The 56,310-nt window shown below is 72.6% G+C and carries 51 protein-coding genes; 24 read left to right on the top strand and 27 right to left on the bottom strand.

The annotated features are described in order from the left end of the window. Window positions 1-76: 76 nt before the first annotated feature. Complete coding sequence (rmuC, locus tag AB0302_RS09945) at window positions 77-1,339, top strand: DNA recombination protein RmuC (protein ID WP_319074133.1); 1,263 nt, start codon at window positions 77-79, stop codon at window positions 1,337-1,339. A gap of 64 nt (window positions 1,340-1,403) precedes the next feature. Here rmuC and AB0302_RS09940 read toward each other — a convergent pair whose 3' ends face one another. The 3 genes from AB0302_RS09940 to AB0302_RS09930 form a co-directional block, all read right to left on the bottom strand. Then, window positions 1,404-1,793 carry a hypothetical protein gene (locus AB0302_RS09940; protein WP_366371770.1) on the bottom strand — a complete coding sequence of 130 codons (390 nt, stop codon included), beginning with the start codon at window positions 1,791-1,793 and terminating at the stop codon, window positions 1,404-1,406. Then, on the bottom strand, window positions 1,786-2,889 hold the full coding sequence (locus tag AB0302_RS09935) for a 4-hydroxy-3-methylbut-2-enyl diphosphate reductase (protein WP_319074131.1): 1,104 nt from the start codon (window positions 2,887-2,889) through the stop codon (window positions 1,786-1,788). The genes AB0302_RS09940 and AB0302_RS09935 overlap by 8 nt, the downstream gene beginning before the upstream one ends. A gap of 117 nt (window positions 2,890-3,006) precedes the next feature. Next, on the bottom strand, window positions 3,007-4,029 hold the full coding sequence (locus tag AB0302_RS09930; protein ID WP_366371767.1) for a hypothetical protein: 1,023 nt from the start codon (window positions 4,027-4,029) through the stop codon (window positions 3,007-3,009). Window positions 4,030-4,251: 222 nt separating this feature from the next. Here AB0302_RS09930 and xseA point away from each other — a divergent pair, with 222 nt between their 5' ends. Both xseA and AB0302_RS09920 read left to right on the top strand, forming a co-directional pair. Next, window positions 4,252-5,553 (top strand): exodeoxyribonuclease VII large subunit, encoded by a 1,302-nt coding sequence (gene xseA, locus AB0302_RS09925; RefSeq protein WP_366371788.1) that lies wholly within the window; start codon window positions 4,252-4,254, stop codon window positions 5,551-5,553. Next, complete coding sequence (locus tag AB0302_RS09920) at window positions 5,550-5,822, top strand: exodeoxyribonuclease VII small subunit (RefSeq protein ID WP_366371765.1); 273 nt, start codon at window positions 5,550-5,552, stop codon at window positions 5,820-5,822. The genes xseA and AB0302_RS09920 overlap by 4 nt, the downstream gene beginning before the upstream one ends. A gap of 71 nt (window positions 5,823-5,893) precedes the next feature. Here AB0302_RS09920 and AB0302_RS09915 read toward each other — a convergent pair whose 3' ends face one another. The 5 genes from AB0302_RS09915 to AB0302_RS09895 form a co-directional block, all read right to left on the bottom strand. Further along, window positions 5,894-6,487: a type 1 glutamine amidotransferase domain-containing protein gene (locus tag AB0302_RS09915; protein ID WP_366371763.1), complete on the bottom strand. Its 594-nt coding sequence runs from the start codon at window positions 6,485-6,487 to the stop codon at window positions 5,894-5,896. Window positions 6,488-6,615: 128 nt separating this feature from the next. After that, complete coding sequence (locus AB0302_RS09910) at window positions 6,616-7,503, bottom strand: polyphosphate kinase 2 family protein (RefSeq protein WP_366371761.1); 888 nt, start codon at window positions 7,501-7,503, stop codon at window positions 6,616-6,618. Next, window positions 7,496-8,737: a pyridoxal phosphate-dependent aminotransferase gene (locus tag AB0302_RS09905; protein ID WP_298987937.1), complete on the bottom strand. Its 1,242-nt coding sequence runs from the start codon at window positions 8,735-8,737 to the stop codon at window positions 7,496-7,498. Before AB0302_RS09905 ends, AB0302_RS09910 begins: the two co-directional genes overlap by 8 nt. Before the next feature lie 43 nt (window positions 8,738-8,780). After that, window positions 8,781-9,998, bottom strand: a complete 1,218-nt coding sequence (locus AB0302_RS09900; RefSeq protein ID WP_366371759.1) for a glycine betaine ABC transporter substrate-binding protein — start codon at window positions 9,996-9,998, stop codon at window positions 8,781-8,783. Further along, window positions 9,995-10,480: an NUDIX domain-containing protein gene (locus tag AB0302_RS09895; RefSeq protein WP_298711585.1), complete on the bottom strand. Its 486-nt coding sequence runs from the start codon at window positions 10,478-10,480 to the stop codon at window positions 9,995-9,997. The genes AB0302_RS09900 and AB0302_RS09895 overlap by 4 nt, the downstream gene beginning before the upstream one ends. 147 nt (window positions 10,481-10,627) lie before the next feature. Between AB0302_RS09895 and AB0302_RS09890 the strand changes: the two genes are divergently transcribed. Then, window positions 10,628-12,514, top strand: coding sequence for a hypothetical protein (locus AB0302_RS09890; protein ID WP_366371757.1), 1,887 nt, complete (start codon window positions 10,628-10,630; stop codon window positions 12,512-12,514). Window positions 12,515-12,563: 49 nt separating this feature from the next. Here the strand turns inward: AB0302_RS09890 and AB0302_RS09885 are convergent, their stop codons facing one another. Genes AB0302_RS09885 through AB0302_RS09875 form a run of 3 tightly spaced genes read right to left on the bottom strand, consistent with a single transcriptional unit; the run spans window position 12,564 to window position 15,505 of the window. Continuing rightward, entirely contained in the window at window positions 12,564-13,871 is a 1,308-nt protein-coding gene (locus tag AB0302_RS09885; protein WP_366371755.1) for a hypothetical protein, read from the bottom strand. A 19-nt stretch (window positions 13,872-13,890) separates the two neighbouring features. Beyond that, complete coding sequence (locus AB0302_RS09880) at window positions 13,891-14,865, bottom strand: hypothetical protein (protein ID WP_366371753.1); 975 nt, start codon at window positions 14,863-14,865, stop codon at window positions 13,891-13,893. A gap of 10 nt (window positions 14,866-14,875) precedes the next feature. After that, window positions 14,876-15,505, bottom strand: a complete 630-nt coding sequence (locus AB0302_RS09875) for a GNAT family protein (RefSeq protein ID WP_319074123.1) — start codon at window positions 15,503-15,505, stop codon at window positions 14,876-14,878. A gap of 54 nt (window positions 15,506-15,559) precedes the next feature. Between AB0302_RS09875 and AB0302_RS09870 the strand changes: the two genes are divergently transcribed. Together AB0302_RS09870 and AB0302_RS09865 are read left to right on the top strand one after the other, a co-directional pair. Next, window positions 15,560-16,252: a 5-formyltetrahydrofolate cyclo-ligase gene (locus AB0302_RS09870; protein ID WP_319074121.1), complete on the top strand. Its 693-nt coding sequence runs from the start codon at window positions 15,560-15,562 to the stop codon at window positions 16,250-16,252. A gap of 58 nt (window positions 16,253-16,310) precedes the next feature. Next, on the top strand, window positions 16,311-16,622 hold the full coding sequence (locus tag AB0302_RS09865) for an FmdB family zinc ribbon protein (protein ID WP_319074120.1): 312 nt from the start codon (window positions 16,311-16,313) through the stop codon (window positions 16,620-16,622). Between the two features lie 45 nt (window positions 16,623-16,667). On the opposite strand, the gene AB0302_RS09860 is transcribed toward AB0302_RS09865, so the two are convergent. The 7 genes from AB0302_RS09860 to guaB form a co-directional block, all read right to left on the bottom strand. Then, complete coding sequence (locus AB0302_RS09860) at window positions 16,668-16,946, bottom strand: hypothetical protein (RefSeq protein WP_366371750.1); 279 nt, start codon at window positions 16,944-16,946, stop codon at window positions 16,668-16,670. Next, window positions 16,936-20,694 (bottom strand): DUF4011 domain-containing protein, encoded by a 3,759-nt coding sequence (locus tag AB0302_RS09855; protein WP_366371748.1) that lies wholly within the window; start codon window positions 20,692-20,694, stop codon window positions 16,936-16,938. Before AB0302_RS09855 ends, AB0302_RS09860 begins: the two co-directional genes overlap by 11 nt. 99 nt (window positions 20,695-20,793) lie before the next feature. Continuing rightward, the gene (gene guaA / locus AB0302_RS09850; RefSeq protein ID WP_248118333.1) at window positions 20,794-22,362 is read right to left on the bottom strand and encodes a glutamine-hydrolyzing GMP synthase; all 1,569 of its coding nucleotides are present in this window, start codon (window positions 22,360-22,362) and stop codon (window positions 20,794-20,796) included. A 96-nt stretch (window positions 22,363-22,458) separates the two neighbouring features. Further along, entirely contained in the window at window positions 22,459-23,022 is a 564-nt protein-coding gene (locus AB0302_RS09845) for a DUF3817 domain-containing protein (protein ID WP_366371746.1), read from the bottom strand. Beyond that, window positions 23,019-23,945: an SURF1 family protein gene (locus tag AB0302_RS09840; RefSeq protein WP_343282033.1), complete on the bottom strand. Its 927-nt coding sequence runs from the start codon at window positions 23,943-23,945 to the stop codon at window positions 23,019-23,021. The genes AB0302_RS09845 and AB0302_RS09840 overlap by 4 nt, the downstream gene beginning before the upstream one ends. Window positions 23,946-24,045: 100 nt before the next feature. Beyond that, on the bottom strand, window positions 24,046-25,182 hold the full coding sequence (locus AB0302_RS09835) for a GuaB3 family IMP dehydrogenase-related protein (protein ID WP_366371744.1): 1,137 nt from the start codon (window positions 25,180-25,182) through the stop codon (window positions 24,046-24,048). A gap of 51 nt (window positions 25,183-25,233) precedes the next feature. Then, complete coding sequence (gene guaB / locus AB0302_RS09830; RefSeq protein ID WP_319074112.1) at window positions 25,234-26,778, bottom strand: IMP dehydrogenase; 1,545 nt, start codon at window positions 26,776-26,778, stop codon at window positions 25,234-25,236. Between the two features lie 276 nt (window positions 26,779-27,054). On the opposite strand from guaB, the gene AB0302_RS09825 reads away from it, so the two are divergent. After that, window positions 27,055-28,485 carry a dicarboxylate/amino acid:cation symporter gene (locus AB0302_RS09825; RefSeq protein ID WP_366371742.1) on the top strand — a complete coding sequence of 477 codons (1,431 nt, stop codon included), beginning with the start codon at window positions 27,055-27,057 and terminating at the stop codon, window positions 28,483-28,485. Between the two features lie 350 nt (window positions 28,486-28,835). On the opposite strand, the gene groL is transcribed toward AB0302_RS09825, so the two are convergent. The 3 genes from groL to AB0302_RS09810 all read right to left on the bottom strand — a co-directional run bounded on the left by groL (window position 28,836) and on the right by AB0302_RS09810 (window position 31,829). Next, on the bottom strand, window positions 28,836-30,443 hold the full coding sequence (groL, locus tag AB0302_RS09820) for a chaperonin GroEL (RefSeq protein ID WP_298711606.1): 1,608 nt from the start codon (window positions 30,441-30,443) through the stop codon (window positions 28,836-28,838). A gap of 121 nt (window positions 30,444-30,564) precedes the next feature. Next, the gene (groES, locus tag AB0302_RS09815; protein ID WP_248115875.1) at window positions 30,565-30,861 is read right to left on the bottom strand and encodes a co-chaperone GroES; all 297 of its coding nucleotides are present in this window, start codon (window positions 30,859-30,861) and stop codon (window positions 30,565-30,567) included. A gap of 713 nt (window positions 30,862-31,574) precedes the next feature. Beyond that, a complete protein-coding gene (locus AB0302_RS09810; RefSeq protein WP_298711609.1) occupies window positions 31,575-31,829 on the bottom strand; it encodes a hypothetical protein in 255 nt (84 codons plus the stop codon). Here AB0302_RS09810 and AB0302_RS09805 point away from each other — a divergent pair. Further along, the gene (locus AB0302_RS09805) at window positions 31,815-32,447 is read left to right on the top strand and encodes a hypothetical protein (protein ID WP_366371739.1); all 633 of its coding nucleotides are present in this window, start codon (window positions 31,815-31,817) and stop codon (window positions 32,445-32,447) included. The two genes, AB0302_RS09810 and AB0302_RS09805, sit on opposite strands and share 15 nt — an antisense overlap. Before the next feature lie 141 nt (window positions 32,448-32,588). Here the strand turns inward: AB0302_RS09805 and AB0302_RS09800 are convergent, their stop codons facing one another. The 5 genes from AB0302_RS09800 to AB0302_RS09780 form a co-directional block, all read right to left on the bottom strand. Continuing rightward, the gene (locus AB0302_RS09800; protein ID WP_366371737.1) at window positions 32,589-33,344 is read right to left on the bottom strand and encodes an ATP-binding cassette domain-containing protein; all 756 of its coding nucleotides are present in this window, start codon (window positions 33,342-33,344) and stop codon (window positions 32,589-32,591) included. After that, complete coding sequence (locus tag AB0302_RS09795) at window positions 33,341-34,411, bottom strand: iron chelate uptake ABC transporter family permease subunit (protein WP_298711614.1); 1,071 nt, start codon at window positions 34,409-34,411, stop codon at window positions 33,341-33,343. Before AB0302_RS09795 ends, AB0302_RS09800 begins: the two co-directional genes overlap by 4 nt. Beyond that, window positions 34,404-35,459: an ABC transporter permease gene (locus AB0302_RS09790; protein ID WP_366371734.1), complete on the bottom strand. Its 1,056-nt coding sequence runs from the start codon at window positions 35,457-35,459 to the stop codon at window positions 34,404-34,406. Before AB0302_RS09790 ends, AB0302_RS09795 begins: the two co-directional genes overlap by 8 nt. Beyond that, window positions 35,456-36,505: an ABC transporter substrate-binding protein gene (locus AB0302_RS09785; RefSeq protein ID WP_366371732.1), complete on the bottom strand. Its 1,050-nt coding sequence runs from the start codon at window positions 36,503-36,505 to the stop codon at window positions 35,456-35,458. The genes AB0302_RS09790 and AB0302_RS09785 overlap by 4 nt, the downstream gene beginning before the upstream one ends. Window positions 36,506-36,684: 179 nt before the next feature. Continuing rightward, entirely contained in the window at window positions 36,685-38,043 is a 1,359-nt protein-coding gene (locus AB0302_RS09780) for a class I SAM-dependent methyltransferase (RefSeq protein WP_366371730.1), read from the bottom strand. Window positions 38,044-38,113: 70 nt separating this feature from the next. On the opposite strand from AB0302_RS09780, the gene AB0302_RS09775 reads away from it, so the two are divergent. From AB0302_RS09775 to AB0302_RS09755, 5 genes are all read left to right on the top strand, one after another. Continuing rightward, window positions 38,114-39,313 (top strand): glutamate--cysteine ligase, encoded by a 1,200-nt coding sequence (locus tag AB0302_RS09775; protein WP_366371728.1) that lies wholly within the window; start codon window positions 38,114-38,116, stop codon window positions 39,311-39,313. Between the two features lie 66 nt (window positions 39,314-39,379). After that, window positions 39,380-40,567 (top strand): zinc-dependent alcohol dehydrogenase, encoded by a 1,188-nt coding sequence (locus tag AB0302_RS09770; RefSeq protein WP_366371726.1) that lies wholly within the window; start codon window positions 39,380-39,382, stop codon window positions 40,565-40,567. Beyond that, the gene (locus AB0302_RS09765; protein WP_366371724.1) at window positions 40,564-41,595 is read left to right on the top strand and encodes an NAD-dependent epimerase/dehydratase family protein; all 1,032 of its coding nucleotides are present in this window, start codon (window positions 40,564-40,566) and stop codon (window positions 41,593-41,595) included. Before AB0302_RS09770 ends, AB0302_RS09765 begins: the two co-directional genes overlap by 4 nt. Window positions 41,596-41,600: 5 nt before the next feature. Further along, window positions 41,601-42,095, top strand: coding sequence for a transporter substrate-binding domain-containing protein (locus tag AB0302_RS09760; RefSeq protein ID WP_366371722.1), 495 nt, complete (start codon window positions 41,601-41,603; stop codon window positions 42,093-42,095). After that, window positions 42,092-43,114 carry a cation transporter gene (locus tag AB0302_RS09755; protein WP_366371720.1) on the top strand — a complete coding sequence of 341 codons (1,023 nt, stop codon included), beginning with the start codon at window positions 42,092-42,094 and terminating at the stop codon, window positions 43,112-43,114. The genes AB0302_RS09760 and AB0302_RS09755 overlap by 4 nt, the downstream gene beginning before the upstream one ends. A 9-nt stretch (window positions 43,115-43,123) precedes the next feature. Here the strand turns inward: AB0302_RS09755 and AB0302_RS09750 are convergent, their stop codons facing one another. Then, window positions 43,124-43,651, bottom strand: coding sequence for a hypothetical protein (locus AB0302_RS09750; RefSeq protein ID WP_366371717.1), 528 nt, complete (start codon window positions 43,649-43,651; stop codon window positions 43,124-43,126). 282 nt (window positions 43,652-43,933) lie between these two features. Between AB0302_RS09750 and AB0302_RS09745 the strand changes: the two genes are divergently transcribed. The 11 genes from AB0302_RS09745 to AB0302_RS09695 all read left to right on the top strand — a co-directional run bounded on the left by AB0302_RS09745 (window position 43,934) and on the right by AB0302_RS09695 (window position 56,236). Continuing rightward, entirely contained in the window at window positions 43,934-45,820 is a 1,887-nt protein-coding gene (locus AB0302_RS09745; RefSeq protein WP_366371715.1) for a nucleoside-diphosphate sugar epimerase/dehydratase, read from the top strand. Continuing rightward, complete coding sequence (locus AB0302_RS09740) at window positions 45,817-46,965, top strand: aminotransferase class I/II-fold pyridoxal phosphate-dependent enzyme (protein ID WP_366371713.1); 1,149 nt, start codon at window positions 45,817-45,819, stop codon at window positions 46,963-46,965. The genes AB0302_RS09745 and AB0302_RS09740 overlap by 4 nt, the downstream gene beginning before the upstream one ends. Further along, window positions 46,962-47,996 carry an ATP-grasp domain-containing protein gene (locus AB0302_RS09735; RefSeq protein ID WP_366371711.1) on the top strand — a complete coding sequence of 345 codons (1,035 nt, stop codon included), beginning with the start codon at window positions 46,962-46,964 and terminating at the stop codon, window positions 47,994-47,996. Before AB0302_RS09740 ends, AB0302_RS09735 begins: the two co-directional genes overlap by 4 nt. Further along, a complete protein-coding gene (locus AB0302_RS09730; protein ID WP_366371709.1) occupies window positions 47,983-48,840 on the top strand; it encodes a sugar transferase in 858 nt (285 codons plus the stop codon). The genes AB0302_RS09735 and AB0302_RS09730 overlap by 14 nt, the downstream gene beginning before the upstream one ends. A gap of 2 nt (window positions 48,841-48,842) precedes the next feature. Then, entirely contained in the window at window positions 48,843-50,153 is a 1,311-nt protein-coding gene (locus AB0302_RS09725) for an ATP-grasp domain-containing protein (RefSeq protein WP_366371707.1), read from the top strand. 31 nt (window positions 50,154-50,184) lie between these two features. Then, complete coding sequence (locus AB0302_RS09720; RefSeq protein ID WP_366371705.1) at window positions 50,185-51,150, top strand: NAD(P)-dependent oxidoreductase; 966 nt, start codon at window positions 50,185-50,187, stop codon at window positions 51,148-51,150. Further along, window positions 51,147-52,391, top strand: a complete 1,245-nt coding sequence (locus tag AB0302_RS09715; RefSeq protein WP_366371703.1) for a glycosyltransferase — start codon at window positions 51,147-51,149, stop codon at window positions 52,389-52,391. The genes AB0302_RS09720 and AB0302_RS09715 overlap by 4 nt, the downstream gene beginning before the upstream one ends. A 59-nt stretch (window positions 52,392-52,450) precedes the next feature. After that, window positions 52,451-53,776, top strand: a complete 1,326-nt coding sequence (locus AB0302_RS09710) for an oligosaccharide flippase family protein (RefSeq protein WP_366371701.1) — start codon at window positions 52,451-52,453, stop codon at window positions 53,774-53,776. Continuing rightward, window positions 53,773-55,284, top strand: coding sequence for an O-antigen polysaccharide polymerase Wzy family protein (locus AB0302_RS09705; protein WP_366371699.1), 1,512 nt, complete (start codon window positions 53,773-53,775; stop codon window positions 55,282-55,284). The genes AB0302_RS09710 and AB0302_RS09705 overlap by 4 nt, the downstream gene beginning before the upstream one ends. A 12-nt stretch (window positions 55,285-55,296) precedes the next feature. Then, window positions 55,297-55,863 carry an acyltransferase gene (locus AB0302_RS09700; RefSeq protein ID WP_366371697.1) on the top strand — a complete coding sequence of 189 codons (567 nt, stop codon included), beginning with the start codon at window positions 55,297-55,299 and terminating at the stop codon, window positions 55,861-55,863. Window positions 55,864-55,933: 70 nt separating this feature from the next. Beyond that, complete coding sequence (locus tag AB0302_RS09695; protein WP_366371695.1) at window positions 55,934-56,236, top strand: hypothetical protein; 303 nt, start codon at window positions 55,934-55,936, stop codon at window positions 56,234-56,236. Window positions 56,237-56,310 lie beyond the last annotated feature (74 nt).

Genomic DNA, 56,310 nt, shown 5'->3' with positions numbered 1-56,310 from the left:
CCTGCCGCAGGGATCTGGGGCCGCCGCGCCGCGTGGCGGCCTTACCGTGACCGCTCCAGCTGGGACAGTGGTCCGCATGGAAAACCTGAGTCTCCTGCTGGCCCTGCTGCTCGGCCTCGTCCTGGGCGCCCTGCTGGGCGCATGGCTCGTGTGGCGCCGTCTGAGCGGCGGCACCGGCGAGGCGGCGCACGTGCGGCGAGAGCTGGACGCGCTGCGCACCGAGCACCAGAGCGCACGCGAGGAGCTGGCCGCCGTGCGCGCGGAGAACCGCGCCGTCACCGCCCAGCGCAGTGAGGACGCGGAACGCGCCCAGGCCGAGTCCCGCGTGCTGAGCACCCTCGCCCCGCTCGGCCAGCAGCTGGCCTCCCTGCAGAAGCAGGTGAGCGTGCTCGAGCGGGACCGCGTGGAGCAGTTCGGCCAGCTCGGCGAGCAGCTGCGCGTGGCCGCCGCCACGGACCGGGACCTGCTCAACCAGACCACCTCGCTCATGGCCACGCTGAAGTCCACCTCGGCACGCGGGCACTGGGGAGAGGCGCAGCTGCGCCGCGTGGTGGAGGCGGCGGGCATGCTGCACCACGTGGACTTCTCCGAGCAGACCACCATCGTCGGCACCGAGGGCGAGCGGCTGCGGCCGGACCTCGTGGTGTCCCTGCCCGGAGGCAAGTCCCTGGCCGTGGACGCCAAGGCCCCGCTCGGGGACGCGCTCGCCGCCGAGGCCCTCGCGGACGAGCCGGGAGAGGAGGCCGCCGAGCGTCGCCGGGCACTGGCCGCACAGCACGCCGCCGCCGTGCGCCGGCACGTGGACCAGCTGGCCGCGAAGTCGTACTGGTCCGGTCTCAGCCACTCACCCGAGCTCGTGCTGTGCTTCCTGCCGGCCGAGTCCTTGCTCGCCGCGGCCCTGGACGCGGACGGCGGCCTGCTGGACCACGCCTTCTCCAAGAACGTAGCGCTTGTGGCGCCGGTGTCCCTGCTGACCGCGCTGAAGTCCGTGGCGTACGCGTGGCGGCAGGATCGGCTCGCGGAGAACGCCCAGTTCATCGTCACGAGCGCACGCGAGCTCTACGACCGGCTCGGCACCCTCGGCTCCCACCTGGACCGCATGGGCGGGTCGCTGAAGACCACGGTGGACCGGTACAACCAGCTCGTCGGCACGGTCGAGTCCCGGGTCCTCCCCTCGGCGCGCAAGCTGCGCGAGGCCGACCCGGGGCTGCCACCCACCGCAGGCATCCGCACGCTCGAGTCGGCGCCTCGGGTGCTCTCCGCCCCGGAGCTGGTGGAAGGGCTGGGCATGGAGGGGCTCAGCGAGGACGACGGATTCGGCGGCCGCCGCGCCGGGTGAGGCGTCGGAGCGTGCCGGGCAGACCCCTCGGCCCGTGGGCAATCGGCGCCGCGTCAGTGCCCCGTCAGCGTCCCGTCGCCGGCCCCGCCGCCAGCAGCGCTCGCAGGGCAGTCAGGCCCCGGGCGGTGAGCTGGTCGAGCGTGCCGTCGTTGGCCAGCACCACGCCCTCCTCGTCCGGACAGAGCGGCTCCAGGGTGGCGATCTGCGTGTCCAGCAGGGCGGCCGGCATGAAGTGGCCGCGACGGCCGCGCATCCGCAGCAGCCACGGGTGCCGGTCCGCGTCTTTCAGCGGCGTCCCGGCGGCCATGAGGGCCTTCGCCTCCGGCGCGTGCAGGTCGTCGGCCTCCCCGAACGGGGCTCCCAGGCGCTGCGCGAGCCGCATCGCCAGGGCCGTCTTCCCCGAGCCGGAGACGCCCATGACCACCACGGCCGTCCCGGCGAGCGGTTCAGGCATCCCCACGGCGATGCCCGCCGAGGGAGCGGGACTCGTCCCCGGCCTTCTTCAGCTCGGCACGCAGCTCCTTGGGCAGGGAGAAGATGATGTCCTCCTCGGCCGTGACCACCTCGTCCACCTGCGCGTAGCCGTAGTCCGCGAGGAGCGCGAGCACGTCCTGCACGAGCACCTCGGGCACGGACGCTCCGGAGGACAGCCCCACCGTCGCCACTCCCTCGAACCACGCCTCGTCGATCTGGCTGGCGAAGTCCACGCGCTCGGCGCGCGAAGCGCCGTACTCGAAGGCGACCTCCTTCAGGCGCACCGAGTTCGAGGAGTTGGCCGATCCCACGATGATCACCAGGTCGCACTCCGGGGAGATCAGCTTGATCGCCGCCTGCCGGTTGGACGTGGCGTAGCAGATGTCGTCCGAGGGCGGGTCCTGCAGGTTCGGGAAGCGCTCGCGCAGCACCGCGACGATCTCGAGGGCCTCGTCCACGGAGAGCGTGGTCTGCGAGAGCCAGATGAGGTTGTCCGGGTCGTCCACCTGGACGGTGCGGGCCTCCGCGACGTCGTTGATCACCGTGGTGTGCTCGGGTGCCTCGCCGTACGTGCCCTCGACCTCTTCGTGGCCCTCGTGGCCGATCAGCAGGATGTGCTTGTCCTGACGGGCGAAGCGCACCGCCTCGCGGTGCACCTTCGTGACCAGCGGGCACGTGGCGTCGATGGTCTCCAGGTTGCGCTCGGCGGCCTCGGCCACCACGGCCGGGGAGACGCCGTGCGCGGAGAACACGGTGAGGGCGCCGTCCGGCACCTGGTCCAGCTCGTCCACGAACACCACGCCGCGCTCGGTCAGGGTGTCCACCACGTGGCGGTTGTGCACGATCTCCTTGCGCACGTACACGGGGGCGCCGTGGTGCTCCAGGGCCTTCTCCACGGCGACGACGGCGCGGTCCACGCCGGCGCAGTAGCCGCGCGGGGCGGCGAGCATCACGCGCTTCGGGCCGGTGACGGGCGCGGCAGCCTCCACCTCGGCGCGGGAGCGGCGCGTGCGCGGCACCTGCGGCATGCCGAGGCCGACGGCGGACGGGCGGGTGGCGGCAGCGGTGACGGACATGCCCCCCATGGTATCGGCCCGTGGCCCGGCCCCTCCGGGTGGGCGGGGCGTCCGCTCAGCGCGAAGGCGGCGACGCCGTCCGGACCGCGCCCCGCGGCCGCTCAGGGCCGTCCTGGCTCACCGGCGGGTGCGACCACGCGTGAGGGCCAGCTCGAGGAGGAACACCACCACGCCGACCCCGAGCGTGATCCAGGCCGCCGTCGTGAGGGTCGCCGCGTAGGGGGTCAGGGCCGTGTCGATCGCCGGGCGCAGGGCACGCTGGGCCTCCACCGCGAGGTGGGCGACGCCGTCGGCGACGCCGTCGGGCGCCACCACGGAGAACGCGTCGGAGCGGGTCGCGTTGCCCAGCAGCATCCCGCCGACGAGCATCACGGCGCCCGCGAGCGCGATCGAGGGGCCCCGCCACCGCGGCCGGGCCAGCACGAGGGCCGCGAGGAGGAGGAGCCCGGCCGCCACCGCGGCCCACCTCCAGTGCGCGGAGGCGGCGGCCCACCACGCGACGGTGGAGCGGTCCACGTCCTTCAGGGAGTCCACCGTGACGGTCATGGTGAGGTCCGTGCTGTCCCTCAGCTCGGCGGCGCGGTCGTACATGGGGGCGATCACGGTGTCCGCGGCCCAGTCCCCGAAGTCCGTGCCCGTCACGGCCTCGAGGATCCCCTGGCCGGGCACGTCGAGCTCGTTGCGGCGCAGGCGCGTCTCGATGTCGCCGAGCGCCGCCGCGACGCCGGACTGCGCCACCGGGCCGAAGGGGACGGTGAAGTCCCCTCCGGGCACGAAGCCCTCGGTCCCCCGGGCGTCCTTGAGGTCCAGCAGCCATGCGCGCCGCGCCTCGTCCGCGGTGTCGGACCAGCCCTGCACCACGCTGGGATCCTGCGCCACGTTCTGCGCCACGGGCCGGATCAGGTCCTCCACGGCCTGCGTGAGCGGGTCCGGGACCTCCTCCGGCACCAGGTCCTCCACCGCCCCGGTGACGGCGCCGGGGATCGCGGCGCGCACCTGCTCGTCCGAGGCCACCTGCGCGGCGACGCCCCGGACCAGCTCGGGCCGGTGGGCGGCCTCGTCCACGAGCGCACCGGCGGTGGCGAGCACGGCGGACAGTCCGGCGAGGAGGGCCAGGAGGAGGGCGAGGAGCGAGCGCATGGGCGGGACCTTCCGGTGCGGGCGAGGACGACCGACGGCGGCGTGCGGCGGCACGGACGGGCCGGGCATTACTGTGTCCGAGGGTACTGACACACTCGGGACGTGTCCCCGGCGGGCCCGCCCGCCCGAGGCGTCCGCCGCCGTCGTCCCGCCGCGCCGGCACCCCAGCGGCCCGAGACAGGAGATCCCGTGGAACCCCAGCGCACCGAGACCGACCCCGCCCTGACCGCAGCGTCCGGCGCGCCCGGCCCGGTGGACGTGCCCGCGCTCGCCTCGGAGACCTCCGCCGAGCGGCCCTGGCCGCTGCGCCGTCTCTCGGAGAACCTGAAGATCCACATCGAGCGGGCCCCGGCCACGTGGATCGAGGGCCAGCTGATCGAGTACAAGAACAACCGCGGCAACGTGTACATGACCATGCGGGACCTCGAGGAGGAGTACTCCCTGCCGGTCACCGCGTGGCGCACGGTGGCCATGGGGTTCGAGGGCACGGTGCAGCAGGGCTCGCGCGTCGTCGCCCGGGTGAAGCCGAGCTTCTGGACGAAGGGCGGCCGGCTCTCCATGGTGGTGCAGGAGATGCGCCCGGTCGGCCTGGGAGACCTGCTGGCCCGCGTGGAGCTGCTGCGCCGCCGCCTGGGCGAGGAGGGGCTGCTGGACGCCTCCCGCAAGCGGGCCCTCCCCCTGCTGCCCGGCGTCATCGGGCTCATCACCGGCCGGGACTCGGACGCGAAGAAGGACGTGCTGCGCAACACCCAGCTGCGCTGGCCCGCCGCGCGGTTCGAGGTCCGCGAGGTGGCGGTCCAGGGCCCGGAGGCGCCCCGCCAGGTGGCGGCGGCCCTGGCGGAGCTGGACGCCCGTCCGGACGTGGACGTCATCGTGATCGCCCGCGGCGGCGGCGCCCTCGAGGAGGTCATCCTGCCGTTCTCGGACGAGGCCCTCGTGCGCGCCGTCGCGGCGGCCCGCACCCCGGTGGTCTCCGCGATCGGCCATGAGGCGGACCGCCCGGTGCTGGACGACGTCGCAGACCTGCGCGCCTCCACGCCCACGGACGCCGCGAAGCGGATCGTGCCGGACGCGGCCGTGGAGTCGGCCGGCGTGGCGGACGCACGGCACCGGCTGGCCGCCGCCGTCGAGCGCCGCGTGGTGCGGGAGGGCGAGGGCCTGGCGCAGCTGCGCTCCCGTCCCGTCCTCGCCGATCCCACGGTGATGGTGGACCGGCGCGAGGAGGACCTGCACACGTGGCGGGAGCGCGCCCGGCGCTCCACCGGGCACCGCCTCACGCTGGAGCGGGACGCCGTGGCGCACCTGGTGGCCCGGGTGCGCTCCCTCTCCCCGCAGCAGACCCTGGACCGCGGGTACGCCGTGGTCCAGCACGCCGGCCACCTGGTGCGCGACGCCGCACAGGTGGCCCCCGGAGACACCCTCGACGTCCTCGTGGCCGCCGGCCGCATGGCCGCCGAGGTCACGCACACCACACCGGCGGCGCCTGCCGCAGGCCCCGCCCCCACCCCCCAGGAGCAGTCATGACGAAGCAGAGCAGCACCCCCCACGCCGCCCCGGTGGAGGGCTTCGCCGGAGCGGACACCTCGGACGTGGCCGCCATGAGCTACGAGCGCGCCCGCGCCGAGCTCGTGGAGACCGTGTCCCGGCTCGAGGCCGGCGGCGCCGGGCTCGAGGAGTCCCTCGCCCTCTGGGAGCGCGGCGAGGCCCTGGCCGCGCGCTGCCAGGCCTGGCTCGACGGCGCCCGCGCGCGGCTCGACCAGGTGCGCGGCACCGCGGACGCCGCCCAGGACTGAGCCGGCCACGGACGACGGCGCCCCGCACCGGGAGGGTGCGGGGCGCCGTCGGTGTGCTCAGCGGGGCGGGCTCAGACGGACTGGCCCTCGTGCCTGCCCTCGGCGAGCTCCTCGACGAGCTTGGCGTTGAAGGCGTCCAGGTCGCCCGGGTCGCGGGAGGTGGTCAGGCCGGAGTCGACCACGACCTCCTTGTCCACCCACGTGGCGCCGGCGTTCTTCAGGTCCGTCTTGAGGGAGGCGTAGCTGGTCAGCTCGCGGCCCTCGACGACGCCGGCGTCGATCAGCGTCCAGGGCGCGTGGCAGATGGCGGCCACGGGCTTGTGCTGGGCGAAGAAGTCGCGCACGAACGCCAGCACGTCCTCGTCGCCGCGCAGGGCGTCGGCGTTCAGGGTGCCGCCGGGCATGACGAGACCGGCGAAGTCCTCGGCCTTGGCCTCGGAGACGTGAAGGTCCACGGGGAAGGACTCGCCGTGCTCCCAGTCCTGCTTCATCGCGGTGACCGTCTCCTTCTCGAGCGAGACGAGGCTGGGGGTGCCGCCGGCGGCCAGCACTGCCTCCCACGGGGAGGTGAGCTCGACCTGCTCGACGCCCTTGGTGGCGAGGAAGGCAACCTTCTTGCCGGTGAGCGGCGCCGTGCTCTCGGTCTGCTGGGTGGTGTCCGTCATAGTCTGCGTCCCTTCGTTCTGCGGTGGCGCGCCGTCGCAACGGCGCCTGATCCAGGATAGGCACGCTCCCCGGGGTGGTGGCAAGGGGCGCCGCCCCGCGGGCGGGGATCAGCCGACCGCGGGCGGTGTCAGCCTGCGGCGAGGCGGCGGCGCTGCTCCTCGACGTCGAAGTCAGCCTCGGGCCAGGTCAGCTCGAGGCCCTGGAGCGTCTCGATGAGCAGCTCCTGCACCGCGAGGCGGGCGTACCACTTGCGGTCCGCCGGCACCACGAACCACGGGGCCGCCTCGGTGTCCGTCCGCTCCATCGCGATGCGGTAGGCGTCCATGTAGGCGTCCCAGTGCGCGCGCTCGTCGACGTCCCCGGGGTTGAACTTCCAGTGCTTCTCGGGCTCGTCCAGGCGCGCCTCGAGCCGCTCGCGCTGCTCCTCCTTCGAGATGTGCAGCATCACCTTGACGATCCGCGTGCCGCCGGCCGTGATCTCCTCCTCGAACGCGCGGATGAGCCCGTAGCGCTCCTCCACCGTGGCCAGGGGCGAGAGCCCGCGGACGCGGTGGACCAGCACGTCCTCGTAGTGGGAGCGGTCGAAGACCGCGAGGAAGCCCGGCTCGGGCAGGTGCGGGCGGATGCGCCACAGGAAGTCGTGCGCGCGCTCCTCCTGCGTGGGCGCCTTGAAGGCCGCGACGTCCACGCCCTGCGGGTCCATCGCGCCCACCACGTGCCGCATGATGCCGCCCTTGCCCGCGGTGTCCATGGCCTGCACCACGAGCAGCACGGACGGCGCCGGCCCCGCCTCGTCCGCGCGCGTGGACTGCGCGAAGAGGAGCTCCTGGAGCCGGGTCAGCTCCTCGGAGCGGGTGGCCAGCGCCGCCTTGCCGTCCGCCTTGTCCCCGTCGAATCCGGGCGTGGCGTGGGGGTCGACGTCGGCCAGGGGCGGCACCGCCCCGTCCGCGGCGCGGGCGCGCAGGGCACGCCGCAGCGGCTCGGCGAAGGGGCTCAGGATGGTGTGATCAGGCATGGCTCTCCCTCCACTCCTCGAGGAAGTCCTCCAGGCGGTCCAGGGCCACCTCCAGGTCCTCCACGCTCGGGAGCGTGACGAGCCGGAAGTGGTCGGTGTGCGGGTAGTTGAAGGCGCCGCCGTGGGAGACGAGGATCTTCTTCGCCCGCAGCAGCTCGATGACGAACCTCTCGTCGTCGTCGATCCGGTAGACCTCCGGGTCCAGGCGCGGGAACAGGTAGAGCGCGCCGTGCGCGGGCTGCACCGAGACGCCGGGGATCTCGTTGAGCCGCTTCTGCGCGAGGTTGCGCTGCTCCAGCAGGCGGCCGCCGGGCAGCACGAGGTCGTTGATGGACTGGTAGCCGCCGAGCGCCACCTGGATGGCGTGCTGCGCCGGCACGTTGGCGCACATGCGCATGTTCGCCAGGAGCGTCAGGCCCTCGAGGAAGTCGCGGGCGCGGTGCTTGGGCCCGGAGACGGCCACCCAGCCGGAGCGGAACCCGGCCACGCGGTACGCCTTGGACAGGCCGGAGAAGGTGAGGGTGAGGACGTCGTCGGAGAGGCCGGCCGCGTTGATGTGGCGGGCGCCGTCATAGGTGATCTTCTCGTAGATCTCGTCCGCCATGAGCACGAGGTGGTGGCGGCGGGCCACGTCGATCAGCCCGTTCAGCACGGCGCGGGAGTAGACCGCGCCCGTCGGGTTGTTGGGGTTGATGACCACGATGCCCTTGGTGCGCTCCGTGATGAGCGACTCGATGTGCTCCAGGTCCGGCTCCCAGCCCTGCTCCTCGATGCAGCGGTAGTGCACCGCGCGGCCGCCGGCCAGGGTCGTCGCCCCCGTCCACAGCGGGTAGTCGGGCGAGGGGATGAGGATCTCGTCGCCGTCGTCCACGAGGGCCTGGAGGACCATGGAGATCATCTCGGACACGCCGTTGCCGATGTAGACGTCCTCGACGCCGATGTCCCGGATGCCGCGGGACTCGTAGTACTGGGACACCGCGGTGCGCGCCGAGTAGACGCCCTTGGAGTCGGAGTAGCCCTGCGCGTGCGGCAGGTGCTGGTACATGCCCTGGAGGATCGTGTCCGGGGCCTCGAAGCCGAACGGCGCCGGATTGCCGATGTTCAGCTTCATGATCCGGTGCCCGGCGGCCTCCATGCGCTGTGCCTCCTCCAGGATGGGGCCGCGCACGTCGTAGCGGACGTTGAGCAGCTTGGAGGACTGACGGATCTGTCGCGGGTCGCCGGAGGAAGCCATGCGCTCCATGATGGCACTCGGCCGACCGGGCCGGAACACCGTGTCAGAACCAGGAGCCCCGCGGGACGAACCAGTCCTCGGGCGCCTCCTCGAGCCCTCGTGTCACGAGCCAGTACTGCGCGGCGTCCTCCGGGCTCAGCGCGTCGTCCCCGGTGGTGAGGCGGGCCAGCTGGCGCAGCCCCTCCTCGTCGAGGCCGTCCATGACCTCGCGGATCGCGGCCTCGGCGTCGTCGTCGAGCGCGTCCGGATCTCCCAGCACCGCGATGCTGCCCTCCGGGAGGACCCGTTCCCCGTCCCCCAGGGGCACGAGCGCGCTCGCCTCGATCTCCGGGTCGAAGCGGTAGGCCAGGCCGACCTGGGCCTCGTCCTGCACGACGGCGGGGATCGCCTCCTGCGCGGGCGGCAGCCACTCCCCGATCCGGCAGCCGGCGAGACGGTCGAGCCGCTCGCGCAGCAGGACCGCGGCGACGCCGGGCTCGGCGCCGCCCAGCACCGCAGGGGTGGCGGCGCGCAGCTCTTCGCAGCGGCCGTTGAGGTCGTCCAGGGAGTCGAGCTCGAGCCGCGTCGCGGTGGTGGCCGTGACCACGGCGGCCAGGCGCAGCGGTTCGCGGGAGACGGAGAGCACGTGGGGGCGCGCCACCCCCGGGAAGGCCGAGGCCGCTGCCGCGGTGGAGGAGCCGCTGGCGGGCGTGACGCCGGAGGACACGGCGCCGCCGGCGGCCAGCAGCTCCTCGACGATGCCCCGCGTGGCGGCCGCGTCCGGGGCCGACTCCCCGCGCGGCAGGGGCGTGGGCGAGGCCGCGGCCGCGGGGTCGGCGGGCACGCGGGGCGGGGCCGCCGGGTCGAGCGGGGGCAGGCTCGTGGACGCCGCGCCCGCCGCCGTGGGGGCCGTCGTCGGGCGCGGACTCGGCTCGGGCACCGAGGGCAGCAGGGAGGCGGGGTCCTCCGTCAGGACGAGGGTGAGCGTGTCCACGACGGCCACGGTGCGGCCGCCCGCGGCGTCCCAGGGCTGGGCCGGGGCGGGCGCACCCTCGGGCTGGGGGGCGACGGCGTGGCCGCGGCGGCGCAGGTTGCGCTCCACGACGGCGGCCACGGCCGCCTGGAGCGGGGCGTTCGAGTGGGTCACCGTGACGGGCGCCCCCGTGGGGCCGGACGACGGCTCCGGAGGGCCGGCGGGCGAGCACGCACCGAGGGCCACGGCCAGGCCGAGGGCGACGGCGGGGACGAGCGAGCGGCGGTCCTTCACGCGGCGGCCGTTCACGCGGCGTCCCCGACGGAGCGCTGCGCCGCGAGCTCCAGGGCGCGGGCCACCCACGTGGCGGTGCGGACCTCGTCGAGCGCGGTCAGGTCGAACCAGCGGGCGTCGGTGGAGGATCCCCCCACCTCGGGCCGGAGGACTCCGCCCGTGAGGCGCGCGGTGTAGAGGATCTGCACGGTGAGGAGAGGGACGCCCTCGCCCCGCAGGCGTCGTTCGGCGGGGATGAGGCCCGTGGTGACCCCCAGCAGGCCCGTGAGCTCGCTCGTGTGGCCGGTCTCCTCCCACACCTCGCGGCGGCAGGCCTCCTCGGGGCTCTCCCCCGGCTCCAGCCCGCCGCCGGGCAGCGTCCAGACCACCTCGCCGGGGCCCTCCCACGAGGAGAGCAGGATCCGGCCCTCGGACACGATCAGGGCGTAGGCGCCCGCGCGCGTCTGGAACGGCCCGGGCTCGGGCGCGGCGGCGGGGGCGGCGGGGCGGGTGGTCACGGGCGGGCTCCTGCCGGACGGGGATGGGGGTGGGGCGGACCGGCGGGCCCAGTCTACGAGCACCGCCCGCCGCGAACAGGGGCTCGGCCCGCACTCACCCTGGCTAGGGTGGGTGGACCACCCGCCGCCCGAGGAAGGAGTCCGCCCATGACCCCCGCGGCTCCCGCCCCCGAGGACCCGGCCGCCGCCGGCGACGACGCCCTCGGCCGCCTCACCACGCTGCTCGCCCGGGCCCAGGCCGCACCCGGCGGCCTCGACCTGACCGGCACCGACGACCCGGCCGGCGTCACCGGCCCGCAGGGCGCCGCGCTCGACGCGCACGGGTGGTCCGACCTCGCCCTCGAGGCCGCCCTCCGGGAGGAGCCGGCCGACGTCGTCCGGTGCGCGGAGTCCGGTCTCCTCGCCCCCGGCGGGGATCAGCCCGGCACGCGCCTGACCCTGCTGCGCCAGCTCGCGCTCGCCGCCGATCAGGCCGACGACGAGGACGCCCTCGCCCGGCGTGTGGAGGAGCGGGCCGACGTGCTGCGGGCCCTGGGGCGGCCACATCAGGCGGCCCTGGAGACGCAGCTCGGCGCGGCCCTCGTGCGCGAGCCGGACGGGTTCGAGGCCGCGGTGCTGGCCGGCGTCGTGGAGGACGAGCGGCGGCGCCGCGCGCAGGGATCCGGCGGCGACCCGGCGGACACCGTGCTCCCGGAGGCACTCCTCGGCCTGGCCGTCCAGCGCATCCACGAGTCCGACCTGGACGGGGCGCTGGTGCACCTGCGCGAGGCGATCGCGCTGCTGCGCGAGCTGCGGGCCGCCGGCGCGGCGCTCCCCTCCGGCACGTGGGCCAGCGCCCACCTCGTGCTCGCCCGCCTCCACCTGTGGCGGGGCGAGCACGCGGAGGCGGAGGTGGAGGCCCTGACCGTCCTCTCCCTTCCAGCGGCCCGCGCCGTCCGGGCCTCCGCGCTGCTGGTGCGCGCCATCGCCGCCCACGAGCAGGGACGGCCCGACGACGCCCTGCGGTTCGCGCTCGACGCGACCGCGGGCATGGGCGAGGCCGGGCTCCGGCGCGGGGCCGCCTCGGCCGCTGCGCTCGTGGCCCGGGCGGCCGACGACGGCGACCGGCAGGAGGCCGCCGTCCTCGCGTGGCGGCTGGCCGCCGTCCACGCCGAGAAGGCGGAAGCTCCGGAGGCGGCCGTCCTGACCTACTGGTGGGCCCACCAGCTGGTGCTGGCCGGCAGGCCGCAGGAGGCCGAGCCCGTGCTCGAGGGGCTCGTGCGCCGCGCCGCCGCGGGCGGGCAGGCCGTGGAGCAGGCCCGCGCGCTCGTGGACCTCGGCCACGCCCTCCACGACCAGGACCGCTCCGTCGAGGCCCTGCCGCTGTGGCGCGAGGCCGCGGACCTGTTCGAGGCCCACGGGCAGGCCGAGGACGCCGCGCGCGTGCTGCTGGCCGCCGGAGCCCTCGTGAACCGCGAGCGCGACGCGGCCTCCCGCCCGCTCGCCCTCGACCTCTTCGAGCGCGCGGCGACGGCAGCCCGCCGCGCCGCGGACGAGGCCGGCGAGGAGGACGACGGCGACGTGCTGCCCGCCGCGCTCCACGCGCTGGGGTACCTGCTGTGCGAGTCCGGCCGCCCGGAGGGGCTGGCCCTGCTGGACGAGGCGATCGCGCTCGCGGAGCAGGCCCCGGCGCCGTGGCAGGCCGCCGACTTCCTGGACACGCGGGCCCGCGCCCTGTGGGCCCTGGAGAACGGGCCGGAGGCCGTGTCCACCGCGCTGACCTCCGCGGACCGCTTCACGGCCGCGGGAGACCCGAACGGCGCCGCGCAGGCCGAGCTGTTCGCCGCGTACGTGGTGGCCGAGGACGGGCGCCCCGAGCAGGCCGCCACCCTGTTCCGGCTGGTCGGGGACTCCACCGGATCGGACCTCGTGCGACTCGGCGCGCTGACGGGGCTGCACCAGTGCCTCGACGCGCTGGGCGACCACGCGGGCGCGGCCCGCGTGCGCGACGACCTCGAGAGCGTCCGCGCGCGGCTCGGGGTCAGCGGAGACTGACCGGGGTCAACGGGGGCTGTCCGGGGGCACCGCGGGCCGACCAGGGCCCTCACCGGCCGTGCAGCACCTCCGCCGCCGCCGCCCGCCGTGCCTCGCGTGCCGCCGGGGGCGCCTCGGGCTGGGCCGCGAGCGCGAGCAGGGTGGCGGCCGTCCGCGCCGCGAGGGCCTCCGGGTCCGCGCTCGTCCCCGCCCGGCGGGTGAAGCGTGCGATCACGCCGTCGAGGGCGGCCCCGCCCGCGCCGAGGTCGGCACCCGCGGCACGCAGGTGGCCGATCAGGGCGGCCCAGTCGTCCACCCGGTGGCCGGGTCCGAGGGTGTCGGCGTCCAGGAGTCCCGTCACGCGCGTGCCGGCGGGGCCCACGTGGAGGTTGCCGGGGTGCAGGTCTCCGTGCACGGGGACCACGGGCCCCGGATCGGCGGAGTCCAGCAGCGTCCGGGCGGCGTCCGCGGCGCGCCCCGTCTGCGCGCCCGTCGCCGGGTCCAGCACGGCGGCGGCCCACGTCGCGTGGTCGAGCAGCTCGCGCCATGCCCCGGTGCCCGCCGCCGCGGCGTCGGGCGCGGGGACCCGGCCGGCCGTGCCGGAGGCGCCGACGTCGTCGGGGTCCTCGGCGGCCAGCGCGGCGGGGAGGCGGTCCAGCACGTCCTCGACCGCGCGGGGATCCAGCGCGTCCGCCCGCGGGCCGGTGAGGAGTCCGCGCCACGGGACGCCGGGGACCCGGCCGAGCGCGAGGACGCCGAGGTGGGGCGGGGCCACGAGCGGTGGGACCGGGACGCCGGCCTCCAGGGCCGCGCGCAGGCGGCGGTGCAGCGGGTGGACGGCCTCCGGTGGGAGCACCTTGAGGAACACGGTGCGGTCCGGGCGGGCCTCGTCCTCCCGGGGCTCCCATGCGGTGGCGAGGACGGCCCGCTCTCCGGGCCGGTAGGCCACCTGCTCGAGGGAGCGCAGCACGCCCAGTCCGCCGAGCCATCCGCCCACGTGCTCGCGGTCGACGGCGAGGGGCAGGCCCGGCAGGGCGGGGTCGTGGGGCAGCCACCACCACGCGGTCCCGTCGGGGAGGTGCCCGGAGAGTGGGCCGTCGGCGGGATCGTCGTCGGCCACGGGATCGTCGTTCGCGGGGTCGTCGTCGGCCACGGAGATGACGGCGGGGTGTTCAGCCGCGGCGGCGGGCGGGCCGTCGAGCACGAGGGTGCGGGCGAACGCCTCGCCGGCACCCACCGCCCCGGCCACCACCACGAGGTCGATCTCGTGGGCGACCCGCCGGCCGAGCCTCAGGTGCAGGCGGGGCGGAGCGGCGCGCAGCAGGCGCAGCCCCGACGCCTCGAGGGCGGCCAGGGCCGCGCGGGGGACCGCCGTCATGCGTGGGGCCGGAGAGGGCTCAGGAGGCGCGGCGGCGGGCCAGGACGTTGTCCAGGTCCAGTGCGGCGATGTCCCGCTCGGCGGTGGGGCTGATGTCCTCCGCGCGGGCGGTCTCGGGGCTCAGGGAGTCCTTGATGCGCCCGGAGGTCGCGGGCACCGGCGCGGCCTCGAGCGGCGCCGGCGCGGGGCGCTCCATCTCCGGTGCGTCCAGGTAGGTGGGGCGCGGCACGGCGGGGATGACCACGCAGCCGTGGCCGGACGGGACGGCGGGCGCGGCGCTCCGGAGCGCCTCCGGCACCGGGCGGGTCTCGGCTCCCCGGCCGTCGACGACGCCGGCCGTCCCGGTCTCCTCCGCGGCCGGTGCGGCGGCGGGGGCGCCGAAGGCGAGGACGGTCTCGAGCGTGCGGCGGTCGCGCGCGGGATCGGCGTGCGGAGCCGTGGCGTCCGCGTCCTCGGCCGGTGCGGCGCCGGTGAGGGCGTCGTCGGCGGGGGCGGCGGGACGATCCGCGGCGCGATCGCGCAGGGCGAGGGCCCGGAGGCCGCCCAGCGAGGCCGCGGCGATCAGCAGGGACCACCCGGCGGCGGCCGCGCTGGAGGCCCCGAAGAGCGCGCCCATGCCGGTGACGAGGAAGACCACGAGGGCGAGGGCTCCCACCAGGGCGACGGCGGCACGGTCCCGGCGCACGTGGAGGCGCGAGAGCTCGGGCGAGACCTCGGCGAGGCGGGCGGCGGAGAACTGCGCGGCCGCGCGGCGGGCGGCGGAGAGCCGCCGGGCCAGGGCGCGGGCCGCCGGGGAGCTCTGCACACGGGTCGTCATGAAGGTCCTCCAGCGGTTCGGGCGGGCGGCGGCGGCGCGGGCTCGGCGGCGGTGCACGAGCCGCCCCACCCCGACCGCCACGAGGACCAGCATGACCACGGAGGCGCTGACCTTGAGGCCCGCGAACACGCCGAGGGCGGAGTCGAGCTCCGCCACCAGGGTGTTCCACTCGTCCATGGGGGCCAGCCTACCGGCCGTCGGGGGCACGCCGCGCGTCGAGCCAGCGCGCGAGGAGGCCCTGCGGCACCTCGTCGACGGTGACCGCGAAGCTGCGGTGGTCGCGCCAGTCGCCGTCCACGTGCAGGTAGCTCCGGCGCAGGCCCTCCTCCCGCAGTCCGAGCTTCTCCACCACGCGCAGGCTCGCCGCGTTCTCGGGACGGATGTTGACCTCCACGCGGTGCAGCCCGAGGGTGAAGAAGGCCCAGTCCGCGGCCATCGCCACGGCGGTCGGCGTGAGTCCCCGGCCCGCGTGGCGCTGGTCGATCCAGTAGCCGATCGCGCCCGAGAGCACGGAGCCGTACTGCACCCCGCTGAGGCTCAGCAGCCCGATCAGGCGGTCCCGCCCCGGGGCGTCGTCGTCGAGGGCCACGCCCCACGTGAAGGAGGTGCCCGCGCGGGCATGGCGGCCGTGCCAGCGGACCATCTGCCCGAACGTGGCCGGGCCGGCGCCGGGCTCGGGGCTCGTGGCGTCCCACGGCGTCAGCCACTGCTCGTTGGCGGTCCGCTGCTCCCGCCACGCCCGCTCGTCGCGCCGACGCAGCGGGCGCAGGGTGAGGGAGTCGTGGCGCAGCGCCACGGGCCAGGACGAGCTCGACATGCCCTCGATCCTAGGGCGTGGGCCGGAGTCACAGGGCGCGGGCACAATGGCTCCATGGCCTCCCCCGACGCACCCCTGCCCTCCCCCGCGTCGACGCTCGACGAGTCCGGCGCGACGGCCCTGGCGAAGGCCGCCCTGCGCGCCCGCGTGCGCGCCGCACGCCGGGCCCTGGATCCGGCGCGCCGCGCCGCCGAGGCCGAGGCGGCGGCCGCGCACCTGTGGGAGTGGCTCGGTCCGCGCGTCGCGGCGACGCGCGGGCGGGGCGCCACGCCCGTCGTCGCCACGGTGCTGCCGATGCCCACGGAGCCGGACACCGGTCCGCTGCGCGAGCGCCTCCACGCTGCCGGGGCGCGCATCCTGGTGCCCGTGATCGAGCCGGGGCGGCGGCTGAGCTGGGCCGCGTGGCACCCCGGGGTGGGCATGGCCCGGGCGACGGCGGCCCCGATCGACGAGCCGATCGGGCCGCGACTCCGCGCGGACGCCCTCGCCGACGCCACGGCGGTGGTGCTGCCGGGGCTCGCGGTGGGCGAGGACGGCATGCGCCTGGGCCAGGGCGGCGGGTACTACGACCGCTTCCTCGCGGATCTGCCGGCCGCCGTGCCCACCGTGGCCCTGCTGTTCGCCCACGAGGTGCTCCCGGCCACAGAGGTGCCCGCCGAGCCCACGGACCGGCCCGTGGACGGGGTGGTCACGGCGTCCGGGCTGCGGTGGCTCGGACCGGCGGGTCCGCGGGGCGCGGCGGAGTAGCATCGCAGGGCCCGGACCATCCGCCCCGCGCCACGGCGCGCCCGACCCGAGGGGACCCATGCCCACGTACGCCTACCGCTGCAAGGACTGCGGCCACGCCTTCGACGCCGTCCAGTCCTTCACGGACGACGCCCTCACCGAGTGCCCCGAGTGCGGCGGCACCCTGCGCAAGCAGTACGGCTCCGTGGGCGTGAGCTTCAAGGGGTCCGGCTTCTACCGCACCGACTCGCGCGGCGGATCGGCCGGCGTCCCGGCGAGCGGCTCCGAGGGGTCGACGGGCGGCACGGCCTCCTCCGGCACGTCCGGCTCCGGCGCGGGCGACGGCGGCTCGTCCTCCGGCACCCCGACCTCGGCGCCCAAGGCCGACTGACCTCCGCCGCCCCCGTGGTCCCTGACCCCGGGGGCGGGGGCGTCGTCAGCCCCAGTGCGGCGGGCGCTGCGCGAGCAGCCAGCGATCGTGCTCGTCCATCGCCGCCACGGGCTGCCCCGCGGGCGCCTGACCGGCGGCACCGGGGCGGGGCGAGGAGCGGGGCGCGCGGGCATCGGCCCCGTCGAGCCCCACGACGCGCGGCTCCGGGCCGTCGGCGGCCGTCGGCCCCGTGCCCGGGGCGTCCGCGCGCCGGGACCGGCCGCGCCGAGGACCGCTCCCCCGCGCCGCACGCCCGTGGGCTGGGGGCCCCTGCTCAGCGCTCATCGGCGTCGGTCTCGTCCTCCGACTCCTCCACCGGCTCGTCCAGGCCGAGCCGCTCGGCCAGCCGGTCCGCGAGGGACTCGGGATCGGCGAACACGTCGATCGCCCAGAGGGTGTCGGTGTCCCAGCCGCGCGCCTCGAGCTGCTCCGGCAGGCGCCGCGAGCGCTCGCGCACGGTCATCGAGCGGTACGTCAGGCCGCCGTCGCTCACGAGGGCCAGCGGCCGCACGGCCCCGCCCCGCCCGGCGGCCGCGAGGTCCATGACGCCGCCGAGCCGCGGGCGCACCTGCGCGCCGTGCTCCGCGAGGCGGTCGCGCAGGTCCGCCATGAGCGGATCGTCCACCTGGCCGCCCGTGGGCTCCTCCCCCGAGCCGAGGTAGGCCTCCAGCAGCGTGAGGAACCAGCGGGCGCCGCCGTCCAGTCGCTCCGCCTCGAGGTCCGAGGCGCGCACCGCGGAGACCAGGTGCAGGCGCCGGCGCGCCCGGCTCACCGCGATCGCCATCATGCGCTCGCCGTCCGGCTCCGAGACGGCCCCGAAGTGGTGCACCACGCGGCCGTGGGGGGTGCGGCCGTAGCCCGGGGTGAGGATCACGGCGTCGCGCACCACGGAGGCGGCCCGCGTGACCGGGACGATCACGAAGGGCTCGCGGGTCGACTCGTCCTCGCCCCGCCCGCGGGCCAGGAAGTCCCGCGCCCACGGGGCGCGCGCGGCGGTGGCCTGCACGGCGGCGGCCACGCGGCGGGCGTGCTGCTCGGACACGGTGACCACGGCGAGCGACTCGTCGGCGTGGTCCCGGATGTGCTCGAACACGCGCTGCACGGTGCGGGCCACCTCGGCGTCGGTGGACTCCACCACGTCTCCGCCCGTCATGGGGATGCCGGTGCCCTCGGCCACGTACTCGGCGGTCACGGTGCGGCCGTGCCCCGTCAGCTCGCCGGCCGTGGGCACGGCCTCGAGCTCGCCGTCGTAGGCCAGCGTGGAGATCAGGCGGACGAGGCGCCGCTCCATCCCGCGGTGCACCGTGCGCAACGGCACCACGGGCAGCACCTCGGCGAGCGCCTCGTGCGCGGAGCGCAGCGGACGCAGCGGGCCGGCGGTGGCCGTGGGGTCCACGGACACCTGGAAGGACTGCGGCCGGCCGATCACGGGGTCGCCGAACGAGACCACCTGGGGGGCGCGCACGAGCGCGCCCATCACGGTGGCCAGCGCGGTGGCGTCCGCGTCCAGCAGCACCACGACGTCGGCGGACCAGTCGGTGGGGAACTCCGCGAGCGCCATGGGCGAGGTGGTCATGATCGGCACGAGGGGCTGCAGGACCTCCGGTGTGAGCGTGGCGAGCGACTCCACGCTCGGGCGGCCCTGCTTGAGGAGGTTCCGCAGCACGGCGGCGTCAGCACGGTAGGTGCCCAGCGCGGCGCGCCAGCGCTCGGACAGTGCGGCGGAGAGCCGCTCGGCGCCGGAGGCCAGCAGGTCCCGGTCCGCCGCGCGGAAGCCGCGCTCGACCTCGGTCAGGTCGGTGCCGCTCATCATGGCCAGGAAGTCGTCGCCGGAGATCATGGCCTCGAGCGCGGACTGCCACCAGGCCAGCTCGAGCTCGGCGCTGAGCCGTTCGGGCGGCACCTCCCGGTCGTGGAGGTCCGCGAGGAGCTCGGAGAGGCCGTGGTCGCGCAGCTGGTCGAGCACGAGCGTGCGCTCGGGCAGGGAGGAGAGGGTCTCGCGGTCGGCCACGAGGCCGTCCACCGCGGCGGCGAGGTCGTCGGCGTCCCGCTCCACGAGCGCGGTCTCGGCGGTGGCCTCCGGCGCCAGCACGGCCGTGAGCCGCTCGAGGCGGTCCTCGACGCCGGCCACGGCGCCCAGTCCGCGGGCGGCCTGGTCCGGGACCATCGGCACGGAGCCGGGCTCGGCGGCATGGCGGCGCCAGTCCTCGACGACGGCCTCCGCCTCCAGCAGCGCCGCGTGCAGGTCGTGCGGCTGGACGCCGGGACGCACCACGTCCTTGGCCTGGCGGCGCACGCGGGAGCGGGCGACGGAGGACATCTCCACCATGTTCTGGCGACGCCACCCGCTGGAGGCGGTGGCCGCCACGAGCTGAGAGAGGTCCTGCGCGAACACCTCGGGGGTGAAGGTCTCGAGGCAGCGGGCGACCCGCTCGTACAGGTCCACCTGCTCACGCCAGCCGGCCACGGTGCGCGCGGGGCGCAGCCCGGCCTGCGCCGCGGCGGTGTCCACCGCGCGACGCGTGGTGTGGAGCGTGGCCGCGAGCTCCTGCACGAGCTCGGCGGCGGATTCGGTCTCCTGCACGTTGCGCACGCGCGCGCCGAACCAGCGGCTCTGCGTGGCCTGGGGCGAGAACGCGCCCAGCTCGCCGGCCCGCTCGAGCTGCTCGGCCACGGCGTGGCGGTTCACGGTGGAGTCCAGCACGGAGCGCTTCAGGCGCACGGTGGTGGCGGGCGGGGTCTTGAGGCCGGTCAGGGCCGCGAGCGCCTGCATGGCCTGGAACGGCGAGCAGCCCCACCGGGGGCGCACGTGGTGCAGCGAGCCCACGTGCTCGCGCAGGCGACGGCGCCGCTCCACGAGCTCGGCGTCGGCGCGGCGTCGGTCCGGCTGCTCGGCGCGTTCCGTCCGCAGCACGGCGGCCACGAGCTGACGCCGCAGCCACTCCGGGTCCGCGTTGGCGGGCACGTCGAGGGCCGCGGCCCGCAGGCCGGCCTCCTCGAGGCGGTCGTGCACGTCGGCCAGGGCCGCGGAGCGCTCAGCCACCACCAGCACGCGCCGGCCCTCCCAGGCCAGGCGGGCGGCCAGCGCGACGGCGGTCTGCGTCTGGCCCGTGCCGGGCGCGGCGTGCACCACGAGCGAGCGGCCCGCGGAGGCGTGGTCCAGCACCGCCTGCTGGGAGGGGTCGAGGTCGAGCACGAGCCGCTCGTCCTGCGGCGCGCGATCGTCCCCGTCCGGTTCGTCCACGGGCCCGAGCTCGGCGGGACGGGGCACCATGCCGGTGCCGGCGTCGTAGAGGGCCTGGACCACGGGCAGGTGCTCGAGGGAGTCCGGCAGGCTCGCCGTCTCCCCGAGGTCCGCGAACGTGGAGAGCAGCATGCGCTCCGAGACCTGCAGGCCGTCCAGGGACCCGGCCTCCTCCCGCAGCAGCGCCAGGGCGGGGCCCGGCTCCATGCGCGCGGTGGCGTAGGCGGCGTGCTGGTACGCCTCCGGGTCCAGGCGGATCCCGTGGTGCCGGCGGAGGTTGCGGACCAGGGCGGGGTTGAGCCGCGCCGGCTCGGTGATCTGCACCTCGAGCTCGTCCCGGTCCTGCGCGCCGCGGCGCACGGTGAGCGCCACGCGGGCCAGCAGGACGGGGGCGGAGCGGCGCTCCCGGCGGCCGTCCTCCTGCGCTGTCCACGTGGCCACGCCCACGGCGAGGGCCGCGACGTCGATGCCGCGCTCCTCCGAGAGCTCGCGCACCTTGGCGCGCAGGCCGAGGGAGACCTGGTGGGCGGACTCGAGCACGGGGCCGGCCGGCAGCAGCGTGGACAGGCGCGTGCGGCGCCCCAGCAGCAGCTGCGAGACGCCGGAGGAGTTGGCGTCCGTCACGTCGATGCTGTTGGCCGCCGAGGGCGCGAAGCGCAGCATCGTGTCGTTCTCCGCCCCCGAGCCGAGCGAGGCCACCCACGTGGCCGGGTCGGGACGGGCGGCGCCCTCGTCGGGGCGGGCGGCCGCGCGGGCGCGGGCCAGGCGGGGGAACTCCTGCTCGGTCACTTCGGTGCGGTCCTTCCTCTGCCCGCCCCGGGCGGGCGGGATTCGAGCCTGATGCCGCCCCGGATCGGGGCGGCCCTCACGCGGCGCGCAGGGCGCCGCTCACTCCCACTCGATGGTGCCCGGGGGCTTGGACGTGACGTCCAGGACCACGCGGTTGATGCCGTCCACCTCGTTGGTGATGCGGTTGGAGATCCGGGAGAGCACGTCCTCCGGGATGCGGGCCCAGTCCGCCGTCATGGCGTCCTCGGAGGTGACGGGGCGCAGCACCACGGGGTGGCCGTAGGTGCGGCCGTCGCCCTGCACGCCCACGGAGCGCACGTCCGCGAGCAGCACCACGGGGCACTGCCAGATCTGCCGGTCCAGACCGGCCGCGGTCAGCTCGGCGCGCACGATGGCGTCCGCGCGGCGCAGCAGGTCGAGGCGCTCCTGCGTGACCTCGCCGATGATGCGGATGCCCAGGCCGGGGCCGGGGAACGGCTGTCGGTGCACGATCCCCTCGGGCAGGCCGAGCTCGGCGCCCACGGCGCGCACCTCGTCCTTGAACAGCTCGCGCAGCGGCTCGCACAGCTCGAACTCGATGTCCTCCGGCAGGCCGCCCACGTTGTGGTGGGACTTGATGTTGGCGGCGCCGTCGCCGCCGCCGGACTCCACGACGTCCGGGTAGAGCGTGCCCTGCACGAGGAAGCGGACCTCGGGGGCGTTCGGGTCGTGCGCGGACTCGAGCACGATGTCCGCCTGGGCCTTCTCGAACGTGCGGATGAAGCGCTCGCCGATGGTCTTGCGCTTCTGCTCGGGGTCGGTCACGCCGGCCAGGGCGGCCAGGAAGTCCTCGCGGGCGTCCACCATGACGAGCTTCGCGCCGCCGTGGGCCTCGCCGAAGGCCTTCTCGATCTCGGCGGACTCGCCCTCGCGCATGAGGCCGTGGTCCACGTACACGCAGGTCAGGCGGTCGCCGATGGCGCGCTGCACGAGGGCCGCGGCCACGGCGGAGTCCACGCCTCCGGAGAGGCCGCAGATCGCGCGGGCGTCGCCGATCTGCTCGCGGATGCGCTCGACCTGCTCCTCGATCACGTTGCTGGCCGTCCAGTCGGAGGCGAGCCCGGCGCCGTCGTGCAGGAAGTGCTCGAGCACCTCCTGGCCGCGGGAGGAGTGGCCCACCTCGGGGTGCCACTGCACGCCGTAGATGCGCCGCTCGCGGTCCTCGAACGCGGCCACGGGGGCGCCGACGGTGGTGGCGGTGACCGCGAAGCCCTCGGGCGCCGCCGTCACGGCGTCCCCGTGGGACATCCACACGACCTGCTCCTCGTCCTGGCCCGCGAAGAGCACCGACTCGGGATCCACCTCGGTGAGGCGCGTGGAGCCGTACTCGCGGGTCCCGGTGCGGGCGACCTCGCCGCCGAGCGCGTGGGCGATGGACTGGAAGCCGTAGCAGAGGCCCAGCACGGGCACGCCGGCCTCGAGCAGCGCGGGGTCGAGCCGGGGGGCGCCGGGCTCGTACACGGACGAGGGGCCGCCCGAGAGGATCAGCGCCGCGGGCTCACGGGCGAGCACCTCGGCGGCGGGCGTGGACGCCGGCACCACCTCGGAGTACACGTTGGCCTCACGCACGCGACGGGCGATGAGCTGGGCGTACTGCGCACCGAAGTCCATCACCAGGACGGTGGGCATCACGTCGCTCAGCGGGGCGGGCTTCTCGGGGGTGGGGGGGTTCTGCGTCACCCGACCAAGGATAGTCCAGGCGTCCCGGGGCGCCGCGCCCGCGCCTCAGTAGCGACGGGCGGCGGACGGGTACCGGTGGACCTCGTCGCGCACCACGCGGGTCATGCGCTTCTCCACGATGAAGGAGAGGAAGGGCACGACGCCGCCGCCCGCCATCGCCAGCAGGCGCACCGGCTCCCAGCGCATGAGGGACCACAGGCGGAAGCACGCGAGGAGGTAGACCACGTACATCCAGCCGTGGGCGATGAGGATGAGGAGGGAGAGGTTCACTCCCCCGGTCACCGAGTCCTCCGGATGCAGGCCCAGCACGTTGGGCTCGCCGTCCACCGTGGTGCCGCCCGCGAACAGCTCCTGGTGGAGGCCGTACTTGAACACCATCTCCGCCACGAGCAGCAGGAGCATGACGCCCGTGATCCACGCGCACACCACGTAGAACCGGGTGGCCGAGCGGATCTGCTGCTGCGTGCCGGCGAACCGGCGGCTCTCCCGGCCCGGGCGCGGCGGCGGCTCGGGGAGGTCGGCCTCGGTGATGTCCTCGGGGTCCGGCAGGCTCGCCGGGTCCACGGCGGCGTGCGCGTCCGGTCGGGACTGGGGGTCGGGATGACTCATCGTGTCTGCTCCTTCGGGGGACCCGCGGGTCCGTCGTCGTGCGGGGTGCGCGCGGCCTGCGCCGCGAGCGCCCGCTCCTTGGCCTCGCGCGCGGCGGCCCGGCGCCGGGCGAGCTCCTCGGCCCGCCACTGGGCGGCCCACTCCTCGTCCAGGCGGGCCTCCTGCAGCTCGCGCTCGTGGTCGTCGCGCACGAACCGCCACCACAGGAAGAGGGCGAAGCCCGCGAAGAGGATCCACTCGATCGCGTAGAACACGTTCAGCCAGACGACCTGCGTCTCCTCCGGCTGCGGCGGCACCCACACGGGCTCGAGGCCTCCCGGGGCGGCCCCCGCCGAGACGTCCGCGCCCACCGCGTCCGTCACCGCGAACGCGGCCACGTAGGCGGCGTAGGAGGGCTCGTCCCAGACGTTGACCAGCTGGCCGGGGGCGAGCGTGGTGTACACGGGGCGCCCGGAGGTCTCCGCGGGCTCCGTGGAACGGGGCAGGGGGCCGTCCGGGGGCAGGAGGCGCCCGGTCAGGGTCACCTCGCCCGTGGGCGCCGGGTCCACGAGGGCGGCGTCCTCCGACCAGCCCCGCACGACGGGGACGACCTCGCCGTCCGGGGCGCCGGCCACCCGGAAGGCCGTCACGGTCCAGAAGCCCTGCCGCCCCTCGTGCAGGCGCCGGGCGATGAGTGCGTCCGTGCCCGGGAGGAACGCCCCGGACGCGGTGACGACCTGGTCCGCCTGCGAGGCCAGGAGCGGCTCGGAGGGGCGGACGTGGTCCGTGAACGGGACGGCGTTCTCCGTCTGCGTGCGGGGCGGTGGGGCCGCCGTCTCCGCGGACTGGAACTGCCAGCGCGAGAGGGCCACGAACAGGCCGGCCGCCACGAGGGCCAGCACGAGCGTGGCCAGCCACACGGGCTTCAGGGCGGTACGGAGCACCCGAGATCACTTCTTCCGGAACGGGACGGGCGGGCCGCAGCGACGGCGGGCCGAGGGGCGGTCGGCCGGGGCTGGCGGTGGCCCGCCCCGGCGCCGGTGGTCACATCACGTGCGTGGGCGCGACGATGACCTCCACCTTCTGGAAGTCCTTGAGCTCGGTGTAGCCCGTCGTCGCCATGGCGCGCTTGAGCGCGCCCATGAGGTTGGAGGTGCCGTCCGTCTGGTGGCCGGGGCCCCACAGGAGCTCCTCGAGCGGGGCGACGGTGCCGACGTGCGTGCGGTGGCCGCGCGGCAGGTCCGGGTGGGCGGCCTCGAGGCCCCAGTGCCAGCCGGCTCCGGGCGCCTCGGCGGCGCGGGCGAGCGCGGTGCCGAGCATGACGGCGTCGGCGCCCATCGCGAGCGCCTTGACGATCTGGCCGGAGGTGCCCAGGCCGCCGTCGGCGATCACCTGCACGTAGCGGCCGCCGGACTCGTCCATGTAGTCGCGCCGGGCCTCGGCGATGTCCGAGATGGCCGTGGCCATGGGGACGCGGATGCCGAGGGCGCGGCGCGTCGTCGTCGAGGCGCCGCCGCCGAAGCCCACGAGCACGCCGGCCGCGCCGGTGCGCATGAGGTGCAGCGCCGGGGTGTAGCCCGCGGCGCCGCCCACGATCACGGGGACGTCGAGCTCGTAGATGAACTGCTTGAGGTCCAGCGGCTCGTGCGTGGAGGACACGTGCTCGGCGGAGACGGTGGTGCCGCGGATGACGAAGAGGTCCACGCCCGCGGCGAGCACGGTCTTGTAGAACTGCTGCGTGTTCTGCGGAGTGAGGGAGCCGGCCACCACGACGCCGGCCTCGCGGATCTGCGCGAGGCGCTCCGTGATCAGCTGCGCCTGGATCGGCGCGTCGTAGATCTCCTGGAGGCGGCGGGTGACCTCGGGGCTGCCGGGGGCCGCCTCGAGCGCGGCGATCTCCTCCAGCAGCGGCGCGGGATCCTCGTGCCGGGTCCACAGGCCCTCGAGGTTCAGCACGCCGAGGCCGCCCAGGCGGCCCAGCGCGATGGCCGTGTCCGGGCTCATCACGGAGTCCATGGGGGCGCCGATCACGGGCATGTCGAACGTGTAGGCGTCGATCCGCCAGGACAGGTTCACATCCCGCGGGTCCCGGGTCCGGCGGGCCGGCACCACGGAGACGTCGTCGAGGGAGAAGGCGCGGCGGCCGCGCTTTCCACGGCCGATCTCAATCTGATTCGTCACCTCCCCAGCCTATCCCAGGGATCCTGGGCGCCACCGGGGAGGGCGCCGGGCTCAGCGGGAGCTGTAGTTCGGCGCCTCCACGGTCATCATGATGTCGTGCGGATGGGACTCCTTGAGGCCCGCGGAGGTGATGCGCACGAAGCGTCCGTTCTCCTTGAGGTCCGCGATGGTGGGCGCGCCCGTGTAGAACATGGTCTGGCGCAGGCCGCCCACGAGCTGGTGCACCACGTTGGCGACGTGGCCGCGGTAGGGCACCTGGCCCTCGATGCCCTCCGGGATCAGCTTGTCCTCGGCCGGCACGTCCGCCTGGAAGTAGCGGTCCTTGGAGTAGGAGCGCTTGCCGTTGCGGGTCTGCATGGCGCCCAGGGAGCCCATGCCGCGGTAGGCCTTGAACTGCTTGCCCTGGTAGAACACCAGGTCGCCCGGGGACTCGGCGGTGCCGGCCAGCAGGGAGCCGAGCATCACGGAGTCGGCGCCGGCCACGAGCGCCTTGCCGATGTCGCCGGAGTGCTGCAGGCCGCCGTCGGCGATCAGCGGCACGCCCGCGGGGCGCGTGGCCTTGGCCGCCTCGTAGATCGCGGTGATCTGGGGGACACCGACGCCGGCCACCACGCGCGTGGTGCAGATGGAGCCCGGGCCGACGCCGACCTTCACGGCGTCCGCGCCGGCGTCGACGATCGCCTTGGCGCCCGCGTACGTGGCGGCCTGGCCGCCGATGATGTCCACGTGCGCCGCGGCCTTCTCCTTCTTCAGGCGGGCGATCATGTCCAGCACGCCGTGGGTGTGGCCGTTGGCGGTGTCCACCACGAGGGCGTCCACCCCCGCCTCGACGAGCGCCATGGCCCGCTCCCAGCCGTCGCCGAAGAAGCCGACGGCGCCGCCCACGCGCAGGCGGCCCTCCTCGTCCTTCGCGGCGTCCGGGTACTTCTCCGCCTTGTCGAAGTCCTTGACGGTGATCAGGCCCTGCAGCCGGTTCTGATCGTCCACGAGGGGGAGCTTCTCGATGCGGTGGCGGGAGAAGAGCGCGACCGTCTCCTCGCGGGAGATGCCCACGGGGCCCGTGATGAGCGGCATCGGCGTCATGGCCGAGCGCACCGTGCGGGTGGCGAAGTCCTCGTGGTCCACGAAGCGGACGTCGCGGTTGGTGATGATGCCGACCAGCACGCCGTCCGTGTCCACCACGGGCAGGCCGGAGACGCGGTACTGCGCGCACAGCTCGTCGAGCTCCTCGAGGGTGGCGTCCGGGCCGACGGTGACGGGGTCCGTGATCATGCCGGACTCGGAGCGCTTCACCGTGTCCACGTGCGAGGCCTGGTCCTCGATGGAGAGGTTGCGGTGGATGATGCCCATGCCGCCCTGGCGCGCCATCGCGATGGCCAGCGGCGCCTCGGTCACCGTGTCCATGGCGGCCGAGATGACGGGGATGTTCAGGCGGATCCGCTTGGTCACCTGCGTCCCGGTGTCCGCGTCCGCCGGGATGACGTCCGTGTGGCTGGGCAGGAGGAGGACGTCGTCGTACGTCAGGCCGAAGAATCCGAACGGATCGGCGGCGGAGTGGACGGGGTCCGAGGACGGGCCGGTGCTGGTGGTGGTCACGAAGGGGCCTTTCGAGACGGGGGTTTCCGCGATTCTATGCCCACGGGGTGGTGCGCCGGGGATGGGTGCGTCGGCGGTCACAGGGTCGGGCGGGTCCGGGTCGAGGACCGGAGACGGAGGTCGGCATGGGAGCTCCCCGATGATGTGACGGTCGGGGCGGTCCCGTGAGGTCCGCCATGATTCGCGCACGGGCCGCCGGCGAGACCGGCGTCACGCCCGAGTCACAGAACGCAACCCGTTTCGTCGTCGTGCTAAGCACCCTCCTAGCCTCTCCCGGTGAGCACAGCACAGACCTCCCCCGCACCGGCCGCGCGACGCCGGCTCCCCGCCTGGATGACCAACTTCGGCTGGCAGATCGTGGCCGCCCTCGTCCTCGGCCTCGTCCTCGGCCTCCTCGCCCGCGGCATGGGCCACACCGAGGAGAACCCGACCTGGCTCGGAGAGATGCTCGACCTGATCGGCGGCATCTACGTGACCCTCCTGAAGGCCGCGGTCGTCCCGCTGGTCTTCTTCGCCGTCGTCGCCTCCATCGCCAACCTCGCCCAGGTGACCAACGCGGCCCGCCTGGCCGCGAAGACCCTGCTGTGGTTCGCGATCACGAGCCTCATCGCCGTGCTGGTGGGCCTCGCCGTGGGCGTGATGCTGCAGCCCGGCGTCGGCACCGGGCAGACCGCCCCGGACTCATACAACGCCCGCGACGTGGGCTGGCTCGACTTCGTGACCTCCATGGTCCCGGTCAACTTCCTCGGCCTCACCGTGAAGGCGTCCACCAGCGACGCCGGCGCCGTCGTCGCCTCCCCCACCTTCAACGTGCTCCAGGTGCTCGTCATCTCGATCGCGGTGGGCGTCGCCGCCCTCAAGGTGGGTGAGAAGGCCGAGCCGTTCCTCGCGTTCTCCCGCTCGATGCTGGCCATCATCCAGAAGGTCCTGTGGTGGATCATCCGCCTCGCACCGATCGGCACCATCGGCCTGCTGGGCACCGCCGTGGCCTCCTACGGCTGGTCCACCATGGGCACGCTCGTGAAGTTCGTGATCGCCATCTACATCGGCCTCGCCCTCATCATGCTCGTGGTCTACCCGCTGCTGGCCCGAGCGCACGGCCTCTCCGTGCGGCAGTTCTTCTCCGGCGTGTGGCCGGCGTTCCAGCTGGGCTTCGTCTCCCGCTCCTCGCTGGGCACCCTGCCCGTGACCCAGCGCGTGGCCGAGCGGAACTTCGGCGTGCCCACCGGCTACGCCTCCTTCGCCGTCCCGCTGGGCGCCACCACCAAGATGGACGGCTGCGCCGCCATCTACCCCGCCATCGCGGCCGTGTTCGTGGCGCAGTTCTACGGCATCGACCTGAGCCTCGGCCAGTACGCGCTGATCGTGCTCGTCTCCGTGCTGGGCTCGGCGGCCACGGCCGGCACCACCGGCGCCACCGTGATGCTCACGCTCACCCTCTCGACCGCGGGCCTGCCCCTCGAGGGCATGGCGCTGCTGCTCGCCATCGACCCGATCGTGGACATGGGGCGCACCGCCCTGAACGTCTCCGGCCAGGCGCTCATCCCGGCCCTCGTGGCCAAGCAGGAGGGCATCCTGGACCAGGCCCGCTACGACGCCGAGCGCGGCGACGTGATGGCCGACGACGACGCCGAGATCGTCGAAGCCCGGGCACAGGACCGCGCCGACACGCAGGCGCAGATGGTCGGGGTCGACACGCGTCCCTGACGCGGCCCCTCGCTCGACGCGCTGATCAGGGGAGGAGGGGCCATGGCCCCTCCTCCCCTGGCCTGTCCCCACGTCGGCGACTCCCTCGGCGCGCTGCCCGGTGGTCCCGCGCCCTCTCCCCCGCGCCCCCCTGGCGCAAGACCTCATCACGCGGCGGTCCGTCACGGCGCCGGGTCCGACGTCCCGGACCGCCATCGATCCCGTTGCGTCAAGGACGCGGCCGCGGAGCGCCCCGGTGCGCCAACGGAAGCGGGCACAGGTGCGGAGACGCGAAACGGCCCGTCATCTGCGCGCGCAGATGACGGGCCGTCGTCGTGAGGGAGCCGGCCCTGCCGGCGACGTCACTCAGCTCAGTGCTGGTGGCCGTGCTCGTCCTCGTCCTCGGGCTTGTCCGCCACGAGGGTCTCGGTGGTGAGCACGAGCGCCGCGATGGACGCCGCGTTGGCCAGCGCGGAGCGGGTGACCTTCACGGGGTCGATCACGCCGTCGGCGAGGAGGTCGCCGTACACGCCCGTCTTCGCGTTGTAGCCGTGGTTCGGCGCCAGCTCGGCGACCTTGGAGACGACGACGTAGCCGTCCTCGCCCGCGTTCTGGGCGATCCAGCGCAGCGGCTGCTTGAGCGCCTTGCGCACGATCTCCACGCCCGCGGCGGCGTCCCCGGTGAGGGCCTGCACGTCGGCGTCCTCGTCCAGGACGGAGAGGGCGTTGATGAGGGCGGTGCCGCCGCCGGCGACGATGCCCTCCTCGAGCGCGGCACGCGTGGAGGACACGGCGTCCTCGATGCGGTGCTTGCGCTCCTTGAGCTCCACCTCGGTGGCGGCGCCCACGCGGATCACGCCGATGCCGCCGGCGAGCTTGGCGAGGCGCTCCTGCAGCTTCTCGCGGTCCCAGTCGGAGTCGGTCGCGGCGACCTCGGCCTTGATCTGGGAGACGCGGGCGTCCACGTCGGCCTTCTCACCGCCGCCGTCCACGATCGTGGTGTTGTCCTTGGACACGGTGATGCGGCGGGCGGTGCCGAGCACGTCGAGGTCGGCCTGCTCGAGCTTCATGCCGAGGTCCGGGGAGACCACCTGGGCGCCGGTGAGGATCGCGATGTCCTGCATCATGGCCTTGCGGCGGTCGCCGAAGCCCGGGGCCTTCACGGCCACGACGTTCAGGGTGCCGCGGATCTTGTTGACCACGAGGGTGGACAGGGCCTCGCCCTCGACGTCCTCCGCGATCACGAACAGCGGGCGGTTGGACTGCAGGACCTTCTCCAGCAGGGGCAGCAGCTCCTGCACGTTGGAGATCTTGCCGGAGTTGATGAGGATGTACGGGTCCTCGAGCACGGCCTCCTGACGCTCGGCGTCGGTGACCATGTACGGGGACAGGTAGCCCTTGTCGAACTGCATGCCCTCGGTGACGTCCAGCTCCGTCGAGGTGGTGGAGGACTCCTCGATGGTGATGACGCCGTCGGTGCCCACGGTGTCGAAGGCGCGGGCCAGCAGCTCGCCGACCTCGTCCGACTGCGCGGAGATGGCGGCCACGTGGGCCACGTTCTTGCCCTCGACCGGGCGGGCGTTCTCCAGCAGGCGCTTCTCGACGGCGGACACGGCCGCCTCGATGCCCTTCTTGACGTCGTTCGGCGCGGCGCCGGCGGCGACCTGGCGCATGCCCTCGTTCACGAGGGCCTGGGCCAGCACGGTGGCGGTGGTGGTGCCGTCGCCCGCGATGTCGTTGGTCTTGGTGGCGACCTCCTTGGCGAGCTGGGCGCCCATGTTCTCGTAGGGGTCGTCCAGCTCGATCTCACGGGCGATCGTGACGCCGTCGTTGGTGATGGTGGGTGCGCCCCACGCCTTGTCGAGCACCACGTTGCGGCCCTTGGGGCCGAGCGTCACCTTGACGGTGTCGGCGAGCTTGTCGATGCCGGCCTGGAGGGCGCGGCGTGCGTCGTCGTTGAATGCCAGCTGCTTGGCCATGACGGACGCTCCTTTCGGTTCAGGAAGTCTTCAGGAAGTCTTCGGGGAGTGCGGGACGCGTCGGGCCCGGGGCGGCGCACCGGTGGGGTGCGCTCCGCTCACCGGGCCCGACGCGCGGGGGTCACTTGGTGACGATGGCCAGCACGTCGCGGGCGGAGAGCACGAGGTACTCCTCGCCGCCGACCTTGACCTCGGTGCCGCCGTACTTGGAGTACAGGACGACGTCGCCCTCGGCGACGTCCACCGGCACGCGGCTGCCGTTCTCGGCGACGCGGCCCGGGCCCACGGCCACGACCTGGCCCTCCTGGGGCTTCTCCTTGGCGGTGTCCGGGATGACGAGGCCGGAGGCGGTGGTCTGCTCGGCCTCCAGCGGGCGGACGACGATGCGGTCCTCGAGGGGCTTGATGGCAACGGACATGCTGCACACTCCTTCTTGTTCGACGTGCGGGCCGGCGACAGGGCCGCCGAGTCTGCGTTGACGTGGTCTCAGGGGGTGCCACGGGCGTGGAGACCCTCCGTCGTCGCGGTGCCGCAGGGTCCATCCTCGGGCGTTGGCACCCGGTACCCCCGAGTGCCAGTGTCGACTCTACTCCGGGCCTTGGCACTCCTTCAACACGAGTGCCAGCCGCGTCCGGGGGCGGGGTCCGCTCGCCGACTCGCCGCGCGGCTCGAGTCGTCAGCGCCCACTCATGGCCCCTGCCGTATGGACCCGGTTCCAGGGTGGTCACAACACGCCGTCTGCAAGAAGTTCAGGCGGCGTGTTGCGACCAGCCTGCGGGGGGCCCGGGCGGAGCGGTGGCGGCGGGGCCGGAGACAGGGCGGGAGGGCCATAGGGGTCGTCGGGAGGGAGGCGGGACCACCCTCCCCCGGAGCGGACACGCAACGCCCCTGCACAGCGGCCGACGGCGGGCTGCCCCATCCCCAGATGTGCTCACCGCGAGCGTCGCACGGTCCCGCTGCGCCGAGGCTTCGGCCATGTCGCCGACGACGCCCTCGGGCCTTCCTCCCCTGCCTCCTGCGTTCACCACAGCTGAAGCGCGGACAGCGGGGGTGCCCCCTCAACGGCTGCGACGCGCTGACCTCTCCACTCCCCTGCACGGCGTGCGGGTCCGCGCGGAGTCTCCCGGCCCGTCATGGGCGGACGTCGGCCTGGCCGAACCGGGCCACGGATGGAGCGGTGCTGTCCTCGCCGCCCTGCTGCGCCGACGCGGTGCGGCGGTGCTCTCCCACGACACCGCGGCGCATCTGCACGGCATGCCGACCCCGCACGCCGCGGCCCCCTCCAGCCTCGTCCACGTCACGCTCCCGCCGGGGCAGCGGCTGCGGCGCGAGGGCGTCGCCCCGCACCGTCGGGATCTTCCAGCGCACCACGTGGGTGCCGTCCACGGGCTGCGGGCCACCACGCCGGAGCGGACCTGGGTGGACCTGTGCACGCGCGGCGCTCCGTGGACGCCGGAGGACCTCATCGCCGCCGGCGACCACCTGCTCGCCCGGCGCTGGTCGCGGCGAGGACGACGCGAGCCGGCGTCGACTCCGGATGGGCTGGCCGCCGTCGTGGAGGCGCTGGGTGGTGTACCGGGCATCGATGCGGCGCGACGGGCGCTGGCGCAGGTGCGCGTGGGGTCGGACTCTCCCCTGGAGACGCGTGTGCGGCTCGATCTGATCGCTGCGGGGCTGGGCGAACCCATCCTGCAGTTCCGCCTCGACGCCGCCGATCCCCAGTGTCCCGAGGTGGACTTGTACTACGCCGACGGCGCCGTCGCTCTCGAATACGACGGCGCGCATCACCTCGCGCGGGAGCAGCAGGCCCGGGACGCCCGGCGGGACCGCTGGCTCCTCGCGCGGGGGGTCGCTCCCCTGCGGGTGACGGTCGAGGATCACCGTGAGGCCTGCCGACGGCTGGTCGAGGTCATTCTCGGACGGCGGGCGGCGGGGCATCGCATCGACCCGCGCCCGGAGTCCACCTCGCAGAGTGGTCACGACGCGCCGCCTGCAGAGAGTTGAGACGGCGTGTTGTGACCACTCTGGGAGGGTGTGGGCGTCTCTGGGAGGGTGTGGGCGTCTCTCGGAGGGTGTGGGCGTCGGATGGAGGGACCGGAGACCACACGGGCGGCCGACGGCAGCTCCAGCCCAGCCCAGCCCCGCTCAGTAGTAGACGGCGAGCGGGCCGGCCGGCCCCTCCACCACGTGGCACGGCGTCTTGAAGATCCGCTCGAGGACCTCGGGGCGCATGATCTCGTGGGGCGAGCCCGTCTCCACCACCTGGCCGTCGCCCATGGCCACGATGTGGTCGGCGTAGTGCGCGGCGAAGTTGATGTCGTGCAGCACGATCACCACGGTGCGGCCCAGCTCGTCGGCGGCGCGGCGCAGCTGCTGCATCATCTGCACCGAGTGCTGCATGTCCAGGTTGTTCAGCGGCTCGTCGAGCAGCACGTACTCGGTGTTCTGCGCGAGCACCATGGCCACGTAGGCACGCTGACGCTGGCCGCCGGAGAGCTGGTCGAGGTAGCGGTTCTCGAACGGCCCCAGGCCCAGGAAGTCCACGGCCTCGGAGATGTGGCGCTCGTCGTCGAGGGTCAGCCGCCCGCGGGAGTACGGGTACCGTCCGAAGCCCACGAGCTGCCGCACCGTCAGGCGCGTGATGAAGTGGTTCTCCTGGCGCAGGATGGACAAGGTCTGCGCGATCCGCCGCGACGCGGTCGCGGTGATGTCCTGGCCGCCCACGGCGATCGTCCCGGCGTCCGCGTCCTGCAGCCGCCCGATCATCGTCAGCACGGTGGACTTGCCCGCGCCGTTGGGTCCCACGAGGGCGGTGATGCCCCCGGCGGGGATCTGCAGGTCCACCGGACCGATGCACACCTCGTCACTGTGGCGCTTGGTGACGCCCCGCAGTTCGATCACAGCCGACCCTTTCTCATCACGACGATCAAGAAGGTGATGCCGCCCACGAGCTCGATGACCACGGTGACCGCACCCCCCGCGTAGAAGACGTGCCGCAGCACGAAGTAGGCGCTCGCGAGCACGGCGTAGCCGGCCAGTGCGGCCACGGGCAGCACGAGACGGTGGTCGTACGTGTCCGTGATGGAGTACGCCAGTGTGGCCACGAGGAAGCCGAGGAACGTCATCGGCCCCACCAGGGCGGTGGTCATGGCCATGAGCACGGAGACGAGCAGCAGCGTCCCCATGAGCTCCCGGCGGTGGCTCAGCCCCAGGTTGGTGGACACGTCGGCGCCGAGGGCCACCACGTTCATTCGCCGCGAGCGCAGCCACAGCAGGAGGCACACCACGACGACGATCGGCGCGGCCACCGCCACGTACTCGGTGCGCGCGTTGGAGATGTTGCCGAACAGGCGGGCCGAGAGCACGTCGAACGAGTTGGGGTCCAGCAGGCGCTGCATGAAGGTGCTCAGCGCCGCCAGTCCCCCGCCCAGGACCACGCCCACGAGCAGCATCAGGTGCATGCTCCCGTACGGCCGGGAGAGCAGCCACGAGTACAGGGCGGTGGCCAGCACCACCATGAGCGCAGCCTGGGCCAGGAAGGGCCCGGTCCCGCTCACCACGGCGACGCCGGCAGCCCCCAGCGCGTACACGGCGGCGGTCTGCACCGCCACGTAGAGGGCCTCGAAGCCCATGATCGAGGGAGTGATGATCCGGTTGCCGGTGGCGGTGTGGAAGCTGACCGTGGCGAACGCGTGGCACAGGGCCACGAGGGCGATCACCCCGATCGCGTCCACGCGCATCCCTGCGATGAGCCAGAACGCGCGGGAGCCCGGCGTCGCCTCATTGCCCCACAGCAGGATGCCGGCCGTCGCGGCCAGCCCGACGACGGCGAGCACCGCCACGGTCACGAGGTAGCGGGTGCGCTCGGCGCGGGTGACGAACGGGCCGGACGCGCGAGCGCGGTCGGCGAGGGGACCGGCGGCAGTGGAGCCGCGGCGCAGTCCCGGGACGGTGCGGGCCTCAGCCATGCTTGGCCTGCCTCAGGAGCAGGGCGAGGAACACCATGGCCCCCACGACGCCGAGGATCAGGGAGATCGGCACCTCGAAGGGCATGATCACGGTGCGCCCGATGACGTCGCACACGATGACCACCCAGATGCCCACCATGACCACCCACGGCAGGTTGGTGCGCAGGTTGTCCCCGCGCACCATGGAGACGATGTTCGGCACCACGAGCCCCAGGAAGGGCAGGGCCCCGATCACCACGGTGACCACGCCCGTGGCCACGGACACCATCGCGACGCCGGTGAAGACGACCGCCTCGTAGTTCAGCCCCACGTTCGTGGCGATGTCCTTGCCCAGACCGGCCACGGTGAAGCGGTCAGCGATCACGAAGACCGCCACGCACACGGCCAGCACGATGAACAGCAGCTCGTAGCGGCCGCGCACCACGGAGGTGAAGGAGCCGGCGAACCACGCGCCCATCTGCTGGAGCATGTCGGTCTGCAGCGCGAGGAACGTCGAGGCCGAGCCCACGACGGCGCCCATCATGATGCCCACGATCGGCACGATCAGGGAGGAGGAGAGCCGCACGCGGCGCAGGAACAGGAAGAAGACCATGGTGCCCACGAAGGCGAACAGCACGGCGCCGACCATGCGGGTCATGATCCCGGCGCCCGGGATGAGGAGCATGGTGACCAGCAGCCCCAGCCCCGCCCACTCGGTGGTGCCGGTCGTGCTGGGCTCGACGAACCGGTTCTGCGTCATGAGCTGCATGATCAGCCCGCACATGGCCATGGCGGCGCCGGCCAGGATCAGCGCGATCGTGCGGGGCACGCGCGTGATGCCGAACATCTCCGCCCCGCCCTCCGCGCCGAGGTCGTAGACCCCCACGAAGAGGGAGAGGACGGTGAGCGCCACGGTGATCGCGGCGCCGGCGAGCAGGGGCCACGTGCGCTGCCAGCGCGAACGCTCGGGGCGCAGGACGGCGGGAGGGACCCAGCACACGCGTTCGCCCGGACCCGCCGCGAGGGGCTGGGTCCGGGCGTCGACGGTGCCGGTGGGCGACTGGGTCACCGGGCGCCCTCGAAGGCGTCCGCGAGATCCTCCATGATCGTCGTGTAGTTCTGGATGTCCTCGGCCACGTACAGGTCCGCGGGCAGGTAGACGATGTGGCCCTCCTTGACGGCCGGCACGTCCTTCAGCGCCTCGGACTGCTCGATGAGCTCCTTGGCGGTGCCGTTCTCCTCGCCGATCGCGGCGTCGCGGTCCATGACGATGATCCAGTCCGGGTTGGAGGAGGCGATGGCCTCCACGGAGATGTCGTCGCCCTGGTGGTTGTCGGAGCCGGACTGCTCGAGGGCGGGGGTCAAGCCCAGGATGTCGAAGAGGGGGCCGATCGAGCGGCCCGTCGACGGCGCGACGTAGGCGAGGTCGCCGCCGGTGGCGATCAGGCCCATGACCGTCTGCTCCGGGTCGTACGCCTCCTTGGCCCGCTCGACGGCGGCGTCGAAGTCGGCGTTGAGCTGCTTCGCCTCCTCCTGGTGGCCGGTGGTGTCGCCCAGGAGCGTGGTCAGCTCCTTGAGGCCCTCGTCCAGCGGGGTCTTCACGGGGTCGAAGTCGGTGTCCACGATCGCGGCGTCGCCGGTGAGCTCGTCGATCTCGGCCTTGCGGTCCCGGAAGCGCTGGCCGTTGAGGACCACGTCCGGCTCGGCGGTGACGAAGGCCTCCATGTCCGGCTCGCGGTGGTTGCCGATGTCCTTCACGTCCGCGTCGTCGAGGTACGACGGGCCGCCCTCGCCCTTGTACATGATCTGCTTCGGGGCGGCGCTCAGCTCCACTCCCCACTCGTCCAGCGTGCGGAAGGTCCGGTTGTCGGTCGCGATCACGGAGTCCACCTCCTGCGGGAGGGTGATCTGCGCACCGGACATGTCGGTCACGGTGGCGCCCGCGGCGACGCCCTGCGCGGAGCCGGCCGACGAGGAGACGCCGGCGCCGTCGGCGGCCGAGCTCGTCCCCGCGGAGCCGTTGGAGCCTCCCGCGGAGCAGCCGACGAGGGCGAGGGCGGCGACCGAGGTCAGGGCGATCGCCGACAGGCGAGGGGAGTGGGGGGCGCGCTGCATGGTTCTCCTCCCGGGCGCCGCTCGAGGCGGGCCGAGGTCTGGGGTGTCTCGTCAGGGTCGGCAGGGCCCACCCTCAGGTGAGGCTTGCCTCAGTGGATTAGAGTACATATGAGTGCGCTAATCAACAAACCGGGGCCCCGACTCCGCGGATCCGATGTCGGACGGCGACATCGAGACCCTCAGCCCACCCCGTCCAGGGGCGTCACCTCGAGGGCCACGCGGCGTCCGCCGACGCGGGCGAGGACGAGGGTCCCGTGCGCGCCCGCCGCTTCCCCGCCGCCGGCCCGGCGGCCCTTCTTCCCCGCGCCCTTCCCCGCCCCCGCGAGCAGGCGGGCCCGCAGCTCCTCCGGGCGCACGTCCACGCCGCGCTTCTTCACGTCCAGGCGGGTGATGCCGCGCTCGCGCACCCAGCGGCGCAGCGCCTTCACGTCGAGGGGGTGGACGGCCTCCACCCGGTATCCGCGCGCCAGCGGGGAGGGCACGGGGGCCTCGGTCACGAGGTAGGCCAGGTGCGGGTCGAGCAGCCGGGCCACCGCGCCGCCCTCCTCCCATGCGGCGCCGAGGTCCGTGACGAGGCCCGCGCGGATCACGGCGCCGTCGGGCTCGTGGAGGACGCAGCCCGGCAGGGCGTCCAGTCCCGCCTCCCCCACGGACTCGAGGGCGGGCGAGCCGCCGGGACGATCGCGCAGCACGGCGACGGACGGCCGGGGTCTCCGCGTGTCGATGACGGCGGCCGCGCGGACCCCCGGCGCCGTCGTCAGCGCGTTGAACCACAGCACCACCTCGACGACGTCGCCGTCCACGGAGACCCATTCCGCCTCGGCCTCCGCGGGGACGTGCTCGTGCGGCAGCCCCGGGCCGAGCTTGGCGCCCACCGCGCGCCCCTCGGCGGCCAGCCCCAAGACGAAAGACAGCGGCGGGGAGAACGCCTCCGGGTCGAACACGCGCGCCGAGCCCGAGCTGGAGATCCGGCGTCGGGCCGGATCGAACCACAGGGCGTCCACATCGTCGGCGTGGGCGCCCGCCCACGCGAGCGCGTCCCCCTCCTCCACCCGCGCCCCGGGCGCCAGCGCGGCCATGTTGGCGGCGGCCACGGCGGCCACCACGGGGTCCCGCTCCACGGCGACAACGGACAGCCCGGCGCGCGCGAGGCCGAGGGCATCGGCCCCGATCCCGCAGCCCAGGTCCGCCACCGAGCGCAGCCCGGCCGCCGTGAACCGCTCAGCGCGGCGTTCGGCCACGACCCGGCGGGTGGCCTGCTCGAGCCCGTCGCGAGTGAAGAGCATCCGATCGGCGAGGTCGCCCAGCTTGGTGCGGGCCGCCCGGCGCAGCGCGGCCTGGGTGAGCACCGCGGCCACGAGCTCGGGGGCGTGGCCGGCGGCCCGCAGCCGCGTGGTGGAGGCCAGCGGGTCGGCGACGTCCGCGTCGGTCAGCGAGTCCAACAGCTCCCGGCCGGCCCCGGTCAGTGCGGGGGCCAGGTGCGTGGCGTCCGGGGAGGAGTCCTCGGCGGAGGGGCGGGGGTCGCGGTCGTCGGCCATGGATCCAGGCTAGGGCCCGGGTCGGGCAGCGCCGCCCCGCCGGGCTCGCCCGCGCCTCTAAGATGTCTGCATGAGCCTCCCGTTCCAGCAGTCGGCGCAGTCCACCCTCGGCATCGAGTGGGAGCTCGCACTCGTGGACGCCGTCACCGGCGACCTGCGTCCCGAGGCCCCGGAGGTCATCGCGGCCGCCCGCGACGTCGCCGGCCTCGGCCCGGAGGACGAACACCCGCACGTCACGGCGGAGATGCTGCAGAACACGGTGGAGCTGGTCACGGGCGTGCACCGGACCGCCGGTGCCGCGGCCGACGAGCTGCGCGGGATCGCCGCCGGCATCCTCACGGCCGCCGAGGCGCGCGGCCTGCAGCTCTACTGCCAGGGCTCGCACCCCTTCGCGGAGCCCTGGCTGCAGCCGGTCACGGACAAGGACCGGTACAACCGCGTCGTGGAGATCGCCCAGTACTGGGGGCGGCAGATGCTGATCTTCGGCGTCCACGTGCACGTGGGCCTCGACGACGTGTCCAAGGCGATGCCCGTGGTCAACGGCCTCGTCAACCGCTTCCCCCACCTCCTCGCCCTCTCCACCTCCTCCCCCTTCTGGGCCGGCCACGACACCGGCTACCAGTCGCAGCGCACCCAGGTTTTCCAGCAGCTGCCGACGGCGGGCCTGCCCCACCAGTTCGAGGACTACGCGGACTTCGAGCGCTGCGTGGAGCAGATGGTCCAGGCAGGCATGGTGGCCGACGCCACGGAGTGCCGCTGGGACGTGCGCGCCGTCCCGCGTCTCGGCACGGTCGAGATGCGGGTGTGCGACGGCATGGCCACGATCGAGGAGATCGCCGCCGTCACGGCCCTGACGCAGTGCCTCGTGCACGATCTCTCGTCCCGGCTCGAGTGCGGCGCGGACGCTCCCGCGATCCTGCCGCCGTGGTATGCGGCCGAGAACAAGTGGCGGGCCGCCCGCTACGGCCTCGAGGCGCGCGTGATCCTCGACGCCGAGGGCAACGACGCTCCCGTGGCCGAGCACCTCGGCGAGGAGCTGGAGCGTCTCGCCCCCGTGGCCCGCGAGCTCGGCTGCGAAGCGGAGCTGGACCACGTGCACGCCATGATGGCCGAGAGCGGCGCGGCGCGGCAGCGGCGGATCGAGCGGGAGGCCGCGAGCGTGCCCCCGGCAGAGGGGCAGGCGCCGGACGACGCCGTGGCCCCGCTGCGCGCCGTGGTGCTCGACGCCGCCGCACGGACCCGCACGTCCCTGCGCTCCACCACCGGCTGAGGAGCTCCAGGTCAGGAGCGCGTCAGCGCTTTCGCCGGCCCCGGACCCGGGACTACGTTGGGCGGCATGCGAGCACTCACCTGGCAGGGAAAGCGAACCGTCTCCGTCGAGGACGTCCCGGATCCGCGGATCCAGGAGCCCACGGACGCCGTCATCAAGGTCACCTCCACCGGCATCTGCGGATCCGACCTGCACCTCTACGAGGTCCTCGGCCCGTTCATGGACGCCGGCGACATCGTCGGCCACGAGCCCATGGGCATCGTGCAGGAGGTCGGCTCGGCCGTCACCCACATCAAGCCGGGCGACCGCGTGGTCATCCCCTTCATCATCGCCTGCGGCCACTGCTGGATGTGCGAGCGCGGGCTGCAGTCCCAGTGCGAGACCACCCAGGTCCGCTCCCAGGGCTCCGGCGCGGCCCTGCTGGGCTACTCCCGCCTCTACGGCTCCGTCCCAGGCGGCCAGGCCGAGTACCTGCGCGTGCCCCACGCGGACTACGGGCCCATCAAGGTCCCCCACACCGGCCCGGACGAGCAGTGGCTCTTCCTCTCCGACGTCGTCCCCACCGCGTGGCAGGGCGTGCAGTACGCGAACCTCTCCAAGGGCGACACCCTCGCCGTGCTCGGCCTCGGCCCGATCGGCCAGATGGCCGCGCGCATCGGCGTGCACCTCGGCTACCGCGTGATCGGCGTCGACCCCGTCGCCGAGCGTCGCCACATGGCCGCGCGTCATGGCGTCGAGGTCATGGACATGCAGGGCTGGGGCGGCCGCGAGGTCCCCGAGCTGCTGCACGAGGCCACCGGCGGCCGCGGCCCGGACGGCGTCGTGGACGCCGTGGGCATGGAGGCCCACGGCTCCCCCGTGGCGAAGGCCGCGCACCAGGCCGTGGGGATCCTGCCCGGCCCTGTGGGCCGGGCGGCCATGAAGACCTCCGGTGTGGACCGCCTCAACGCGCTGCACACCGCGATCGACGCCGTCCGCCGCGGCGGCACCGTGTCCCTGAGCGGCGTCTACGGCGGCATGCAGGACCCGATGCCCATGTTGACCATGTTCGACAAGCAGATCACCCTCACCGAGGGCCAGTGCAACGTGCGCCGCTGGATCGACGACCTGTTGCCCCTCATGGACGACCCGTCCGACCCGCTGGGCGTCCTGGACCTCACCACGCACACGGCGCCCCTCGAGGACGCCCCGCGCATGTACGAGATGTTCCAGAAGAAGGAGCACGGCTGCATCAAGGTGGTCCTGCAGCCGTGAGGATCGTCGTCCTCGGCGCGACGGGCAATGTGGGCACCGCCCTGCTCGAGCGCCTCCACCGGGCCCCGGAGGTCACCCGCGTCGTCGGTGTGAGCCGCCGGGGCCCGTACAGGGCGGGGCCCCCCTACGACGACGTCGAGTGGCACCTCCTGGACATCGCCGACCCCGCCTCCACGCCCCGGCTGGAGGAGATCCTGCGGGGCGCCGACGCCGTCGTCGACCTCGTGTGGGTGATCCGTCCCAACCGGGACCGCGCGCACCTGCGGGCCGTGAACGTGGTGGGGAACGAGCGGGTCTTCCGGGCCGCGGCCGCCGCGGGCGTCCCCCACCTCGTCTACGCGTCCTCGGTGGGCGCGTACGGACCGGGTCCGAAGCACGTCGCCGTCGACGAGTCGCACCCGACGACGGGCGTGCCGACCTCGCACTACGCCGCCCAGAAGGCGGAAGTTGAGACGATCCTCGACCGCGTGCAGGCAGAGAACCCCCGGATGCTCGTGACCCGGCTGCGGCCAGGCCTCATTTTCCAGGCCGCCGCCGGTCCGGAGATCAAGGACTACTTCCTCGGGGACCTCGTCCCCGGCCGGCTGGTCGCCCGGCTGCGGACGCCGCTGCTTCCCTTCCCGGCGGGCCTGCGCTTCCAGGCGCTCACCGCGCAGGACGTGGCCGAGGCCTACTGGCAGGTCATCCTGCACCGGGCGGGCGGGGCCTTCAACGTCGCCGCCGAGCCCGTGCTTGACGCCCACACGATGGGCACGGCGCTCGAGGCGAAGCGGATCCTGGAGCTGCCGATGGGCCTGTTCCGGACCCTCGCCTCGCTCACCTACCGCGCCCGGCTGCAGCCGACCGATCCGGGATGGATCGACATGGCCGCCGCCGTGCCGGTCATGGACACCTCCGCCCTGCGCCGGGCCACCGACTGGCGGCCCACCACCGACGCGCGGGAGGCCGTCCGCCTCGTCCTGGACCACCTCGACGGGCGGGAGGGGCTGGGCAACGCCGGGCACCGCTCCCACTCCCCCGCGGAGTGAGCGCCATGGGGACCCCACGGCGCCTCGTGCTCTCCGGCCTGCTCGCCACCGCGGGCCTCGGTCTTGCCGGCTGCACCTCCTCCGGCTATCCGGCCGACCCGGAGGGCACCCTCGACCGCATCACCGGGGGCGTGCTGCGCGCCGGCGCGGCCCACCACCCGCCCTACGTGGACGTCACCGGCACGGAGCCGACGGGCTCCGAGGCGGACCTCGTGCGCCGCTTCGCGCAGTCGCGCGGGGCGACCGTCGAGTGGACGGCCTCCGGCGAGGAGGCGCTCATGACGGCCCTCGAGAAGGGCGACCTGGACGTCGTCGTCGGGGGTCTGACCAAGGAGTCCCCGTGGACCACCCACGCGGGGCTCACCCGCCCGTACGCCGAGGTCACCGGACCCGACGGGGAGAAGGCGAAGCTCGTGATGGCCGTCCCGCTCGGGGAGAACCAGATGCTCGGGGCCCTGGAGAGGTTCCTCGACGAGCAGCCGCAGGAGGACCGAGGATGAGCCGCACCGACACCGCCGCCGGGCGCCGATTCGGACGCACCGAGTTGCCCCCCGAGATCCAGCGCGCGGCCCATCAGGCCGTGGTCCTCGAATGGCTGACCCTCGCCTCGCTCGCCGTGACCATCACCCTCGTGGTGCTCGTCATGGGATCCTCGCAGGCGATGAAGGCGGCCTGGATCGAGGACCTGCTCTCCCTCGTCCCGCCGATCGCCTTCCTCATCGCGCTGCGCGTCTCGCGTCGGCGTCCGCGGCGGGAGCGGCCTTACGGCGACCACCGCTCCGTGGGCGTGGGCCATCTCGTGGCCGCCGTCGCCCTGACCGCCATGGGCCTGATTCTCATCGTGGACTCCGCGATGACCCTGATCACCGGCGAGCACCCGGCGATCGGCACCCTGCAGCTCTTCGGCCACACCGTGTGGCAGGGGTGGCTCATGATGGTCGTGATGGCCCTGTCCATCCCGGCGCCCGTGATCCTCGGCCACAAGAAGCTCAAGCTCGCCGAGCAGCTCCACGACCGCGTGCTCTACGCCGACGCGGACATGAACAAGGCCGACTGGCAGACGGGCGTGGCCACCATCGTCGGCGTGGCCGGCGTGGGGCTCGGCCTGTGGTGGTTCGACTCGGCGGCCGCGATCTTCGTGGCGGTCAGCATCCTCAAGGACGGCTGGTCCAACCTCAGCCAGGCGATCGGCGTCCTCGCCGACCGGCGCGCCACCGAGATCGAGGGAAAGAAGCCGCACCCGCTCATCGACCACGCCGAGCGGGTGGCCTGGGCGCAGCCCTGGGTCCGCCACGCCGGCGCCCGCGTCCGGGACGAGGGCCACGTGTTCCACGTCGAGATGTTCGTGGTGCCCCAGCACGGGGCCGACGTCACCGTTGGCCGCTGCGCGGACTTGCTCGAGCAGATCGAGGAGCTGGACTGGAAGCTCGAGGACGTCGTGGTGATCCCGGTGGCCGAGCTGCCGGAGGAGGTCCACGGCGGCCCCTCCGGGGACGAGCAGTCCAAGGGCAGCGAGTAGGGGCGGGCCTCAGCCCAGGAAGCGGCGGAGCAGGGTCTCGTCGGTGACGCGCTGGACCTCGGCCAGGTACTCCCGGGTCTGCTCCAGCAGGCCCCGCGCCTCCTCGGCGTCGAGCCCCGGCACGTGGGGGGCCAGGCGCTCCAGGATGCGCCACATCTCGGACTGGCCCTGCAGGGCGCCGGTCAGCACGTCCAGCTCCACCTGCGTCCACCCCGAGCCCTTCGCGCGCACGGCGTTGACGGGGTTCAGCCGCCCGCCCGCGGCCGCCACGGCCCCGGCGGCCCGGTCCCGCACGGGCGTGCGGAAGCCGAGGCGCGTGATGAGCTCCTCGAGGTCGTCCTGACTGGCCTGGACCCCGTCGGCCAGGCGGGCGAGCACCGCGTGCTGGGGCGTGCCCTCCCAGGTGTCGGCGGCCGCGCGGAACGCGGGCACGCCCGGGCGGGACCCGAGCAGGTGCTGGTTGAGGTAGTCCTCCAGCATCTGCTCGTCCACGGCGGCGGAGGTGGACTCGGGGCGGGGGTGTTCATGACCGGTCATGGACCCTGTCTACGGAGCCCCTGATTCGACGGCAAGGGCTGACCTGCCGGGCGGCACCTGCATGCTCGCCGCGAGCGAGGTCCGGGCTGATCCGGTGCATCCGAGGGGTGCCGCAGTCCAGGTTCGGCCGGACCTCCCAACAGTGACGCGGAGTCCGCAGCTTCGGGGCGGCCTAGTCAAGGGAGGGATGGTGTGACCGGTCCGCGATTGCCGGGAGACCGACCCCGGTTGCTGTACTCAAGCCACTGCTCCTGAGAGCAGGCCTTAGAATGTGCATGCTCCGTGCCCCACGACGAAAGCATGTGCATGATGAATGTGAGTGCCAAGGCACCAACACGCCCACAGCTTCCACCTCTAGCGCGCCACGCGTTGCTGATCATCTGGGACAGCGTGTCGTGGATCCTGGCGCTGTTGGCCTTCTTGGTGGTCCGCTATGACTTCGGGCTGTCACCCGAGCAGTGGGATTGGGTGATCGCGTTCACCTTCATCGCGGTGGTGCTCCAATGTGCCGCGGGCCTGGTCACCCAGGTCTATCTCGGACGCCACCGAGTGGGCAGCTTCTCCGACGCCGGGTGGACGGCTGTGATCGTCTGCGTCATCGCACTGAGCATCGGACTCGCCCTGAGCATGGCGACCCCTGCCTTCCCCCGCGGCGTGGCGTTGACCATGCCGCCGTTGGCCCTCGTGATCATGCTGGCCGGCCGTTTCCTTGCGCGCAATGTCTCGGCAAGCCGGCCTCGGGCTGCCACGGAGGCATCCGTGCCTGCGATCGTCTACGGCGCCGGAAACGCCGGTCACCAGGTCTCACAGCTGATGCGCCAGGCCGAAGAGCCGCCCTACCGCATCGTGGGGTTCCTTGATGACGACAAGGGCAAGTCCCGGCTGCGGATCCACGGCCTCGGGGTGCGCGGCAGGGGCACGGATCTGGCTGAAGTCGCCGCTGAGTTGGGCGCCAAGGCTGTGATCTACGCCATTTCCAACGCCGACGCCGACCACGTCGAGCGGGTCAGCCGCATGTGCACCGAGGAGGGACTGGACCTCGTCGTCGTGCCGCCGCTGCGCGAGATGGTCGGCGGGAAGGTAACCCTCGGGTCCCTGCGCCATCTGAGCGTGACTGACCTGTTGGGCCGACGGCCCATCTCCACGGACATCTCCGCTATTTCGGATTACGTCTCGGGCAAGGTCGTGCTGGTCACCGGCGCCGGCGGTTCCATCGGCTCAGAGCTGGCCGTCCAGCTGCATCGTCTCGGCCCAGCCAAACTCCTCCTGCTGGATCGAGACGAGTCCGCCCTGCACGGCGTGCAGTTGGACATCTACGGCAACGGCCTCCTGGACACGGACGACATCATCCTCTGCGACATCCGTGACGAGCAGGCGTTGCAGGCCGTCTTCGAGCACCACCGGCCGCAGGTCGTCTTCCACGCTGCCGCGCTGAAGCACTTGCCCATGCTCGAGCGGTTCCCCTTGGAAGGGTGGCGCACCAATGTCCTGGGCACGCGCAACGTCCTGCAGGCCGCCCACTCGGTCGGTGTGCAGCGCTTCGTGAACATCTCCACGGACAAGGCCGCCGCGCCGACCAGTGTGCTCGGCGCCACCAAACGCCTGGCTGAGCGCCTGACCGCCTGGCACGCGACCACGTATGACCTGCCATACCTCTCAGTGCGCTTCGGCAACGTCCTCGGCTCCCGAGGATCGGTGCTGATCTCTTTCAGGAATCAGATAGAAAAGGGAGGCCCGGTCACCGTCACCCACCCGGACGTGACCCGCTACTTCATGACCATTCCCGAGGCCTGCGAGCTCGTGCTACAGGCCGGTGCGATCGGCAATCCCGGTGAGGTGCTGGTGCTGGACATGGGCCAGCCCGTGAAGATCCTGGACGTGGCCAAGCGGATGATTGCCGAGTCCGGGCAGAACATCGACATCCACTTCACCGGCCTGCGTCCTGGCGAGAAGATGCATGAGGTGCTGTTCAGCAATGCCGAGGCGAACGCAACCAGCCAGCATCCGATGATCAGCGAGGTGCAGGTCCCCGACCTCGATCCAGTCGTGGTGGCAGAGCTGCCCTCAGATCGAGAGTCGATCCTGGCCATGATCGACGATGAGCCGCCCGTCGAACGCGCCGACGATACCCAGACACCAGGACTCGACCAGTCAGGAGCACGCCCGTGACCGACCGCATCTTCCTCTCGTCCCCAGATGTCACGCAGGCCGAGGAGGACGCCCTCGTCCGAGCCTTCCGGTCGAATTGGATCGCGCCCCTGGGTCCCGAAGTGGACGCCCTCGAGTCCGAGCTGGCGGAATACACCGGACGCGCCCACGCAGTCGCTCTGTCCTCGGGGACGGCAGCTCTCCACCTGGGTCTGCTCAACCTCGGGGTTGGTCCCGGCGATCTGGTGCCGACGTCATCGCTGACGTTTGCCGCGACGGCCAACGCGATCACCTACACCGGTGCCGAGCCGGTGTTCGTAGACGCTGACGAGTCCGGCAACATGAACCCCGCCCTGCTCGAGCAGGCCCTCACCACCCTCCGCGGTGAAGGCCACGAGATCAAGGCGGTGGTCCCCGTAGACCTGCTCGGTAAGACCGCCGATCACGCCACCATTGGGCGGATCGCCGCTGACCACGGCGCCGTCGTGCTGTCCGACGCCGCTGAGTCCCTCGGCGCGACCCGAGACGGGAAGCAGTCGGCTGCCTACGGGGTGGCAGCTGCGGTGTCGTTCAACGGGAACAAGATCATGACCACCTCGGGCGGTGGTGCCCTGCTCACCGACGACGAGGAAATGGCTACACGCACCCGCTACCTCGCGACCCAGGCCCGCCAGCCGGTCGTCCACTACGAGCACACCGACATCGGTTACAACTACCGCCTCTCCAACATCCTCGCCGCTTTGGGCCGGGCGCAACTGAGCCGTCTCGAGGGGATGATCGAGCGCCGTCGAGCGTTGCGGGTTCGGTACCGCGAGCTGTTCGCCACGGTGCCTGGTGTCGAGATGTTCGGCGAGCCGTCCGGCGTCGACGGCGGTCCCACGCGCGACAACTTCTGGCTCTCCTCCATCCTGGTGGACCCGGACGCAGCAGGGTTCACCGCCGAGGACCTGCGAGTCCACCTGGCCGGACAGGACATCGAAGCCCGACCGCTGTGGAAGCCCATGCACCTCCAGCCGGTCTTCGCTGGACGCCGCGCGTTCACGGACGGCACCGGCGAGCGACTGTTCACCACCGGGCTGTCGCTTCCCAGCGGTTCTGTGCTCGACGAATCCAGCATCGGTCGTGTCGTGGAGTCGATCACCTCGTTCCTGGAGAGCCGGGCATGAGGATCCTTCTCTCCTCCGTCGGCAGAAGGCCCTACCTGGTGCGCTGGTTCCGCGACGCCCTGAAGGCGAATGGCGTGGATGGCGCAGTCCTCGCGGCGGACGTCGACGCCAACGCCCCGTCACGGCCGTTCGCCGATGACTTCGTCTCGGCGCCGAAGGTGGTGGACTCCGGCTATGCGTCGTGGCTCCGTCAGACCCTGGTCGAGCACGACATCGACCTGGCCGTCTCGATCAACGACTTCGAGCTCTCGACCTGGGCGACCCTTCCTGAGGACCGCGCCTGGGCACCGCTCGTACGCCTCGACGCCGGCACCCAACGCATGGTCGAGGACAAGTTCGCCAGCAGCCAGGCCCTCGTCAAGGCCGGCGTCCCCTCTCCGGTGACGTGGCTGGGCACCGCTCCCCCCGCAGCCGAGGAGGCGGCCGGGCCGTTCGTGACCAAGGGCCGCTACGGCAGCGCGTCGCGTGGGCTACGGTTCGTCGATCGGGCAGGACTTCCCGGGGCGCTCGAGGAGGCGTCCGGTGAGGTCACAACTCGTCAAGGGGTGCCCGCACTGCAGCAAGACGAGGTCCCGCCTGCGGAACTGATCGTGATCCAGGAGCGGATCGACGGCGTCGAGTACGGCCTTGACGTGGTCTGTGACTTGGAGGGTCGCTACGCCGGCGTCCTGGCGCGACGCAAAATCGCCATGCGCAACGGCGAGACTGACCGCGCCGTTTCCGTCGACGCGGCCCCCTTCGAGTCCATCGCTCGCGGCATCGCAGAGGCGATCCCCCACCCGGGGACGATCGACGTGGACGTGTTCGTGGACGCCTCCGGTGACATCTATGTGATCGACATCAACCCTCGGTTCGGCGGCGGCTACCCGTTCTCACACGTGGCCGGTGCTCGCGTGCCTGAATGTTATGTGGCCTGGACGCTCGGCAGAGAGCCCGACCCCGCATGGCTGCGCTGCCGACCGGACGTCGTCGCCGGCAAGTTCGTCGAGATCGCAGCCACGAGCGAAGGAGGAACCGGTGCTGACGCCTGACTCCCCCTACCAGGAGCGTTTCGCCGCGCTCAACCAGAAGTTGCGTTGGGAGGTCGCGGACGAACTGCGGCGGGCGAACCTCGCGCGGGTAGACGAGCTGCACCCTCCGGTCACGCCGCGAGACTCGTTCTACACTCGGCACGGCAAGCGAGCACTCGACGTCGCCGTCTCCGGGGCCGCCCTGCTGCTGAGCTCGCCCGTGGTCGGCGCGCTGTGCCTGGTGACACTGAAAGAGCTGGGCCGGCCGGTGCTATTCACACAGGAGCGCCCCGGCCAGCACGGCAAGATGTTCCGGATGGTCAAGCTGCGCACCATGCGAGAGGCCTACGACGACCAGGGCAAGCCCTTGCTCGGCGAGTTGCGCGTGACGAAGACCGGGCGGCTGATCCGGCGGGCTTCCCTGGACGAGCTTCTGAACTTCTGGAACATCTTCAAAGGTGACATGTCATTGATCGGCCCCCGCCCGCTGGTGCCCGAGTACGTGGAGCGCTTCAGTCGACGCCACCGCCAGCGCTTGGCGGTCAAGCCAGGACTGGAGTGCCCTCCCCCACGTCCGCCGAAGGGCCCGATCACCTACAACGACCAGTTCGAGAACGACTGCTGGTACGTGGAGAACGTCTCGCTCAAGACCGACGCCTGGCTGATCTGGCGCGTCCTGCAGACCGCTCTGGACCGGCGCCAGAACAAGGCACGCGGGTCCTCCACGCGCGGCTCCTTCATGGGATACGACGCCGATGGCACGGTGATCACCACTGTCGCCCTGCCGGACTGGGCCCTCAACACGGTGCTCGAGCGCCATGGCCTGTTGACATCGAACTCCGCGGACGCTCGGCAGGAGGGGTGACCATGGATCTGGACGCCAGGCCATTGGCCGGCAAGAAGCTGCTGCTGCTGGATGGCTCCCGCAAGTCCATCGAGATCGTGGACGAGGCGCATCGCCTCGGCGTCCACGTGATCGTGACCGACTACAACACCCCGGAGCAGTCTCCCGCCAAGCTCGCCGCAGACCAGCACTTCACGGTGAGCACCAGCGACGTCGACGCAGTCGTCGCGCTCATCCGCCGAGAGGGGGTCGACGGCGTGCTGGCGGGGTTCTCCGACCGTTGGCTGGCCACCTACGCGGAGATCTGCGCTGCGGCGCAGGTGCCGTGCTACGCCACCGTGGACCAGATCCGGCTGTTCACGGACAAGAGGCGCTACAAAGCCATGCTCGAGCAGTTCGGGGTGCCCACCATCACCGGGTACTCCGTGGAGGACGCCACCTCGGGAGCGATTCCGGAGGAGGCGTTCCCGCTGATCGTCAAGCCTGCCGACGGCAGCGGCTCCCGCGGGATCAGCGTGGTGGCATCGCAGTCCGAGCTCCAGAGCGGCCTCGACGTGGCCCTGGACTACTCCTGGACACAGGATCTCGTCATCGAACGGTTCCTGCCCGGCCAGGAGGCCACCGTTTACTGGGTGTTCCAGGACGGTGACTGCCGGGTCTCGCTGATGTGGCACCGGCATATGCACGACTTCGGCCCGCAGGACCGGTACCGCTTGCCGGTGGCGTACTCTTCGCCGAGTTCGCTACTGCCGACGTACCTGGCGGAAGTGGCGCCGCCCGTCCAGGCGATGATGCGCTCAGCCGGGGTGCGAGACGGCATCATGTTCATGCAGGGGCTGATCCACGAGGGTGTGTTCCACACCTACGACATCGGCTATCGGGTGACGCCAACCCAGGAGTACCGCGTCGTGGAGGAGTTGTGCGGGTACAACCCGCTGTCCATGCTGATCCATTTCGCCCTCACCGGCTCGATGGGCGAGCCTGATCTGGCGGCTGTAGCCAAGCCACGACATCGGGGGTACGGGTTCAACGTGTCCACATTGATCCGTCCGGGGACGGTCGGCTCAGTGAGGGGCCTTGACGACGTCGCCGCCCTGCCCGGCATCCTGTCCACCGTGGCGGCCATCGATGCCGGTGAGACGCTGCCGGAGGAGGGCTGGGGCCAGTTGCGGCAGGTGGCGGTGCGGACCGTCGGCGTCGCGGACTCCCTGGACTCGTTGCGTCAGACAATGCGCCGGGTCGACGAGCTGATCGATGTCCGGGACGTGGACGGCGCATCCATGGTGATCCACCCGGACATGCCGCCGCAGGACCTGGACGCCTGTGTCCTGTGAGCGGGCCTCAGACGACGAAGGACGGAGAGACATGCGCTTTGTGGTGACCGGGGCCGGTGGGTTCCTCGGTAGCAGCGTGGTGCGCGAGCTGCTCGCGGAGACGGATCACGACGTCGTCGCGGTCAGCTCGCAGACGGTCGGAGAGCTGGCAGCGCAGCTGGAGCGCGCCCCCTACGCCGCGTTGCGGCGCTTCCCAGAGGTCCACCCGCGGACGCAGGTCCTCGAGGCAGGCTTCCTGCGCGACGGCGACGTCGTCATCAACTGCGCGTTCCCGTGGAACCGCGGCGGCCTGGCGATGGCCGACGGGCTGGAGTACCTGACCCGGCTGTTCCGGTCGGCCCACGCCGTCGACCTGCACAGCTTCGTGAACGTCTCCTCCCAGAGCGTCTACTCCCAGGCACGCACCGAGGCGGCCGACGAGGGCAGTCCGATCGAGTGCGACACGCCCTATTCGACCGGCAAGTACGCGATGGAGCTCGCTGCCGAGCTGGTCCTGTCACCGGAGGTGTTGGTGAACGCACGGATGTCCAGCCTGATCGGCCCCGGGTACGACGTGCGCATCGTCAATCGCTTTATCGCCCGGTTTCTGGCCGATGAGCCCGTTTCGATCCAGGGCGGGGAGCAGGTGTTCGACTTCATGGACGTCCGTGATGCCGCTCGGGCCCTGATCGTCGTGGCCCTGGCCGGCCCCCCGGAGGGCTCTGCGGCCCTCAACATCGGCAGTGGTGCCCCCCGGAGACTCCGGGACATCGCCCAGGCCGTCGCGGACATCGTCCGGACGCACACGGAGCACGAGCCGCGCATCGACTGGGAACCCTCCGCCGGGGATGACCGCACCCTCGGGCTGGACTCGGGCCTGCTGCGTCGACGGTACGACTTCGCCCCCCGTCATGCCCTCGAGGACACGGCCCTGAGCATCCTTCGGGCGATGACCGCTCCTCAGCTCGCGTCGGTGCCCGAGACGTCCGCGGGTCCCGTCGAGGGAGGCCGCCGATGACCCGCCGCCTGATGCTCTTCGCCAACTCCTTCCCCTACGGGAAACAGGAACCATACCTGATGCGCGAATGCCACTACCTGGATGTCTTCGACGAGGTCTATATCTTCTCCCTGTCGATCCGCAAGCATCAGAGGGAGCACCGGCGTGATCTCCCGCTCGAGCAGGTGACGGTCGTCCCCGTCCCGTTCAAGTCCCTCCTGTTCTATGCCGCTGTCTCGCCCAGGGCTCTGGTGTCCCGTGCCTTCGTGACCGAGCTTCGCCAGCTCCTCAAAGACCGTCGCTTCACCGTGGCGCGTGCCGCCCAGGCACTGTCCCAGTTCAGCCGCGCCGAGCACGAGGCCTCCGTGATCGGGCGCTTCATCCGTGACAACATCACGCCGAGCGCCTCCGACGAAACCGTCTTCTACGCCTACCGCTTCCTCTACCAGCCGTACCTGATGAGCAGACTGGCAGCGAAGTTCCCGTCGAGCCGACTGATCGGGCGTGCCCACGGCATCGATCTCTTCGAAGAGCGCCAGCCCACGGATTACCTGCCGGGCCGGGAGATCAACCTCCGCGCTCTCGATGAGCTGCACAGCGTCTCACAGGCCGGCGCCGAGTACCTGCGCGCGCGGCATCCGGATTTCGTGGAGAAGATCCAGGTGTCCTACCTGGGGACCGAGGACCATGGGGTCCGCCCGCCGCGGTCCTCGTCTCAGGTGCTCCGGCTCGTCTCCTGCTCCGAGGTGGCACCCGTCAAGCGACTCGAACTCCTCGTGGAGGCACTGAGGGAGGTCTCGGACACCGTCCAGGTCGAATGGAGTCACTACGGGGATGGCTCGGACATGGACCGGGTGCGCACCATGGCCTCGACCCTGCCGGGCCACATCTGCACCACCTTCCACGGTTGGACTCGCAACGACGAGATCCTGGAGGCCTACCGCTCCGGACGGCACGACGTGTTCATCAATGTCAGCAGCTCTGAGGGACTGCCGGTGTCCATCATGGAGAGCAGTTCCTGCGGGCTTCCCACCATCGCCACAGATGTCGGCGGCACCGGGGAGATCGTCTCTGACGGCGTGAACGGCCGGCTCATCTCAGCCAATCCGATGCCGCGGGAGATCGCGGCCGCAGTCGAGGAGTTCGCCCGGATGGATCCCGATGCCTTCGCCCGTCGGTCGGCGGCTGCCCGGGAGATGTGGCGCACGCACTTCGACTCCGACCGGAACTATCGACAGTTCGTTGAGAAGATGCTGTCGTGACCCGTGAACACCGGCCACTGCGCGCACCTCTACCGGGCCAGGAAGGAACTCCGGGTCCCGTGACGTCCTTCTTCCAGCGTGTCCGGAAGAAGGCCGTGGGCGACGGCCGGCTCTTGCGTCAGGTCCTCACCGTCCTGTCCGGGACGACGATGGCCCAGCTGATCACCATCGTCGGCATGATCCCGTTGGCGCGCCTCTATTCGCCCACAGACTTCGGGCTCTTCGCGATCGCCCAGTCGATCGTGCTTGCCGGGACGATGGTCGCGGCACTGCGCTATGACATCGCCATCGTCCTTCCCGAGAGCCAGTCGGCCGCGCGAACCGTCCACCGGCTGGCCTCACGGCTCATCATGGTGACCTGCATCGTTCTCGCCGTCATCTTGCTGCTGGTCCACCGGTTGGTCAGCGAGCACTATGAGAACCCGTCCTTCGGCATCTGGCTCACCGTGACCGCACTCATCGTCTACGCGATGGCGCAGATCATGAACACGCAGAGCTGGTTGATCCGGATGAAGCAGTTCGGCCTCATCGCGCAGAACCGGGTGCTCGCCGCAGCGGTGATGCTGATTGCACAGCTGCTCTGCGCACCCCTGGTAGGGGGGTTCGAGGGGCTGCTGATCGGCATGCTGGTAGGACAGGTTATAACGCTCATCATCCTGAACCGACGCGTCCCGGAACTGCGCACCTCACTGCCGGAGGACGCCCCTGCGATCCGGGAGATGGCCGTCCGCTACAAGAAGATGCCGCTGCTCAATGCCCCAAACGTCCTGGTGGACGCCGTCCGGGACGCCGGGATCAACATCCTGATCGGCAACATCGCCCTGGGCAGCCTCGGGCAGTACTCCTTGGCGAACAAGGCGACGAATGCGCCGGTCTACCTGATCCGCGGCGCCATCGCCCAGGTGTTCCTGCCGCTCATGGCCCGCGCCCGTCCCGGTGAGCTGACGCCGCTGGTGAAGCGACTGCTCATCCGTCTCGGCTTCGTCGCCACTCCGGTGTTCCTGGTCTTCTACTGGCTGGCTCCCTGGCTGTTCCCTGTGCTTCTGGGAGACCAGTGGGACGAGGCAGGCCTGATCGCCCAGGCATTGATGCCGTGGCTCTTCATGAACACCTTCACCTCGCCGTTGGCCAACGTGTACGTCACCACGGAGCGTCAGGGGTGGCTGTTCGGATTCGCCGTGGTGTACGCGGCGGCGCCGTTGCTCTTCCTGACAACCAGCACGCTCCCGCTTCTCCCCCGAGTGCAGGTCATGGCGTGGATCATGGCTGCGGCCCTGATGTGCATGCTGATCATGACCCTGATCATCACCCGTCAGTTCGACCGCCGTGGTCAGGCAGCCGAGGTGGCCCCGGACGTGGCACGGCCGACGAAGGAGCTCTCATGAAGAGTGTCAGCAAACCTCCAGCTCCCGCCGCCTCCAACGGCGCCGGCGTGTTGATCGTCCCGGTCGTGGTGACGGTGCTGGTGCTCGCCGCGGTCGTGCTCATCGACTCAGAGATGCGGGCGTGGTCCATTCCGGTGAGCCTCTGGATCGCGGCGGTGGGCTTCGCGGCCGCTCGCATCCGCGACCGCGTCATGCTGCTGGCCCTGTTGGCGACGTACGCCTTCTTCCTGCTGGGCAAGCCCATCATGATGGGCTATTTCGGCTACGACGGCCTCGGCTGGTACGCCGAGGTCGAGGACCACCTGATTCTCACGCTGTCCCTGGGCCTGCTCGGCATCGTCGCGGGGTATCTCCTGTACCCCCGGGCGATCATCGCCCTCCTCGCCCGCCGTCGCCGACGGGCACGATCGGCCGCGCGCGAGGAGGCCCGGCGGCAGTTCGGCGAACGCTTCGCCTCTGCTGCGGAGCTCGCGTACTGGGCGACCCTGCCCTTTGCTCTCGCCCATCTGGTCACAAACGTCCGCACGGCGAGCCAGGCTGGCTACACGGGCCTCTACGTCAGCGGCCAGAGCGGCTTCGCCTCCGTCACCGCCTACGGCAACTTCGCCAACACCGTCGCCTTCTGTGTCTTCCTGGCCGCCCTGGCGTCGACACGGCGCACTTGGATCGTGCTGATCACCGCCTTCACTGTGCAGGCCCTGATCATGGTCACCGGCGACCGCGGCGACTTCGGCACCTTCCTGTTGATGGTCTTCGCCTACCTGGTGTACCGCGCCCGTCATCAGGACACGGCGCTGATCCCGCTGCGCCGCCTGATGCTGATCGGAGGCGCGGCCCTGACCGCTCTGGTCCCCGTCTTCCTCCTGGTCGGGGCGAACCGAGACGGCGCAGAGGGAAGCGACACGCTGTCCGGCTTCATCTACGGGCAGGGCTCCAGTATCAACGTCATCGAGTACGGCCTCCTCTACGAGTCGCGACTGCCGGAGGGCCACTACCTGATGACATTCGCCAGCCAGGGAATCCTCCGCCTGGTCCTCGGAGGAGACGGCGGACTCGCCGGCAACACCGTGGCGTACGCACAGTCCGGCACCTCCCTGAGCCACTCGCTGTCCTACATCACCCTGGGAGACCTCTACCTCACCGGGCGCGGGGTGGGCTCGTCTTTCCTCGCCGAGGGTTTCGCGGACTACGGTTACGCCGGTGTCCTTCTCGTCGCGGTGGCCTACGGACTGCTGGTGGCCTGGATCGACGCCTTCGCCCCCGGTTCCGTGGTCGCCAACGCGGTGCGCCTGCTCAGCATCCCCGCCATCGTGTTCGCTCCCCGTGGCAGCGCTTCCGGTTTCATCGCCGACGTGCTGTCCCCGGTGACCCTGGCCGTGCTGCTGGGCACCTGGGTCGTCGCGCTCCTGCTCAAGGACCGCCAGCGTGAAGGGACTCAACGCATCATGCCGCGGGCCGTCTCGACGACGCGCGTCGGGCGACTACCCCATCTGACTCCGAAGAGATAGGACCACATCACCATGTCCAAGCTCCGCATGCTCTCCCGAATGCTCAAGAAGGGCCGGTTCATGTTCATCATCAGCGGCGGTGACCGAGCCCGGTACATGAGCAGGAAGGGCCTCGTCCGCGGGATGGGCGAGAACGTGTGGTTCCAGCCGCGCGCCATGCCCAACGATCCCCACCTGATCCGCTTTCACAACAACATCGTCGTCGCCTCCGGCGTGACCTTCGTGGCGCACGACGTCATCAATCTCATGATCGGCAGGAAGAACGGCGTCCGCCTTCCCGTCAATGAAGACTGCATCGAGGTGCTGGACGACGTGTTCATCGGCTCCGGGTCCGTGATCCTGCCCGGCGTGCGCATCGGCCCGCGTGCGATCATCGCCGCCGGGACCGTGGTGACCAAGGACGTGCCGCCGGACTCCATCGTCGGAGGCGTTCCGGCCAAGCGGCTGGGTGACTTCTCCGACCTGGAGGCACAGCGCCTGGCGGACGCGGGACGATTCGACGGCATGACACGCACCCAGATCGACGACGCGCTATGGAAGCGCTTCGACGCAGCACGCGAATCTGCGGTCGCCCGCTGACCCGCTCCCCCGCCGTAGATCCGACCGGACGAGGACCCTCATGACCGCCCATTACTGACCGGCGCCGAGCGTGACCTCTCCCCGCGCGCTCCGCCGCCAGCTCACTCCCGCCTGGGTGTTCGCCCTCGCAATCGGCTCAGAGGTGGGCTGGGGGGCCTTCGTCCTGCCCTTCGACTGGTTGCAAGGCGCCGGGCTCGCCGGGGTCGTCCTCGGCTTCGGCATCGCCACCGTGCTCATCCTCGTGGTGGGCCTGGTATACGCGACCGCCATCCGGGCCCTTCCCCACACCGGTGGCGGAGTGCTCTTCGCGCTCTTCTCGGCCAGACGGATCCCGGGATTCATCGCCGGCTGGTCGGGACTGATGCGCGTGTAGGTGACATACGATCTGTGGTGTTCCCACACCGCAGGGAAGGATGTGCACCATGCCCGCCCCCTACCCCCAAGAGT

Origin of the sequence: Micrococcus sp. NPDC078436, from assembly GCF_040702705.1 — a bacterium.
GTDB lineage: Bacteria > Actinomycetota > Actinomycetes > Actinomycetales > Micrococcaceae > Micrococcus.
The sequence above is the reverse complement of the archived record's forward strand: the minus strand, read 5'-3'. Positions and strand labels throughout refer to the sequence as shown.

Bases quoted from the DNA above. Each gene is read 5' to 3' on its own strand.
- AB0302_RS09885 (WP_366371755.1), bottom strand. From the start codon at position 13,871: ATGACGGCGGTCCCCCGCGCGGCCCTGGCCGCCCTCGAGGCGTCGGGG.
- AB0302_RS09780 (WP_366371730.1), bottom strand. From the start codon at position 38,043: ATGGCCGACGACCGCGACCCCCGCCCCTCCGCCGAGGACTCCTCCCCG.
- AB0302_RS09930 (WP_366371767.1), bottom strand. From the start codon at position 4,029: ATGCGCTCGCTCCTCGCCCTCCTCCTGGCCCTCCTCGCCGGACTGTCC.
- groES (WP_248115875.1), bottom strand. From the start codon at position 30,861: ATGTCCGTTGCCATCAAGCCCCTCGAGGACCGCATCGTCGTCCGCCCG.
- AB0302_RS09915 (WP_366371763.1), bottom strand. From the start codon at position 6,487: ATGACGGACACCACCCAGCAGACCGAGAGCACGGCGCCGCTCACCGGC.
- AB0302_RS09890 (WP_366371757.1), top strand. From the start codon at position 10,628: ATGACCCCCGCGGCTCCCGCCCCCGAGGACCCGGCCGCCGCCGGCGAC.
- AB0302_RS09795 (WP_298711614.1), bottom strand. From the start codon at position 34,411: ATGGCTGAGGCCCGCACCGTCCCGGGACTGCGCCGCGGCTCCACTGCC.
- AB0302_RS09770 (WP_366371726.1), top strand. From the start codon at position 39,380: ATGCGAGCACTCACCTGGCAGGGAAAGCGAACCGTCTCCGTCGAGGAC.
- AB0302_RS09785 (WP_366371732.1), bottom strand. From the start codon at position 36,505: ATGCAGCGCGCCCCCCACTCCCCTCGCCTGTCGGCGATCGCCCTGACC.
- AB0302_RS09705 (WP_366371699.1), top strand. From the start codon at position 53,773: ATGAAGAGTGTCAGCAAACCTCCAGCTCCCGCCGCCTCCAACGGCGCC.
- AB0302_RS09905 (WP_298987937.1), bottom strand. From the start codon at position 8,737: ATGGCTTCCTCCGGCGACCCGCGACAGATCCGTCAGTCCTCCAAGCTG.
- AB0302_RS09935 (WP_319074131.1), bottom strand. From the start codon at position 2,889: ATGTCCGTCACCGCTGCCGCCACCCGCCCGTCCGCCGTCGGCCTCGGC.
- AB0302_RS09725 (WP_366371707.1), top strand. From the start codon at position 48,843: ATGGATCTGGACGCCAGGCCATTGGCCGGCAAGAAGCTGCTGCTGCTG.
- AB0302_RS09940 (WP_366371770.1), bottom strand. From the start codon at position 1,793: ATGCCTGAACCGCTCGCCGGGACGGCCGTGGTGGTCATGGGCGTCTCC.
- AB0302_RS09920 (WP_366371765.1), top strand. From the start codon at position 5,550: ATGACGAAGCAGAGCAGCACCCCCCACGCCGCCCCGGTGGAGGGCTTC.
- AB0302_RS09775 (WP_366371728.1), top strand. From the start codon at position 38,114: ATGAGCCTCCCGTTCCAGCAGTCGGCGCAGTCCACCCTCGGCATCGAG.
- AB0302_RS09910 (WP_366371761.1), bottom strand. From the start codon at position 7,503: ATGCCTGATCACACCATCCTGAGCCCCTTCGCCGAGCCGCTGCGGCGT.
- AB0302_RS09700 (WP_366371697.1), top strand. From the start codon at position 55,297: ATGTCCAAGCTCCGCATGCTCTCCCGAATGCTCAAGAAGGGCCGGTTC.
- AB0302_RS09760 (WP_366371722.1), top strand. From the start codon at position 41,601: ATGGGGACCCCACGGCGCCTCGTGCTCTCCGGCCTGCTCGCCACCGCG.
- rmuC (WP_319074133.1), top strand. From the start codon at position 77: ATGGAAAACCTGAGTCTCCTGCTGGCCCTGCTGCTCGGCCTCGTCCTG.
- AB0302_RS09715 (WP_366371703.1), top strand. From the start codon at position 51,147: ATGACCCGCCGCCTGATGCTCTTCGCCAACTCCTTCCCCTACGGGAAA.
- AB0302_RS09875 (WP_319074123.1), bottom strand. From the start codon at position 15,505: ATGTCGAGCTCGTCCTGGCCCGTGGCGCTGCGCCACGACTCCCTCACC.
- guaA (WP_248118333.1), bottom strand. From the start codon at position 22,362: ATGCCCACCGTCCTGGTGATGGACTTCGGTGCGCAGTACGCCCAGCTC.
- AB0302_RS09880 (WP_366371753.1), bottom strand. From the start codon at position 14,865: ATGGACGAGTGGAACACCCTGGTGGCGGAGCTCGACTCCGCCCTCGGC.
- AB0302_RS09750 (WP_366371717.1), bottom strand. From the start codon at position 43,651: ATGACCGGTCATGAACACCCCCGCCCCGAGTCCACCTCCGCCGCCGTG.
- AB0302_RS09870 (WP_319074121.1), top strand. From the start codon at position 15,560: ATGGCCTCCCCCGACGCACCCCTGCCCTCCCCCGCGTCGACGCTCGAC.
- AB0302_RS09845 (WP_366371746.1), bottom strand. From the start codon at position 23,022: ATGAGTCATCCCGACCCCCAGTCCCGACCGGACGCGCACGCCGCCGTG.
- AB0302_RS09735 (WP_366371711.1), top strand. From the start codon at position 46,962: ATGAGGATCCTTCTCTCCTCCGTCGGCAGAAGGCCCTACCTGGTGCGC.
- AB0302_RS09755 (WP_366371720.1), top strand. From the start codon at position 42,092: ATGAGCCGCACCGACACCGCCGCCGGGCGCCGATTCGGACGCACCGAG.
- AB0302_RS09720 (WP_366371705.1), top strand. From the start codon at position 50,185: ATGCGCTTTGTGGTGACCGGGGCCGGTGGGTTCCTCGGTAGCAGCGTG.
- groL (WP_298711606.1), bottom strand. From the start codon at position 30,443: ATGGCCAAGCAGCTGGCATTCAACGACGACGCACGCCGCGCCCTCCAG.
- AB0302_RS09860 (WP_366371750.1), bottom strand. From the start codon at position 16,946: ATGAGCGCTGAGCAGGGGCCCCCAGCCCACGGGCGTGCGGCGCGGGGG.
- AB0302_RS09865 (WP_319074120.1), top strand. From the start codon at position 16,311: ATGCCCACGTACGCCTACCGCTGCAAGGACTGCGGCCACGCCTTCGAC.